Below are 57671 nucleotides of genomic sequence, written 5' to 3' on the forward strand. Positions count from 1 at the left end.
AATAGTCAAGTTAACATTATTACACTCATTAAAAATTTGGGATTGAAAAATCCCCATAAACTTATTTTACGAGGAGGTACTATGAAGGGAATTTTAGCATTTATATTTATATTTGGTGTGATTGTGGTTGTCCATGAATTTGGTCATTTCTACTTCGCCAAGAAAGCGGGTATCCTTGTGAGGGAATTTGCGATTGGGATGGGTCCCAAAATTTTCGCTCATACGGGTAAGGATGGGACACTTTACACCATCCGTATTCTTCCTCTAGGTGGCTATGTTCGAATGGCTGGATGGGGTGAAGATAAGACAGAGATTAAGACAGGTAGTCCTGCCAGCCTCAGTTTAAATGAAGCTGGTGTTGTGACGCGGATTAATTTGTCTGGTAAGCAACTGGATAGTCTCAGTTTGCCAATGAATGTAACCAGTTTTGACTTTGAAGAAAAATTAGAAATCACAGGCTTGGTCTTGGAAGAAAGCAAGACCTATAAGGTTGATCATGATGCCACGATTGTAGAGGAGGATGGAACAGAAGTTCGGATTGCTCCACTTGATGTTCAGTATCAAAATGCGACAGTCTGGGGTCGGTTGATGACCAACTTTGCGGGTCCCATGAATAACTTTATTTTAGGGATTCTAGTATTTATTATTTTGTTCTTCATGCAAGGCGGGGTTGCCAACCCATCAAGCAATGCAGTAAGTATTACTGAAGGTGGTGCTTTGCAGGCTGCGGGTGTTGTCACAGGGGACAAGATTCTTTCGGTCAATGGGAACACGACAGATAGCTACACAGAAGTTGCAACGATTATTAGCAAAGCAGCGACAGATGCAACAACAGCCCCAAGCTTTGATTTGGTTGTTGAGCATGATGGGAAAAAACGTCATGTCTCCGTTACTGCTGAACAAGTAGATGGGGCCTATCGAATTGGTATCTCACCGATTTTGAAAACTGGTTTCGTTGATAAAATTGTCGGTGGTTTCCAAGAAGCGGGAGCGACAGCTCTTAGGGTTGTAACAGCTTTGAAGAATCTAATTGCAAACTTTGATGTTAAGCAGTTGGGGGGGCCGGTTGCTATTTACAAAGTAAGTTCTCAAGCGGCTGAATTTGGTTTGGTTTCTGTATTGGGGCTAATGGCTGCGCTCTCCATTAACCTTGGAATCTTCAATTTGATTCCAATTCCAGCCTTGGATGGTGGTAAGATTGTTATGAATATTCTGGAAGCCATTCGCAGAAAACCACTCAAACCAGAGACGGAATCTTATATCACTCTAGCAGGTGTAGCTGTTATGGTGGTTCTTATGATAGTAGTCACTTGGAATGATATTATAAGAGTCTTCTTCTAAGATAATTTGAAATTTACGAAAGGAATTGAATGCGTGCTAAACGCAGGATGTTCTGAAAACTAAGAAAAAGAAAGGAACAGAGAGTTTCAGATTTGAACTCGAGCGTCAGCGAGGGTTTTGATAAGCGACTTCTGTGATTTCTAATCAAGTTAAACTACGAAAGGAATTGAATGCGTGCTAAATGCAGGATGTTCTGAAAACTAAGAAAAAGAAAGGAACAGAGAGTTTTCATATTTGAACTCGAGCGTCAGCGAGGGTTTTGATAAGCGACTTCTGTGATTCCTAATCAAGTTAAACTACGAAAGGAATTGAATGCGTGCTAAACGCAGGATGTTCTGAAAACTACGAAAGGAATTGAACACGGGCTGAAACCTGTGTCTTCCTGTCAAACAAATGATGAAAGGAACTGAATGCGTGCTAAAAACTTTACGAAAAAGATAAACCTGCCTAGTGCCAACGGCACTGCGTTAGGTTTCCTATTTTCGTTTCGTTTTCTTAACGCACTTATATCTTAATATGAAACAGTCTAAAATGATTATCCCTACTTTGCGGGAGATGCCTTCGGATGCGTCGGTGATTAGCCACGCTTTGATGTTGCGTGCGGGTTATGTCCGTCAGATTTCTGCTGGTATTTACAGCTACTTGCCATTGGCTAACCGTGTGATTGAAAAAGCAAAAAATATCATGCGTGAGGAGTTTGACAAGATTGATGCCATTGAATTTTTGGCACCTGCTCTCTTGTCAGCGGACATTTGGCGTGAGTCAGGTCGTTACGAAACATATGGAGACGACCTCTACAAGCTCAAAAACCGCGAGGGTTCTGACTTTATCTTGGGTCCAACCCACGAAGAAACCGTGACTCTTTTGGCGCGTGATGCGGTCCAGTCTTACAAACAGTTGCCGCTCAACATCTACCAAATCCAGCCAAAATATCGTGATGAAAAACGCCCTCGTAACGGTCTTCTCCGTGGTCGTGAGTTCATCATGAAAGACGGTTACAGCTTCCATGCTAGTTATGAGAGCTTGGACCAGACCTATGATGACTACAAGGCGGCTTACGAGGCAATCTTCACTCGTGCAGGCTTGGAGTTCAAAGCTATCATCGGTGACGGTGGTGCCATGGGTGGTAAGGATAGCCAGGAGTTTATGGCTATTACTCCAGACCGTACTGACCTGGACCGTTGGGTTGTCTTGGACAAGTCGGTTGCTTCTTTTGAAGAAATCCCAGAGGATGTTCTTGAAGCGATCAAGGCAGAACTCTTGGCTTGGTCTGTGTCTGGTGAGGACACTATTGCTTACTCAAGCGAATCAGGCTACGCTGCCAACCTAGAAATGGCAACTAGCGAATACAAACCAAGTACAGCAGTTGTCGTCGAAGAAGACTTGGTTAAAGTAGCGACACCAGATGCCAAAACCATTGACGAAGTGGCTGCCTTCTTGAATGTCGCGGAAGAGCAAACTATCAAAACCATGCTCTTTATGGCAGACGGTGAGCCAGTTGTTGCCCTCCTCGTCGGCAATGATCAAGTGAATGATGTCAAGTTAAAAAACCACCTTGGAGCAGATTTCTTTGATGTAGCAGGCCCAGCGGATGCGGAAAAAATCTTCGGTGCAGGTTTTGGTTCCCTTGGACCAGTCGGCTTGCCAGAAAACATCAAGATTATTGCAGACCGCAAGGTTCAAGATGTGAAAAATGCTGTTGTCGGTGCCAACGAAGACGGTTTCCACTACACAGGTGCCAATGCAGGGCGTGATTTCCAAGTGACTGAGTATGTGGATATTCGCGAAGTCAAGGAAGGCGAACCTTCTCCAGATGGACACGGTGTTCTCAACTTTGCCCGCGGTATCGAGATTGGTCACATTTTCAAGCTCGGTACACGTTACTCAGACAGCATGAATGCCAACATCTTGGATGAGAATGGTCGTTCTATGCCGATTATCATGGGATGCTACGGAATCGGTGTTAGCCGCCTCTTGTCAGCCGTTCTTGAGCAACACGCTCGCCTCTTTGTTAACAAGACACCAAAAGGCGAATACCGTTACGCTTGGGGGATCAACTTCCCTAAAGAATTGGCACCGTTTGATGTGCATTTGATTCCAGTTAATGTCAAAGATGAAGCGGTAATGGAATTGACTCAGTCTATCGAAGCAAGTTTGGTTGGTGCAGGCTATGAAGTATTAACTGACGACCGTAATGAGCGTGTCGGCGTTAAGTTTTCTGATAGTGACTTGATTGGCTTGCCAATCCGTGTGACTGTCGGTAAGAAAGCAGCTGATGGCATTGTCGAAGTGAAAATCAAGGGCACAGGTGATACTGTGGAAGTTCATGTGGACCAACTCCTTGAAACCCTTCAAATCCTTACAAAAGAAAATGAATAATCAGAAAAAGACTTGGTTGATGATAGCCAGTCTTTGTTGATAAAATAGGCTTGGTTCTAGTCACCCAAGCCTATTTTTTTATAACATATTTAGTAGGAGGTTATAGAGGATAGCTCCTGCGACTCCTCCAAGAATTGGGCCAGCAACTGGGATCCAGCTATAAGACCAGTCAGAATCTCCCTTGTTTGGAATTGGAAGGATGGCATGCATGATACGAGGACCAAGGTCACGAGCAGGATTGACTGCGTAGCCTGTTGTAGATCCTAGTGAGAAGCCGATTGCAAATACGATAAGTCCCACGATGATTGGGCCGAGACCAGAGCTGACATTGTTAGGGCCGATTGCAAGGATTCCCATGACTAAGACAGCTGTGCCAAGAGCCTCGCCGAGCAAGTTTGAAGCTGTGTGACGAAGAGCTGGTCCAGTAGAGAAGGCAGCAAGGATTGTTCCGCTATCTTTTGTTTCCTGCCAATGTGGGTAGAAATGGAGATAGAGGACGATGGATGCCAACATTGCTCCAGCAAATTGGGCAAGTAGGAAGCCTGGGACTTGAGCCCATGGTAGGAAGCCTGGGACTTGAGCCCATGGTAGGGAGCCGATAGATGCCATTGCGATAGTGACAGCTGGATTCAGGTGGGCAGGTCCAAAAATTCCTGATACGTAGACGGCAATTGTTACAGCGATGCCCCATCCTAGTACGATGGTCAGCCAGCCGCTATTTTCAGCCTTGGTTTTAGAGAGGATGCAGGATGCAACCACACCGTTTCCAAGTAATACTAGTATGAAAGTTCCAAGTAATTCTCCAATCAGATTCATAATGACCTCCTATTTATTGATTGTCAGTTCTTTTAATTGTTCAAGAATAGTCTCCAAGTCAGCTCCAGCCTGTAAGAGAGCTGCGGCAGTGTAGCAACCTTCGACGACTGGTACGGTTTGGATAAGAATTTGTTTGTCTGTAAAATCGGCAGCAAGTTCCATGTTCATTCGGGCGCTACCTAGATCGAAAAAGGCAAGGAGGGTATCAGCAGGGTTTGCTTCAACTCGCTCTTGTACGATTTCAAAGCTAGTACCGATGCTACCATCTTCTAATCCGCCACAGTAGGTAATGGGAATATCTTTGGCGACTTCAGATACTAGGTCGATGATTCCCTGGGCCAAATTTTTTGAATGGGATACGAGTAAGATACCAACCTTTGTCATAGTCCTGCCTCCAACATAGCTTCAAAGAGAAGTCCAGATGAGAAAGAGCCTGGATCAATGTGTCCAATAGACCTTTCTCCAACATAGGACGCGCGTCCCTTGGTTGCAGCAATATTCTTTGTTCCTTGAACGGCTTTATGGATAATTTCTGTTGTCAGCTGGCTTTCTCTTAGGGCAGAAATAACAGGAATCCAAACGTCTACCATGGTTTTCTCGCCTAATTCAGCCTTGCCGCGTTTTTGGATCATGTCCAAACCTGCTTGAAGCATATCAGCTAAATCCGAGCCGGCTTGACTGGCTTTAGTAATCCCCATAAAGGCAGAGCCGTAGAGAGGACCGGAAGCACCGCCAACCTTGCTGAGAAGTTGCATGGCAACCACCTTAAAGACTTGGTCCGCAGTCTCATAGTCTTTTTCAGATAGCTCCTGCATGACGGCAGCCATTCCTCGCGCCATGTTGCCCCCGTGATCTCCATCTCCGATAGGAGAGTCAAGCTCACTCAAATAATCTTTGTTTTCTTGAATTTTCTTGTTGAATGTCTCCATCCAGAGTAATGCTTGTTTTGCATCCATAGTTTTTCTCCTACCAAGCTACCACTTCAACAGGTGCCTGCAAAGCGTCAATCCAGATTGGGTCTTCTAATTTGATTAAGGTCAATGATAGTCCAGCCATATCAATCGATGTCATGTAGTTACCGATTTTCTTGTAGTCAACGACAACACCTTTTTTAGCCAGCAATTGAGCAACGTCGTTGGCAAAGACATATTGTTCCATGAGAGGGGTAGCGCCGAGACCGTTGATAAGGACACCATAGTGTTCGCCATCTTGTATATCAAAGCCTTCAGCCAATTTCTCAACCAATTCTTCAGCCAATTTAGCAGATGGTTGGAGTTTTTCTTTCTTATAGCCAGGTTCGCCGTGGATACCGACACCGTATTCAAATTCATCTTCTTCAAGGACGAAGCCTGGTTTGCCCACTTCTGGTACAGTAGCGCCTGATAGGGCTAAGCCGATAGTCTTGATTTGTGGGACGAGACGGTCAGCCAGTTCCTTGATTTCTGCTAGGGATTTGCCAGTTGTTGCAGCGTGACCGAGAATCTTGTGGACAAGGATGGTACCTGCTACCCCACGACGGCCTTGGGTATAGAGGCTATTTTCCACAGCGATGTCATCGTCCACAACGACACTGGCTACTTCGATGCCCTCCATTTCCGCCAATTCTTGCGCCATCTCAAAGTTCATGATGTCGCCAGAGTAGTTTTTGATGACCATAAAGACGCCAGCTCCCTCGTCAGCAGCCTTGATGGCTTCCAAGATTTGGTCTGGTGTTGGTGAGGTAAATACTGCGCCACATACAGCGGCAGACAACATGCCCTTGCCGACAAAACCTGCATGAGAAGGTTCGTGACCAGAGCCACCTCCTGAGATAATGCCGACTTTACCAGATTTTTCGGCCTTGCGGATAATCACATCAAATCCATCGATTCGATCGACAAGATCTTGGTGCATAAAGACAAGTCCTTTTAACATTTCATCAACGACATGTTCGGGTTGATTGATAATTTTTTTCATGAGAAAACTCCTTTGTTTTTTGTTTGCGCTTTCATTTTACATTGTCCGAAAGAAAAAAGGAAGGGACAGATTGTCCAAAGTGTCCCTTTTGTTCCAAAGAAAAGCATGATAGGGTATAATAAAGAGGAAGCGAAAGGAAGTGACATATGCCAACCTCGTTGATTACAAAGAAAAGGATTGCAAAGGCTTTTAAAAAACAGCTATCCCAAAAATCCTTTGATAAAATCTCAGTTGTCGACATCATGCAGGAAGCAGGGATTCGTCGTCAAACCTTTTACAACCATTTTTTAGACAAGTATGAGTTACTGGACTGGATATTTGAAACAGAATTGCAGGAGCAAGTAACTGACAATCTGACCTATATTAGTGGAATCAAGCTTCTGGATGAGCTTTTGTACTACATCGAGAGTAACCAATCTTTCTACAGGCAACTCTTTGAGATTAAGGGGCAAAATGATTTTGTCAGCTATTTAGAAGGCTACTTTATGGTTTTGATGGAGAAAATTATCAACGAATACCTGCTTCAGGAGGGGAAAATGATTTCCCAACAGGATAAGCATTTTTTGATTCTCTATCATGTTAATGCTTGGATTGGACTGATAAAGGAAGGACTGACGCAGTCGCCTTGTCAAATTCACAGTTATTGGAAGCAAATGGTGGCTCTGGTTCGCGAGTCATTTTTGATTTTGTAGGAGTTAATATATGGTGTTTATTAGAAATAGACAGGCAACAATTATTGAAGATTATTTGGATGGTTTCTGTCGAACCAATCCTAAAGTGAAGAAAGTGAAGGGGCTTCCGATTGTTCTGCAAAGAAGACAAAATGGGGAACAGATTCCGATTGTTTCTGGCGGTGGTTCTGGTCATGAACCAGCCCATGTTGGCTTCGTCGGTAAAGGAATGCTGACTGCAGCAGTTTATGGAGAGATTTTTACTCCACCAACTGCTGAAGAAGTCTTGGCAGCCATTCGTGCAGTAGATAAGGGCAAGGGAGTTTTTCTGATTGTAAAAAACTTTGAGGCAGACCTTGTCTCTTTTAGAAAAGCCATCGAATTGGCTCGGCAGGAGGGAATTGCAGTCAAGTACATCGTATCCCATGACGATATTTCGGTTGATACTAAGAATAATTTCCGTATGCGGCATAGGGGGCTTGCAGGGACTATTCTACTTCATAAGATATTAGGAGCTGCTGCCCTTACTGGCTATAGCCTGGATGAATTGGAACAGCTGGGACTGTCTCTGGCAACAGAGATTGCGACCATCGGTTTTGCAACCAAGTCGGCCTATTTGCCCAATGCTGCCCTGCCTTTGTTTGATTTGGAGGAGGGACAGATATCTTACGGCATCGGTATCCATGGAGAAGAAGGCTATCGGACCGTTCGTTTTGAATCCTCTGAGCAGTTAGCCAACGAAATTGTGAACAAATTAAAATTAAAATTCCGCTGGAAGGAGGGGGAAGACTATATTCTTTTGGTCAATAATCTTGGATCTATGTCCGAGGTTGAGCAAGGAATCTTTTTGAACGACATTTGCCAATTTCTAGAACTAGAAGGTCTGAAGCTTTCCTATATAAAAACAGGTAAGTTTATGACTAGTCTAGATATGGGAGGAATTTCTGTCACCCTCTGTCGTGTCAAGGATCAAAAATGGCTGGACTTTTTAGAAGCACCGACAGAAGCTGCGGCTTGGTAACTGGATAAGTGAGATGTTATCAATCTCACTTATTTATTATTGAATTTGCAAACTCGAAGTGTTATAATAAGGATGGAACGGAAAACGTTTTCTAATCGTGTATAAATTCGTTAAAATGATTCAATGACTCTCAGGAATAGAAGTGGAGGGGATGTCCGATGTACGACGAAACTAAGCTATAGTATCCATTTTGTGGGGACTGTGAAAGGAGTAATATCATGAAAGTACTTAGAAAATTGATTGTTGTGTTGTCAGCGTGTGCAGTTCTCTTTACTAGTTTTGCATCCAGTTATGTCCCAGTTGTATATGCAGGCGGGGCAATAACAGATTATGTTTCGTCTCGTGAAGTACCTATTGAAAAGGGAGGGATTGTTCCTTTGGATAGAGGAGTTTGTGGAGATTTTGCAAATGTTCCGCGGCTTCATAACCGTTACTGTAATCGGCCGACCCCTCCTGGTAGGAATTTAACTGCTAGAGAAAGAAATTGTGTGATTGCATTCCTAGGTGGTGCATTTGGTATTTTAACTTGGTCTAATCCTATCACATGGAAGCAAGTTGTTTCTACATTTGGACCAGCTCTGTTAACCTGTGTACTCGGGTAGACAAAGGAGGGAGCTATGAACGTTTCATTTAACAAAGCCTTCTACAAATCTCCATCATTTTATCTGTTTATTTTTAGTTCGATTCTGTTTTTAAAACAGGGGTTATTTCAGCGTTCAATGGTTATTGCTATACTAGCTGTCGGTTTATTGGTATTCCAATTATTTCTAGCACTGACGGAACCGGTGTTAGATAGAGCGAGGGATAAGTGGCTTACTTTAGTGTTTTTACTGCTTTCCTTGTGTCTGTTGTTGCAGGGGTGTAGCTTTTCTAAACAGGCTGTAGCAACTCCTTCCCTTGATACCTCATCACGTACAGAGGATACTGCTCGAGCTATGGAAGAATCCGCCATAAAACAATACCATAGTATTGTCTCGCAGTATACTCCTTTGACTATTGAAGAGTTAGTGAATGACAGTTTTCCCAGAGATAGTTTGTTGTTTCTAGGGAAAGCCTCCTGTCCATACTGTAGAGATTTTTTACCCCTTTTTCAAGAAACTATGCAGAAGTTAGATGTAGTACAAACAGTTTATTACTATAATGTAGAGGGGATGACTGAAGAGGATAAAAAACAAGTGTTGACCAAATTTCCGATTGTGGGAGTACCAGCCCTCATTTATCTCAAGGAAGATGGGACTTACAATTTGTTAGATGAGACAGAAACATCGTTGTCCGATTGGCTTTATTCCCTGCCAAAAGAAGAATGATATATATTGTAGTGACTTGAATTAGGAAAGGGACAATTTTAAGTTATAGTGTTAATAACCCACTCCTAAAATAACTTTAGAGTTCTCAAATTGACAAACTTAGATATGTCCTGTTTCTAATTCACTCGACTATAATGTCCTGCCTTTTCTTAGAGAGAAGGTGGGATATTTATTTTCTGCCTCCCTCAAGAAAAATTCTTCCATTTATGGTAAAATGTTTCTAACGAACTACAAAGGAAATAAGTATGTCAGATAAGTTTCAACTCTTGCTACAACAAATCGGGATGCCTCTTGATACACGACAATCAGGGGCTTTTTCGACTGCAACGATTGAGAAAGTAGTCTTGCACAAGGTCAGCAAACTTTGGGAATTTACCTTCCGTTTTGAAACCCCCTTGCCGCTCATGGACTATCAACTCTTCAAGGCTCGTTTGGCGACAGAGTTTGAAAAGGTGGGCAATAAGATTCAATTTTCTATTGTCAGCGATGCGGAAAGTTTTGAAGCGGGCTTAGTAGAGGCCTATTATCCAGAGGCTTTTACAGAAGATTTGTGCCAGAGTGCAGGTTTTAAGGCTCTGTTTCAATCTTTGGAGGTTGTTTATCGGGAGAATACTCTGTGGATAAAGGGGCCTGAAACTATTGATACCGTTCATTTTCGGAAGAATCACCTGCCAAATCTTGTGGAACAATACAAGCGATTTGGTTTTGGCAATCTTGCGGTGGATATTGAAGTTTGTCAAGAGATGACGCAGCAGCAGGCTGCAGCTTTCCATGCGCAGAATGAGGAAATTTACCAGCAGGCTAATGAAGAAAACCTGGCGGCCCTTGAACAACTGGCTCAAATGGCTCCACCACCAGAGGCAGCTCAGCCATTTGTCCCAGAATATAAGAAAAATCGTCCTGCCAAGGTCAATATAGAAAAAGCTGAAATTACGCCTATGATTGAGGTGGATAGCGAGGAGAATCGGATTGTCTTTGAGGGACTGGTCTTTGAGGTCGAGCAGAAGACGACCAAGACGGGGCGGGTCATTATCAACTTTAAGATGACCGACTATACTTCGTCCTTCACCTTGCAGAAGTGGGCTAAGAATGAGGAAGAGGCCCAGAAATTTGACATGGTCAAAAAGGGCAACTGGCTGCGGGTGCGTGGAAATGTGGAAACCAATAATTTCACTCGTGATTTGACTATGAATGTCCAGGAGGTCCAGGAGGTCAAGAAGGAAATCCGTAAGGACCTTATGCCTGAAGGGGAGAAGCGGGTCGAGTTTCATGCCCATACCAACATGTCCACCATGGATGCCCTACCTGCTGTTGAGGACTTGGTGGCACGTGCTGCGGCTTGGGGACACAAGGCGGTGGCCATTACCGACCACGGCAATGTTCAATCCTTCCCCCATGGCTACCATGCTGCTCGTAAGGCTGGTATTAAGCCCCTCTTTGGTATGGAAGCCAATATCGTTGAGGACTCGGTTCCGATTGTATACAATGAAGCGGATATGGTCTTATCTGATGCCACCTATGTGGTCTTTGACGTGGAAACGACCGGTCTTTCGGCGGTCAACAACTCTCTGATTCAGATTGCGGCGTCTAAGATGCACAAGGGCAATATCATTGCGGAATTTGATGAATTTATCGATCCAGGTCATCCTCTGAGTCAGTTTACGACCGAGTTGACGGGGATTACAGATGAGCATGTGCGTGGTTCTAAACCTCTGGAACAAGTCCTGCGTGAATTTCAAGATTTCTGTCAGGATTCCATCATGGTTGCCCACAACGCGACCTTTGACGTTGGTTTCATGAATGTCAACTACGAGCGAGCTGGCTTGCCGATCATTACCCAACCGGTCATCGATACGCTAGAATTTGCACGTAATCTTTATCCAGACTACAAGCGGCATGGTCTAGCGGCCTTGACCAAGCGATTTGGTGTTGCGTTGGAGCACCACCACATGGCCAACTACGATGCGGAGGCCACTGGTCGCCTGCTCTTTATCTTCCTAAAAGAAGCCTTGGAGAAACACAATCTGACCAATCTCAACCAGCTCAATACAGAATTGGTGGCGGAGGATTCTTATAAGAAGGCCCGTGTCAAACACGCTACGCTCTATGTGGTCAATCAGGTTGGTTTGAAAAATATCTTCAAGCTGGTTTCCCTGTCCAATACCAAGTATTTTGAGGGGGTTCCACGGATTCCCAGAACGGTTCTGGATGCCCACCGAGAAGGCTTGATACTAGGAACAGCCTGCCAGGAGGGCGAGGTTTTTGATGACCTGCTTTCTAAGGGCATGGATGATGCGGTTAAGACCGCGGGCTATTATGATTTTATCGAAGTTATGCCTCCAGCTCTCTATGCGCCTATGATTGCCAAGGAGCAGTTCAAGGACATGGCTGAGATTGAAGAGACGATCAAGCAGTTGATTGAGGTGGGGCGCAGGGCAGGTCTGCCAGTTCTGGCGACAGGAAATGTCCACTATATTGACCCAGAAGAAGAGATATATCGGGAAATCATTGTCCGTGCTCTAGGTCAAGGGGCACCGATTAACTGGACCATTGGTAATGGTGAGAATGCTCAACCAGCTCCTCTGCCTAAGGCTCACTTTAGAACGACCAGTGAGATGTTGGACGAGTTTGCTTTCTTGGGAGAAAGTCTGGCGCGTGAGATTGTCATTACCAATCCCAATGCCATGGTCGATCGGTTTGAAGATGTCCAGGTAGTCAAGACCGACCTCTACACGCCTTATATTGAGAAGGCCGAGGAGACGGTTGCGGAATTGACCTATCAGAAAGCCTTTGAAATTTATGGCAATCCTCTTCCAGATATTATTGACCTGCGGATTGAAAAGGAACTGACTTCCATTTTGGGTAATGGTTTCGCCGTGATTTACCTAGCATCGCAGATGTTGGTGCAACGGTCAAATGAACGAGGCTATCTGGTTGGTTCACGGGGGTCTGTTGGTTCCAGTTTCGTTGCGACCATGATTGGGATTACCGAAGTAAACCCTATGCCTCCTCACTATGTCTGCCCAAATTGTCAATACAGTGAATTTATCACAGATGGTTCCTACGGTTCAGGTTTTGACTTGCCAGATAAGGACTGTGAAGAATGTGGGACTAAGTATAAAAAAGATGGTCAGGACATTCCCTTCGAGACCTTCCTTGGTTTCGATGGAGACAAGGTTCCCGATATTGACTTGAACTTCTCAGGGGATGATCAACCCTCTGCCCATTTGGATGTTCGGGATATTTTCGGTGAAGAAAATGCCTTCCGTGCAGGAACGGTTGGTACGGTGGCGGCTAAGACTGCCTATGGTTTTGTAAGGGGGTATGAGCGGGATTATGGCAAATTCTACCGTGATGTAGAAGTAGAACGTTTGGCTGCTGGTGCGGCCGGGGTCAAACGGACGACTGGTCAGCACCCAGGGGGAATTATCGTATTCCCTGACTACATGGATGTCTATGACTTTACGCCTGTCCAATATCCTGCCGATGATGTGACGGCCAACTGGCAGACTACCCACTTTAACTTCCACGATATTGATGAAAACGTCTTGAAGCTCGATGTCCTGGGACACGATGATCCGACCATGGTTCGCAAGCTGCAGGACTTGTCTGGCATAGATCCGCAGACCATTCCTGCTGATGACAAGGGAGTGATGGCCCTTTTCTCTGGCACGGAAATTCTGGGAGTTACCCCAGAACAGATTGGGACGCCGACAGGTATGTTGGGCATTCCTGAATTTGGAACCAACTTTGTACGGGGGATGGTGGAGGAAACCAAACCGACCACCTTTGCGGAACTCTTGCAGCTGTCTGGTCTATCCCATGGTACAGACGTATGGTTGGGCAATGCCCAGGACTTGATTAAGGCAGGAATTGCCGATCTATCCACGGTTATCGGTTGTCGGGATGACATCATGGTTTATCTTATGCACGCAGGTTTGCCACCCAAGATGGCTTTTAACATCATGGAGCGGGTGCGGAAGGGCTTGTGGCTCAAGATTTCCGAGGAAGAGCGAAATGGCTACATCCAAGCCATGAAGGATAACAAGGTGCCAGACTGGTACATCGAATCCTGTGGAAAAATCAAGTACATGTTCCCTAAAGCCCACGCGGCAGCTTATGTTATGATGGCTTTACGGGTAGCCTACTTCAAGGTTCACCACCCAATCTACTATTATTGTGCTTATTTCTCTATTCGTGCCAAGGCCTTTGATTTGGCAACCATGTCCGGTGGCTTGGAACGAGTCAAGGCCAAGATGGAAGAAATTGCCCTCAAGAAGAAAAACAATGAAGCCTCAAACGTGGAGCAGGATCTCTATACCACACTTGAATTGGTCAATGAAATGCTGGAACGTGGTTTCAAGTTCGGAAAGTTGGACCTCTATAAGTCCCATGCGACCGATTTCTTGATTGAAGGCGACACCCTCATCCCGCCATTCGTTGCCATGGATGGTCTGGGAGAGAACGTTGCTAAGCAGCTTGTATCGGCGCGTGCTGAAGGAGAATTTCTCTCCAAGACAGAACTCCGTAAGCGGGGCGGTCTATCCAGCACCCTTGTCGAAAAAATGGATGAGATGGGTATTCTGGGCAAACTGCCAGAGGACAACCAACTCAGTCTATTTGATGATTTGTTTTAAACTTGTTCACTGTTTCTTTTGGAAGCAGTGAATTTTTTTAAAAAAATGAAGTCAAACCTCTTGACTAATGTTTTTGATAGGTATATAATCTCTACATAGTGATAAAAACTACTAGGTAGTAACAAATAGAAAAAAAGAGGAAACTATATGTCAAACTTTGCAAAACTTCAAGAAACTCGCCGTACAATCTACGCACTTGGTAAAGACTTGCCAGTATCAAATGAAGAAGTAGTCGCACTTGTTGAGAAAGCTATGAAAGAGTCACCTTCTGCTTTCAACTCACAATCAAGCCGCGCAGTAGTACTTTTCGGTGCGGAGTCAGAAGCTTTCTGGAACGAAATTGCCTACAGCGAATTAGAAAAAGTAACGCATGCAGAAGCTTTTGAAGGCACAAAAGGTCGTTTGGCTAGCTTTGCAGCAGGTGCAGGTACGATCTTGTTCTTCGAAGACCAAGATGTGGTCAAAGGCTTGCAAGAAAGCTCCCCACTTTACGCTGAAAACTTCCCAATCTGGTCTGAACAAGCTCATGGTATCAACTTGTACGCAGTATGGTTGGCCTTTGCTGAGAAAAATATCGGTATGAACGTACAACACTACAACCCATTGGTTGATGCACAAGTTGCTGAAAAATACGGTATCCCAGCTAACTGGAAACTCCGTGCCCAAGCACCATTCGGAAGCATTGTAGCTCCAGCAGCAGACAAAGACTACATGGCGGATTCTGACCGTGTAAAGGTTTTTGGTAACTAGTAAAGTTTACAGTTTGCTTTATTACGTCGTTAACTCGCTTTGCCGTACTCCAGTACTGTCTGCAGCTCGTTGCCTAGTACTAAATGCAAACTGCAAACTTTACTCTACGATGGGATCAGACGTTGTTGACTTGATGTGATGAACTTAAGTTCTATCTACATCTGCGTCGCCTAGTCTGACTTCAATTTTCATTGAGTATACATACTTACAGTTTGCTTTATTACGTCGGCAGATGAGGAAACTTCGTTTCCTTATTTCCAACTTCAAACAATCCACTGGATTATTTGGACTCGCTTTGGCGTACTTTACGAGCGTTACTTACTATCGTAAGTAAGATTTACAACCTTCAACAGTCACTACCCTGACTGTTGAGGCAGCCTGCGGCTGTTGACACGAACTCTGTTCGTTTTATCTCCCACCTCTAACTATCTCCCAGATAGTTTTGTAGCGAACTTAGTTCGCCCTATCTCCAACCTCAAACTGTCTCCCAGACAGTTTGAGCTAGTACTAAATGCAAACTGAAAACTTTACTCTGCGAAAATTGGAAATATCCGTTGTCAGTCTGTCCAGGTGAGTGTAAGACTGTCGGATAGATTCTGAGACTTCCTGTATCAGCAGGAAGTTTTTTTGTCAGTCTAGCTTCAAAATATGATACAATAATAGGGTATTTCAAAGTACAAAGGAGAAAATCATGGTATTACCAAATTTTAAAGAAAATCTCGCTAAATATGCCAAACTCTTGGTTTCAACAGGTATCAATGTGCAACCTGGTCACACTGTTCAATTGACTATCGGTGTAGAACAGGCTGAGTTGGCTCGTTTGATTGTCAAAGAAGCTTACGCCCACGGTGCTAAGGAAGTCTTGGTCAACTGGTTGGACGACGTGATTGCGCGTGAGCGTTTGGTCAATGTCGATGTGGAACTCTTGGAACAAGTTCATCCACAACGCATCACTGAAATGAACTACCTTTTGGAGCGTAAGGCTAGCCGTTTGGTTGTTTTGTCAGAAGATCCAGGTGCTTACGATGGCGTTGATCCAGAGAAATTGTCTCGCAACGCTCGTGCACTCAGCCAGGCTTTGAACCCAATGCGGCAAGCATCCCAAGCTAACAAAATCAGCTGGACACTCGGTGCAGCCTCTGGTTTGGAATGGGCTAAAAAAGTCTTCCCAAATGCAGCGTCTGACGAAGAGGCAGTGGACCTCCTTTGGGACCAAATCTTCAAGACTTGCCGTATCTACGAGGAAGATCCAATCAAGGCTTGGGAAGAGCACGAAGCACGCTTGGTGGCTAAGGCTAAGGTGCTTAACGATGAGCAGTTTGTCAAATTGCACTACATAGCACCAGGAACTGACCTCGTTCTTGGTATGCCGAAGAATCACTTGTGGGAAGCGGCTGGTTCGGTTAATGCCCAAGGTGAACACTTTATTGCCAACATGCCAACAGAAGAGGTCTTCACAGCACCTGACTACCGTGTGGCAGACGGCTATGTAACGTCAACAAAACCACTCAGCTACAATGGTAACATCATCGAAGGCATCAAAGTAACCTTCAAAGACGGTGAAATCGTAGACGTGACGGCTGAAAAAGGCGATGAAGTCATGAAGAAATTAGTCTTTGATAACGCTGGTGCACGTGGTCTCGGTGAGGTTGCCCTTGTGCCAGACAAGAGCCCAATCTCTCAATCAGGTGTGACTTTCTTCAACACCCTCTTTGATGAAAATGCGTCAAACCACTTGGCGATTGGGCAAGCCTATGCCTTCTCTATCGAAGGTGGTACGGAAATGAGCCAAGAAGAGCTCAAAGAAGCTGGTCTCAACCGCTCAGATGTTCACGTGGACTTCATGATTGGTTCTAACAAGATGAACATTGACGGTATCCGTGAAGACGGTACTCGTGTGCCCATCTTCCGTGACGGTGAGTGGGCTATCTAATGATATGTGTATAAGACTGGGCGACCAGTCTTATTTTGTAAATAAGGAGGAAAACAAGATGTTAACAAGTATTATCGCAGGTGCCATTATTGGCTTGATTGCCGGAGCCTTGACCTCATCAGATGACCGTCGTGGTTGTCTTGGAAATATCATCCTTGGACTTGCTGGTTCGTGGATTGGACAGTTGCTCTTTGGTGATTGGGGACCACAATTTGCTGGTATGGCCCTGGTACCGTCAGTCTTTGGAGCAGTATTGCTAGTGGCCATTTTTAGCAGTTCCAGACGGAATTAAAATGAACTGTGAAACCAAACTTGGATGAGGTTTGGTTTTATTTGTGGAGGAACTTGCGTTAATTGCTCTATTGTTCGGATTTTTCAGAAAATTTCCATTTTTCTGTTGACAAGTGAAAAAAAGTGGGTTATCATAGAAAACAAGTAAAACACAGAGAGGAAAAAGTCAAATGAAACCTGTCACTACAAAATTCTTTGCTTTGTTGTTGCGACGGTTGGGCTAGTGCACTAGGTAGCATTAGTCCTGTTTGGCTTACCAAGCGGGCGCTGTTGACAACATCTCGCAGGTAGTAATCCTCGAGGTGTTTTCTTTTTATTTGGTTTATCAAACGGACCAAGAAGGAGAACCTAATGATATTTTAAAGTTAGGGTTGTTTAGAAAGGTATTCTTATGCGTGTGATTGAATTTTTAGATACGACTTTACGGGATGGTGAACAGACGCCGGGTGTGAATTTTTCTATCAAGGAAAAAGTGACCATCGCCAAGCAGTTGGAGAAATGGGGGATTTCTGCCATTGAAGCGGGTTTCCCAGCGGCCAGTCCTGATTCTTTTGAAGCGGTTCGTCAGATTGCGGCGGCTATGACCAAGACGGCTGTGACAGGCTTGGCTCGGTCAGTCAAGTCAGACATTGATGCTTGTTATGAGGCTCTGAAAGATGCTAAGTACCCGCAGATCCATGTTTTCATTGCGACCAGTCCCATTCACCGTGAATTTAAACTTCAAAAGTCCAAAGAAGAAATTTTGGCACAAATCACTGAACATGTCAGCTATGCCCGTGAGCGTTTTGAGGTGGTCGAGTTCTCGCCAGAGGATGCGACACGGACGGAGTTGGATTATTTGCTTGAAGTGGTGCAGACAGCGGTAGATGCAGGTGCGACCTACATCAACATTCCAGATACAGTCGGCTTTACGACACCACAGCACTACGGAGAAATTTTCCGTTACTTGACAAGCAACGTCAAGTCGGACCGTGAGATTATTTTCAGTCCCCATTGCCACAATGATCTGGGAATGGCTGTTGCCAATACCCTTTCAGCTATCAAAAACGGTGCAGGTCGTGTCGAGGGAACTATCAACGGTATCGGTGAACGGGCAGGAAATGCGGCCCTTGAAGAAGTAGCTGTTGCCCTTGAAATTCGGAAAGATTTTTACGATGTGACTAGTCCGATTGTTCTTAAGGAAACGCTCAATACTTCAGAATTAGTATCTCGCTTTTCTGGGATTGCCATTCCACGCAATAAGGCGGTGGTCGGTGGCAATGCCTTCTCTCATGAGTCAGGTATCCACCAAGATGGTGTCTTGAAAAATCCATTGACTTATGAAATCATTACACCTGAGTTGGTAGGGGTCAAGAAAAATTCTCTGCCACTGGGTAAACTATCTGGTCGCCATGCCTTTGTGGAAAAACTAAAAGAGTTAGACTTGTATTTTGAAGAGAGTGACGTTGCAGGTCTCTTTGCTCGCTTTAAAAATCTGGCGGACAAGAAAGAAAAAATCACGGACGCAGATATTCGTGCCTTAGTTGCTGGGACTGAAATCAGCAATCGTGATGGATTCCAGTTCAAGGATTTACGTTTGGATAGTCAGTCTGACGGAAGCATTCAGGCTCAGGTCATCTTCATCAATCAAGATGAGGAAGAAGTGGTTGTTGTAGAGTCAGGCAAGGGTTCGGTTGAGGCTGTCTTTAATGCCATTGACCAATTCTTCCACCAAGAGATCAGCTTGGAACGCTACCATATCGACGCCATTACCGATGGAATTGATGCCCAGGCGCGTGTGCTTGTCGCTGTAGAAAACAAGGCAACGGAAACCGTATTTAACGCCTCTGGTATTGACTTTGATGTAGTGAAGGCTTCAGCTATTGCTTACATTCATGCCAATGTCATGGTACAGAAAGAAAATAGTGGTCAGATGGATAAGAAACTATCTGAGAAAGACATGCCCCACATCTAGGAGGAAATATGACGAAAAAAATTGTAGCCTTGGCTGGTGATGGAATCGGTCCTGAAATCATGGAGGCTGGCCTAGCAGTCCTCGAGGCTGTTGCTGGGCAAGTAGGATTCGATTATGAGATTGAGGAGAGAGCTTTTGGTGGCACTGGGATTGATGCGGCTGGCCATCCTCTACCAGATGCTACCTTACAAGCCTGCCGTCAGGCGGATGCGATATTATTGGCCGCTATCGGTAGCCCTCAATATGATGATGCAGCTGTTCGACCAGAACAAGGTCTGCTTCAACTTCGGAAGGAATTGGGTCTCTTTGCCAATATCCGTCCGGTCAAAATTTTTGATAGCCTGAAAGACTATTCTCCTCTGAAAGTCGACCGACTGGACGGTGTGGATTTGGTCATGGTACGGGAGTTGACAGGAGGGATTTATTTTGGAGAGCATATTCTGGAGACAGACCAAGCCAGCGATAGCAATACCTATCAGGCAGAAGAAATTGAACGAGTGGTTCGCTCTGCCTTTGACCTAGCCCAAAAAAGACGAAAAAAAGTCACCAGCATTGATAAGCAAAATGTACTGGCGACGTCAAAATTGTGGCGGAAGGTAGCGGATGAGGTAGCAAAGGACTACCCAGATGTGACCTTGGAGCACCAGTTGGTGGATAGCGCAGCCATGCTTTTGATTACCAATCCTAGTCGGTTTGATGTCTTGGTGACGGAAAATCTTTTCGGAGATATTTTGTCGGATGAGGCCAGCGTATTAACAGGAACGCTAGGGGTTCTGCCTTCTGCTAGTCATGCGGTGGCGGGTCCCAGTCTCTACGAACCTATCCATGGTTCGGCACCCGATATTGCCGGTCAGGGAATTGCCAATCCGGTCAGTATGATTCTATCTGTTGCCATGATGCTGGAAGAAAGTTTTGATTTGGTCCAAGCGGGTCAGACCATTCGTCAGGCAGTTGAAGCGGTCTTTGCACAGGGCATTTTCACTAAAGATCTAGGTGGGACCGCCTCTACCAAAGAAATGACAGAAGCTATTATTACACAGCTTGAAAGGAGGTCAACATGAGTGGCAAATCCATTTTCGACAAGCTCTGGGATCGCCATGTGATCACAGGGCAGGAAGGTCAGCCCCAGCTCCTCTATGTTGATCAGCATTATGTTCATGAGGTGACCAGTCCCCAGGCCTTTCAAGGATTGAGGGATACAGGGCGACCTGTTCGGCGTCCAGACTTGACTTTTGCGACTTTTGACCACAACGTGCCAACCGTTGATATTCACAATATCCGTGATGTCATTTCCAAGGCTCAGATGGATGCCTTGGCGAAGAATATAGAATATTTCGGCATTCCCCACGCAGCCCACGGTTCGGAACATCAGGGGATTGTCCACATGGTTGGACCAGAAACAGGTAGGACACAGCCAGGTAAGTTCATTGTCTGCGGAGATAGCCATACAGCGACTCACGGAGCATTTGGAGCTATCGCTTTTGGGATTGGTACTTCTGAAGTGGAGCACGTTCTCGCTACTCAGACCATCTGGCAGGTCAAACCCAAGCGACTCCTAGTGGAATTTGTCGGTCAGGCCCAAGCAGGTGTCTATGCCAAGGACTTTATCCTGGCTCTGATTGCCCGCTACGGCGTGGATTGTGGTTTGGGTCATGTGGTTGAGTTTGCTGGTCCAGTCATCGACCGACTCAGCATGGAAGAGCGGATGACCATTTGCAATATGTCTATTGAGTTCGGATCAAAGATGGGCATTATGGCTCCAGACCAGACTACCTTTGACTATCTGCGTGGTCGTGAGTGTGCTCCAGCAGATTTTGAGGCGGCGGTGGCAGACTGGAAGGGGCTCTATTCTGATGCCGATACCGTCTATGACAAGCACCTAGTCCTTGATGTATCAGACTTGGCACCGATGGTCACTTGGGGGACCACGCCTGCCATGGGGGTTAGCTTTGACGAAACCTTCCCAGCTATCCGTGACCACAACGACGAGCGGGCCTACGCTTATATGGATTTAGCTCCTGGGCAAAAGGTTGCGGACATTCCCGTTGGCTATGTCTTCCTAGGCTCCTGTACCAATGCTCGTCTCAGCGATTTGCAGCTGGCAGCTCGGATTGTTAAGGGGCGGAAAATAGCAGAGCAGGTTACGGCCATTGTCGTTCCAGGTAGTCGCCCTGTCAAGCGAGCTGCTGAAAAGTTAGGTCTAGACAAGATTTTTATGGAGGCTGGTTTTGAGTGGCGGGATCCGGGTTGTTCCATGTGTCTGGGTATGAATCCAGACAAGGTGCCTGCAGGTGTCCACTGTGCCTCCACAAGTAACAGGAACTTTGAAGACCGACAGGGCTTTGGGGCCAAGACCCACTTGTGTAGTCCTGCTATGGCTGCCGCAGCAGCACTTTACGGACACTTTGTCGATACCCGACAGCTAGAAATTCTCAAGGAGGGAGTTTAATGCACCAATTTACCACATGGACAGGAACAACTGTTCCGCTCATGAATGATAATATTGATACCGACCAGCTCCTGCCCAAGCAGTTTCTCAAGCTGATTGATAAAAAGGGTTTTGGCAAGTATCTGCTCTATGCTTGGCGGTACTTGGATGATAACTACACGGATAATCCTGATTTCATTCTCAATCAGCCTGAGTATCAAGGAGCTAGTATCCTCATATCTGGGGATAACTTCGGAGCAGGTTCTTCTAGGGAACACGCTGCTTGGGCTCTGGCAGATTATGGCTTCAAGGTCATCATTGCAGGCTCCTTTGGGGATATTCACTACAACAATGACTTGAACAATGGGATTCTGCCCATTATCCAGCCCAAAGAAGTCAGGGACCAACTGGCTCAGCTGGCTCCAAATCAGGAAATCACGGTTGACTTGGCAGACCAGTTGATACGGACGCCTTTTGGGGAATTCCCATTTGACATCGAACAGGACTGGAAACACAAGTTGCTCAATGGCTTGGATGATATTGGTATTACATTACAGTATCAGGATTTGATTGCTGAGTATGAACGGAACAGGCCTAGTTATTGGCAGGAATAAACTAAATATGAAGAAAACAAGCAGGTCGCTCTGCTATGAAACAAAAGAAAAGAGGAAATTATAATGACGAAACAAATTCACTGGGATGGCGCACTTTCACAAGAAGGTCTTGACATTATCAAGGGTGAGGGAGGTGTGATTGTCTGCCCGACTAAGGTTGGTTACATCATCATGACATCTGACAAGGCTGGCTTGGAGCGTAAGTTTGACGCTAAAGAGCGCAAGCGTAATAAGCCGGGCGTGGTCCTTTGTGGTAGCATGGAGGAGCTTCGTGAGTTGGCCCAGTTGACTCCTGAGATTGATGCCTTTTACCAAAAACATTGGGATGAGGACATTTTGTTGGGTTGTATCCTGCCTTGGAAACCAGAGGCTTACGCCAAGTTGCAGGCTTATGGCGATGGTCGTGAAGAGTTGATGACCGACGTTCGTGGTACTTCATGCTTTGTTATCAAGTTTGGTGTGGCTGGCGAGCAAATTGCCAAGGAAATGTGGGAAAAAGAAGGACGTATGGTCTACGCTTCATCTGCTAACCCATCAGGTAAGGGAAATCGTGGTAAGGTAGAAGGTATCGGTGAGCGTATCGCGTCTAAGGTAGATTTGATTATCGAGGCGGATGATTATGTGGCATCTATCCAGCCAGACAAGACTATTGAAACCCGCTATGAGCAAGGGGTTATGGTGTCTATGGTAGACAAAGATGGTAAACTGATTCCAGAACAAGGTGCAGATAGCCGTTCTATCAGCCCATGCCCAGTTGTCATCCGTAAGGGTCTGGACATCGATAAAATCATGATGCACTTGTCAGACCACTTCAACTCTTGGGATTATAGACAAGGGGAATATTATTAAAATAACATGTAGAACGATCCGAAAGGGTCGTTTTTGCTCTAGTCTATCTAGTATTGCTTTACAATTTATATAAAATGTGTTACAATGTAACACAAAGATGTGAGGTAAGATGATGAGTACAGTAACTATCCGATTAAACAAAGAGGAAGAAGTATTTTTCAAGAGCTATGCTCAATTGACTGGTCAAAGTCTTTCAAGTTTATTTAAGAAGGCGCTTGAGCGTGATATTGAGGATGAGTATGATTTGAGCATTTACCGACAAGCCTACGAGGAGTACCAGAAGGATCCTGAAACCATCAGTCATGCTGATTTCAAGAAGGAACTTGGTCTGTAGTATGTTTCATGTAGAGTATTCTAAGAAGGCACAAAAACAAATCAGAAAATTGGATAAGCCAATCCAAAGATTATTATTTGCATGGGTGGATAAACACTTAGATGGCACAGTTAATCCGAGGTTGCATGGCAAGGGATTGACAGGGGACCATGCTAATGAGTGGCGTTATCGTATCGGTGATTATCGGTTGATTTGCGATATTCAGGATGATAGGATGGTTATTCTGGCACTTGAATTTGGTCATCGTAGAGATATTTATTAAAAGCTGGTCTAATATAGTGTAGAACGATCCGAAAGGTTCGTTTTTTCGTACTCACATAAAAAACTGGGAGTGGGAAAGAACTCGACTGGTCTAAAAAAGAGTTCCCCTCACTTCCAAATAATATGCAGGTTCGGGCTAAAATAGTCCACTGGACTATTTTACTCCCACCCCGCACAGCTCAAAAGGTTCAGTGAACCTTTTGAGGTTGGAAATGAAGCGAACTCTGTTCGCATCAGTCGTAGAGGTCAGATTTGGAGTGTGAAACGCGAACAAATCTGCCAATCAACCACTGCGCTGAGATGTTGACACGAACTATGAGGAGCGAGTCTGGACTTTTTGCCCAGCCTCAGTTTGGTGCTGTTTGATAAGACATTGGAGGTTGTCGATTAGTCTTTGCTCGTCCGTCAGTTCCAAGATGTGTAGCCCTTTGTCAATCAGTTCCTGCTCGTTTTGGGCGAGACCTAGGTAAACATAGGCACGGGCTAGTTGGTCATAGCGTTTTTCTTGTTTGGCTAGTTCCATGAGTTTGGTGGCAAAGAAAGTAGACTTGCTGTGCTGTTTTTGTTCAAGGGTAAAAAGGGATAGTTGTTGGTAGAAAGATAGTATGGTCGGCTGGATTCGCTTGTAATCCTTGTATTTTTCTAATCGTTTTAAAAGAAGATTGGCAGTTTCTTCAAGGCTATCAAGTGAGATTATATGTGACAAGAGAGTACCGACCAAGATAATATCGTTATGGTACCAGTTATCGTATCCTTCTAGTTGGGACCAGAGGAGTTTGGACAGGGTTTCAGCTTCGTCGGAAAGCTGGGTGATAGAAGAACTTTTTCGGACAGCTACAACGGTCTCCAGGAGGAGGCACTTTCTGTGAATAGGAATATCATTGGGTTCTTTTTTCAAATGGTCCTGGCAACGCTTTATCAAATCCTCCATGGTCTTCGTGGTCGGATTTCTGAGATTATCTATATCATAGAGCAGTTGTTGGCGTTGGCTGGGCTGGTAGTAGTTACAGAGGTATTCAAACTCCTCGAAGGTCATATCCACCTGCTTGAGCAAGAACCGCATGAGCTCATAGCTAGGAATGTTCTGATTTTTCTCGAAGCGAACCAAGGTCGTTCGATTGATATAATCCCCACAAATCTGCTCCTGACTCAAATGTTTGCTTTTTCGAATGCTTTTATACACACTTCCGTAATCCCACCGCATAACCTACTCCTTGAAAAAATGTGATTATTTGCAACAAAACGAATTAACTTTATAAAAATAGTATATCATAATAATGTGGAAATATTGTTTTTTTGTATATAGAAAATAGGCTGATGAAAGGTGTAACCTAATGGAACAGATTGATAAAAGTACTTTATTTTTAAGTAGTGTCATTGTTCTTTCGTGTAGTGTCCTATTGTTTCATATGGACCCGATTCAGATTGTAGATAGAGAGATTTGGCTCTGGCTAAATTCATTTATTCATGTGTTATTTTTAAAACCTGCTGCTAGTCTGAGCTTTCTTGTATGGCTTTACTTGCTGTATAAGGCTTTCAAGAAGTAGTCTAGCCAATAATAAGCTGTTGAAAGGCTGTTGTTCCGCTCTGCCATTTCTCCAAAGAAAGGAGTTTCTATGCTAAAAGTAGTTGATGTCTGCAAGCGATATGGTGCCCACCAGGTCTTGTCCTATGTGTCCTTTGAGTTGCAAGCAGGGGACTTGGTGGCTTTAGTTGGTCCCAATGGTGTGGGAAAATCAACTCTGTTGAATATCATCAGCAACACAGAAACCGCTGACCGTGGGTCGGTAACCATCAATGGTCGTCCCAATAGTGATCGCGCGATTTTTCAGGATATGTCTGTCATGTTGGATGCCCAAGCACTTTATCCACAGTTGACGGGTTATGACCATCTGACTTATGTGGCTGCCACTCACAAGCTGGGGAAAAAGGAAGTGGATGCGTTAGTGGAAGAATTGGGGATGGGCTACTATGTCAAAAAGCGAGTGGCTGGTTATTCCATGGGTATGAAGCAGAAACTGCTCTTTGCCATGGCTGTCCTTCCCAAGCCCAAGCTCTTGTTGCTGGATGAACCCCACATCGGCTTGGACCCGACCAATATCATCCAGCAGCGGGAATTTCTTCTGAATTTACAGGCAGAGGGTGTTGCCATATTGCTTTCTTCCCATCATTTGTCGGAGATTGAGAAGCTGACCAATCAGGTTTATTTCCTCAAGTCCAGCAAGTTGATTGCCACAGAAGTGGAGTTGACGTCGGATTATGATTACCATCTTGCTGTGGAAAACTCCAAGCAGGTTCAGGAATTTTTACGGGATTATCCTCAACTCTTGTGGAAAAAGGCAGAGCAGGGTCTGGTGGAAATCTTCTTACCCGAGCGAGATTTACTGGATTGTTTGGATCGTATTCCAATCCAGCAGGTGGCTGGCCTTACAAAAGCCAGCGACTATATGGAATCCCTCTATCGTGATCTCTATGTGGAGGAAGGTGGTGAGGGGATATGAGGCTGCACTTTGAAATCAAGAAAATCCTCTGGTCGCCTCTCTACTGCCTGCTCTTGCTAGGTTTTCTGGGTCTTGCCTACCTTCCCATCTCACAAAGGCAAGCCCATCAAGCGGCCTATGTGGAAACCTATAAAGAAGAACTGAGCGAATTGGCTAGTGTCTTGGCAGATATAAAAATTGAGGAGGAGTCAGAAGAAGCACCGCGGATGCTGGGCTTGAAATCCGATATAGAAAGTGTCGGTCAGGCCTTAGATGAGGGGAAGTTTGAAGTTATCCCCAACTACCGCAAACTCATGTATCAAGACCTGGACTATTTTATCAGTCGCAATCGGCAGCTTTTTCAAGCTCGGACTTCCTTAACACAAACGGAAGTCGAACGTTTGGCCAGATGGAATGACTGGCTACTTGAGTACCAATTGCCTGATGGTCCTGAAAATCAAGCTTGGGAAACAGGGCGTATTGTTCAAGCCTACTTAGAAAGTTTGTTTGGTTTTCTTCCTGTATTTTTGGTGCTTGGTTTTCTACTTGCTAATCAGCTGGCGGAAAAGACACTAGCGCATCAAGTATGGCAGTTGCAGCAATGGGATAGTCTGAGTTTGCAGGGGGTCAGGCGTTTGGCTGCTTCCTTGCTTTCGCTTTTACTGGCTGTGGGGATAGGTTTGCTCTTTATCCTAGTCTATGATGGGCTGACAGGTCAGTTGGCTGTATCTAGTTTTCAAGCTCCTCTTGAGATGTTGGGTCAGAGTCAGTTGATAGGCTCTTGGCTTTACGGGCTTATCTTGCTTGGTTTTTGGCTGGTCTTGCTTCTAGCTGTTCGCTTACTTTTTGGGTTTTTGGACCACTTGTTAGCCAGTCGGCTGACTTTTGTGGTGACGGGGTTACTGTTAGCTCTGGGGCTTTCCTATCAGGCAGGTGCAGTAGCTGGTTGGTCAGGTCAAATTCTGCCCTTGCTTGCCTTTCCGAGTTTTTTAGACACAGCTGTATTTTCACAGGTCTTTATACAGGTGGATGTCTTGCTCCTGCTGACCATTGGGCTTTTCTTTGCTTATTATCTGCTGACAGAAAAGAAAAGGCTGGTCCTGACCGTGGGGCATCAGAAGGAGTTAGACACAGGGCGTTTGGAAAAGGTTTGGTCTTTTGATATTCTCATCCTTAGTCGGCTCCATTCTTGGAAAGGGCTCGTCTTAGGCAACTTGCTCCTAGCTCTGCTATTTTCCCTACTGACAGGACTAGAAAAGCAAGAGGTTGCCCAGGAGGAGAGTGCTTCGATGGAGTTGGTTGCCCAGTCCTATGAGCAGGATGAGGTCTATGTGGAGAGTTTGCAGTCGGAAATCAACCGTCTGAGGCAGTTGGTCAAAGAGGACGCGAGCTATCAGGAGGAGTTGGAGTGGAGAGTGGAGCTTTTACAGGAATACCATATCTATAAAGATCTCTATGTCAAGCAATGGCAGGTATATCAGGACAATCCCAAGGCTCTGCCGGCTAGTCACCTTGCTATGCTAGAGGCAGAGCAGGTCTATCTATGGGCTAGAGAGGAAAAGGCTTTTGCCAATGGTGATATTGGGGCCAGCCAGACGGTGGATAATCTTCGCCGTTACCAGACTCGCAATCAGGTCAGTCAGTATTACTGGCAGCAGCTGATGGAGGCTGGGGTACCTGCAACCAAGCGAGGTAAGGATGTCGTTTTGACCAGCTTGGAAAATAGTTTTGATACCAATGATGCCTTGGTTCCAGTAGACGATCCCTCCTGGGACCGCTCCAGAGATCTGTCGGGGATTGGCAGTTTACGCACTCTCTTTGATGGTCCGGCCTATTTGTTGGTGCTCTTGCTGGCGGTTTGGATTGGCAGTCGGGGTAAGGCGGTGGAGGTTGCAGGGAAAAACTGGCGTCTTTATCAGACCCAGCCTGTGGATTTGCGCAAGGTTCTAGTCACCAAGTGGTTGCTGGGACTGGGGCAGGCTCTTTGTTTTACAATGCTCTTTCTAGCTAGTCTTTTCCTAGTCAATAGTCTGATCGGAGGAATTGGTTATCTGGAAGATGGCCTTATCTTGCTTTCCCATTCGGAGAGGGGGATTTTTCTTGAACTCTTGAGGGGACAAGAACTCTGGGCTTGGTTCCTTCCAAATGGTCCTTATCTCTTGTGGATGGTGTTTGGCTTGCTTGTCTTGGAAATTGTGCTAGTTAGTCTCAATCATCTCTTGCAAGTTCGGTTTTCAAATCGCTTAGTGGTTTTCATCTTACTAGCTGGTTTGCTGGCTCTGCTGGACTACCTCCTCTTTCAAGATCTGATTTTGGATGGGCAGGAAATTTTTAGGCAGTTAGCTCTGCTATTTTCATAAAAAAAGAAAAACTGGCTGAAAATTTTTCAGTCAGTTTCTTATGTTTATTCAATCACCAACATGCCTTCTTTAACGGCAAATGGGTGTTCTGGGTCAATGCGGTCGTAGAACATGACACCGTTGAGGTGGTCGATTTCGTGTTGGACCACGATGGCATTATATCCTTTGAGTTTGATACGGTGTTTTTCTCCATTTTTGTCCATGTAATCAACAGTCACGCGCGCATGGCGGACTACGTAGCCTTGGACTTCGCGGTCAACAGATAGGCAGCCTTCGCCTCCTTCCATAGCCGCTTCTTGGACAGAGTGTGCCACGATTTTAGGGTTGTACATGACCTCTTGTAGAGAGTAGGCTTGGGCAGGTGGATTGCCTTCCTCATCTTCTGGATTTGGGACCAAGACGGCAATGATGCGTTTGGAAACGTCAATCTGAGGTGCTGCTAGACCAACTCCGCCACGGAGTTTCATTTTCTCCGCCATGACAGGATCCTGCGAATGTTTGAGGAACTGCATCATTTTTTCGCCCAAAATAATTTCCTGATCAGATAGAGGAAATGCAACTTCTTCGGCAACTTGGCGTAGGGTTGGATGCCCTTCACGGATGATGTCATCCATGTCAATCAAATGGGCAGCTTTTGTCAATCGTTCAATAACAGACATGATTCTCTCCTTTGAATATAGTTAAGATAAGTATAGCATGAAATGGGAGAGAATAAAAGTCGGACTTTTCTATCCATTCGCTTTCAAATCTGTTATACTAGTAAAAGACGAACGTTGAAAGGGAGAAAAATGAAAAGAATTTTAGAAAAAGCCAGTTTGCTGGCCCTATCTACCATGCTGGTTTCGACATTTGCTGTCTCGCCAGCTATTCCGCAGATGATTGAGCATTTTGCCCAGCAGGGAATTGCAGCGGGCCAGGTGGAAAATTTGATTACGGTGACCTCCTTTGCTATTATGGTTACTCTATTAGCAAATGGTCTAGTTGTCTGTTTCTTGTCTGAACGAAACATTATCATTGCAGGGCTTTTGCTTATGGCCATCGGTGGAGCTTTGCCCATGTTTCTAACTGCTTATCCTCTGATTTTATTGGCTCGTATCTTGCTTGGTTTGGGGATTGGCTTAATCAATGCGCGTGCTATTAATATCATCGGTAATTTTTTCACCGGTCAGGAGCGGGTACAGATGATGGGCTTGCGTGGTTCAGCAGAGGTTTTGGGAAGCGCAGGGCTTACCCTCCTTGTCGGTTGGTTGACCCAGTTTGGTTGGCAACCTGCCTTCTTGGTCTACCTTTTTGCCTTGGTCATCTTGGCCCTCTTCCTTCTCTTTGTTCCCAAGGAGGAATTGCTGGCACGCATGGAGGTGAAGGCAGAGGAGAATGCGCCCAAGGTCAAACTGGATAAGACCATGTGGATGATGGGCATTTATCTGGCATTCTTAGCCTTCTTTGTTATCAATGTCAATACCTTCCTGACCATTCGTATTCCTCAGATTATTTTAGCCAAGGGCATTGGTACTGCTCAGCAAGCCAGTCTGATTCTCAGTCTTATGCAGGTCATGGGGATTGTGGCAGGCACGGTCTTTAGTAGCCTGGTTGGTCGTTTGAAGGGCTGGCTTTTAGCTGTTTCCTACGTGGTCTTTGGACTCGCGGTTGTCGGCATTGCCTTTGCGGATAATCTCTGGGTGCTGGGGCTCGGTGGTATGGTGTCAGGATTTTTCTACAGCATCATTCTAACCATTGTCTTTAGTCAGGTAACAGACCGTGCACCCAAGGCCTTGCTCAATACGGTCATGACCATCGTCCTTATGGGTTGCAATATCGGTGGTGCCACATCTGCTATCTTGCCGACTTATCTGGAAAAACTCAACCCAACCCCAACAGGAGCCTTTGGTATCTACGCCATCGGCTGTGCCTTGATAAGCGCAGGCTTGATTTATAAACAACTGAAGAAATAGGAGGCTAGCACCTCTTCTCAGAGTTCGTGTCAACATCTCAGCGCAGTGGTTGATTGGCAGATTTGTTCGTGCTTTATACTCCAAATCTGACCTAATCAACTGTGCGGGGGTGGGAAGACGAACTCTTTTTAGACTGGTCGAGTTCTTTCCCACTCCCTTTTTGGTATAATAGACCTATGTTAGAAAATAACCGCTTGAATGAATTAATACTCCGTTTTCCCGAGGATGTTCAGTTGATTTTTAAGGACATGATTCCCTCTTATCAGTTGGGCTACGTGGATTATGTCTATCAGACAGATAATTACGCCACCCAAAACCGACGGATTAAAAATTTGGCAAAAAATTTCCGAAGAATGGATTATTTTTACATCATGCCCCTGCCCCAGGATCTGGCATTGGAAATTGCTAACCAATGGCGCTATCAACCACCTTTGGATGCTTATACGATTAGTGCAAACCCCGAGACTTATGCAGAGATGATTTCACCGGAGGCGCGTGGGGACCGCTTTTTTGCAGTCATCCGCAATGCCGCCCTCATGGGCTATTTCTGTATTGACCAAGATGGCGAGACCGTTGACATTCGTTTGGGCATGAAACCGTCTTTGACAGGTCAGGGAAATGGCAGAGCTTTCTACCAGACGATTGAAGACTACATAGTGGAACATGTTCAGCCAGCTAGTATCAAACTGACAGTTGCTACCTTTCATCAAGCAGCTCAAACCCTCTTTCATGCTCTTGGATTTACAGAAAGAGAAAAGCAAGCAGAATATATCAAAATGGAAAAGAAACTCGTATGCGATTAGATAAATTTTTAGTGGATTGTGGTGTTGGCAGTCGGACAGAAGTCAAGAAAGTCCTGAAAAACAAGCAAGTCACAGTCAATGGCCAAGTAGAGACGTCCCCCAAGCAACAGATTGACGAAAAGACGGACCAGATTGCAGTAGCAGGCCAGGTTCTCAGCCATGAGACCTTTGTTTATTATTTATTGAACAAACCCAAGGGAGTTATTTCAGCAACCGAGGATGACCGCCATCGGACTGTCTTGGACTTGCTAGATGATACAGCTTGCCAGAAGGACGTTTTTCCCGTTGGGCGCTTGGACATCGATACCCATGGCTTGCTCCTCTTGACCAACAACGGTCAGCTGGCTCATGCCATGCTTTCTCCGAAGAAACATGTTGATAAACTCTACCGTGCACAGGTTGACGGGATCATGACCCAAGAGGATGCCGAACGATTTGCGGCAGGAATGGAGCTGAAAGACTTTACCTGTCAGCCAGGCCAGTTGACCATCCTCTCTACAGATGAAGCTAAGCAGACTTCACTCGTTGACATCACCATCCGAGAAGGGAAATTTCACCAGGTCAAACGCATGGTGCAGGCCTGTGGAAAGACGGTGACAGACTTGCAACGATTATCAATGGGGCCCTTGGTATTGGACGACAGCTTAGCCTTGGGGGAATACCGCAGGTTGACTGCTGCCGAATTGAAGCAATTAGAAGTCTTTGGTGTGGAATTATGAGAAATATTGAAAAAATTTTTCGTGCTCTGCCCTTGATTGTGGTGGCAGGTGCAGTTGTTTATCTTTCGATTTGGATATGGGTTGATAATGGGGATTGGACCTACATCATTGCGAGGGTGTCTGGTATGACAGAGAAGCATGCCAACAATTTATCCCTAATTGCTATAGCCATCCAGTCTCTATTTTTTACTTCTGACTGGTTTTATAGCCGTATTCGTGCCTTTCTCAATCGTCGGTTAGAACGTACCAAGGGGCTTAATCGGCAGATTTATCTGGGCTACAAGGCTGGTATTGAATTCCTGATGGCTCTGCCCAAACGAACCATCTTGTTTAGCTTTTATCTACTCTTGACGATTTTGGAAAGCCTAGGTGTGATTAATAGTGCCAAAGATTATGCAGTCATTGTCATCTTTATCATTGCGGTGGATCGCGTGACCAAAATCTGGCCAGAAGAAAAGCGGAGAATGATGGAGTTTGGTCAGAAGATTAAGAAACGGATTAAGAGTGTAGGCTAGCGAAACAACTTTTTAGCTATGTTTGAACTCTTTTGAAAATCATAGACAGATTTTCTCCTATGAAGACAAAGTAGGATGGAATTGTAAATAAATAAAAATAGATGGACATATTTTGTCCATCTATTTTTATATACTTCTTATAGAGAACATCAGAATAGAGGAGTAAAGATGAATTATTATCATATCAAGCTTATGGGAGAAGTACAGCAGCTAGAATGTTCTAGTGAATCTTTTATACAAGAGAATAATTGGATATATTTTTTGAATGAGAAGCAGGACTTATTTATTGTAACTGACACAGCAAATACAAAACGAGAAATAGCAAAAAAGGTTCAATCACTTTGGAAAGTGGATGTCTATTTAGATGGCTATTCTTCAATAAATGAGGATGATTTTATTGAAAAAGTTGGGCGTGAAAATTTGGGAGAATTTGGTTATTTCTTATTGAAGCAATCAAAGGAAGATAAGCAAGGTCTTACTCCGAATGCAGATGTGTTGTCAGAAAATATGATTGGACTCAGCGACTTTAAAAATAGTATTCAGTATCTTATAAACTATTTAGCCTATCAATCAAACGATTTAGAATCGCATACGAAAGAGCCATTTTTCTTAATTTTCAACGGTCAAAAGGGGACTGGACGAAAATATGCCCTTCAATATTTAGAACGATTGTTCAACTTACAAGCGGTTGATACTCATTGTAGCGAATACTTTCTTCCTAAGACTGAAGAAAAACAATTTCCAGTTGTTTATGACTATTTTAAAGCAAGGGCTCGTCCTAAATTAGAACTTTTCGCTAATATCAATACAAAGAAGGAGAATAATATTTGTATTCTAATTGCCCAATCGACTGAAGAAGCTAAAAAAATAGAAATGGAATTACAGGAGGAATACTATAATGTAAATAGAATCGAGTTTCCTCCTTATACAAATGACGAACTGGTTGAAATTGCTATTCAACTATTAGCAAAGAGACGAATTAGTATAGACAAGAAAATTGTTAGGGAGTATGTAGAAAAGGCTTCAAATCTCATCAATGCAAAAGATATTCGACGAATGGTTCAGAGAATCCATGAATATGCGGTGGCAACCAATTATTGTCAAGAAAACGGGTTGCTGGATCTGGGTCACTTTAGTTTGCAAAAGGAACAATCTAAAAGTAAATGTGGCCAAGCTGAGAAGAGGCTGAATCAAATGATTGGTCTTCAATCTGTAAAAAAATTAATCAGACAACAAGTTGCTTTTGAACAACTATCGAAACTGAGGAAAGAAAGAGGCTATCATGTTGAAGAAAGTAATGGGCACTTGTTATTCACAGGCAATCCCGGGACGGGTAAGACAGAGGTAGCTCGTCTTTATACAGAAATCCTGTATGAACATGGTTTGATCGCAGAAAACAAGATAGTAGAGGTGGGAAGAGCAGATCTTATTGGGGAATATGTTGGCCAAACAGCACCAAAAATAAAAAAGGTGTTTGATAGTGCAAGTGGTGGTGTACTGTTTATCGATGAAGCTTACAGTCTGATTCCACAGAGTGAAAGAGATTTTGCTAATGAAGCTATACCAACCATTATTCAAGAAATGGAAAATCGTCGTAATGAGATAGTTGTTATTTTTGCTGGTTATAAAGATTTGATGCACAATTTTATAGACACGAATCCAGGATTACAATCTCGAATCTCAAACATCATTCATTTTGAAGATTACTCTGTGGACGAACTGTACGAAATTTTTAGAATGATGTTGAGTAAAAAAGAGTATTCTCTTGAATCTAGTTGTGAGAGGGTATTGCGTTCGCATTTTTCAAAAGTTGGAACAAACGAACGTTTTGGCAATGGTCGTTATGTTCGTAAACTAATAGAGGCTAGTTTGTATCAACAGGCGACTCGGGTGATGGAAAAGATAGGCAATCGGACCTTAGAAGAAATAGAGATGAATGTCGTAATAGAAGCTGATATTAAAAACGCCCTCCAAGAATTATCAGAGTTGGAATCAACTCAACGGTTAATAGGCTTTGGAGTGCAAAGATAGAAGAAAGGAAATGCATATGAATAACAAAGACTTGAAGGAAAACACTGTGTTTAACGATATGGAAATTTTAGAAATATTTATCGATTTGCTATACAGAAATTTGGACTCAGATACTAGGTTGAGAAGTTCGTTTGACAGTATCAATCGGGAAGTGAGTGATTTTTTGGGGATTCCCCCAAAGAGCTATATCGGACAACTTTTATATATTATTTCAGATGTTGATCACATCAGAAGGAGCTTTGTTGACCACATAGAATTTTACTATCGAGAGATGAATAGGAAAGTGAAAAGAGTAGTTGGAGTTAGTCTAGCGATTGAAATAGTACAAAATGTTCATTTTCTAGAAGAATTTGATGTTGTGATGATTGAAAATATTGAAGAATTTTATAATAGTACCGATGCGATTCAGAAGAAGTTGGCAAGAATTTTGGAAAGTTATCTAGAAACAGGCGGAAAATTACTGGTAACAGGTTGTGAGTTTGATAATTCAAATGACGCATTGAGCAAGATTCTTTACCAAGGAAATTTATTGAATTTGACTTGTTAAGAGTGTTATAATCTTTTTAGAATTGAGGTTTCTATGAACGATCAGGAAAGATTACTTACCATATTTTTACGTTTACAATCAGGAGCACATCTAAAAAAGTCACAATTGGCAGATGAATTTGGAGTTAGTGAGAAGACTATTCAAAGAGATTTTGCTCTTCTAGGAGGATTTATCGAAAGTCAGCCGATGATTGCAGCAGAGTTAGCATATGATCCCAAGCATCATACTCGCTTTTTAAAAGGGAAGTCTCTTTTTAACAAAAAGGACATTCTGACCATTTCTAAAATTTTGCTAGAAAATCGAGCTTTGAATAAGGAAGAAAATAAGGCTGTTTTAGATAGTTTATTGGCACTAGTATCGAAAGATGAGCAGAAAGAAATTGCAGCCATTATCGCCAGTGAACTCTTAAACTATGCCCCGCTTTCAGATACTCAAAACAGGATTGATAAGATTTGGGAATGGTCGGAGGCCATTCGTAAGGAGTTGGTATTAGATATTCGCTACCAATCTCCCTACAATGTAGAAAAGAAACACACGGTTTTTCCTGTGTCACTCTATTACGATAGTCATTACTTTTACCTTGTAGCTTATAATCTAAAACATTCCTCCTATATGACTTTAAAGTTAGATCGGATTTTAGAGTGGAAAGTTTCGACTGAGAAGAAACCGGAGATTTCTTATGGCAAAAAGTTTCGAGACGGTGAAGTACGGAATAAGCGTGTGGATTCTTTTATGGGACGGGAACGAACCATAAGAGTCAGATTTAGCTATGATCCAACCATTGTCTTGGATCAATTTCCGACAGCAAAGATTATCGAAACCAACTCAGAGGGCAATGTGATTGAATTTGTCAGTCAAGACACACCAGGCTTAAAACGTTGGTTACTGAGTCAGGCTGATGCCCTAACCGTGCTTTCTCCGAGTTCGCTTGTAGAGAATATGAAGCATTTTCTCAAAAATATGCAAGAAAACTATAAAAATTAGAGAGATAGGACGCTATTTGTCCACCCTGTGTATTAGAATGAATGTATCAAATAGATATTGAATTCTTAATTGAAAGGAGGAGAAGTAAATGCAAGAATGGATTGTAGTAGATCAATTTGGGAATGGGAGCGGGAAAGAACTCGACCGGTTTAAAAAGAGTTCGTCTTCCCACCCCCGCACAGTTGATTAGGTCAGATTTGGAGTGTAATACACGAACAAATCTGCCAATCAACCACTGCGCTGAGATGTTGACATGAACTCTGAGAAGTGGTGATGGGCTTGAGCCCAGCCTCCGTTTTATGACAAAACAGCCGCGGAAATGCATGCGAAAATGATTCCGAATGCAAGTGTAGAGAAAAAATAGGAGAATAAGCAGAATGACTGATATTACTTTGAGGCATATGATGTTAGAGGAACTTTTGAAGGATAACAGGCTCCATATCCCAAATTATCAACGCCCTTATAAATGGCAACGTAAACACATTCGCCACTTATTCTATGATGTCAAAGAAGTTATAGACTCTAAAAAGGCCATCTATCAGGTTGGTTCTCTTATATTACACGATAAAAAACAAATTTTAGATATTGTTGATGGACAACAGCGTACTATTTCTGTTGCATTATTTTTACAGGCTTTAGGGAGGTTGAACGACTATATCGGTGCCCAGCAGTTACTAAATCAAAAATTTGACGTGGTTTCGTGTCAACATGCTAAGGAAAATTTTGAAGAATGGAAAATACTGATTGACCTAGATGATGAAAAGGCGCAAAAAGTATGTGACTTTCTTCTTAAAAATTGTGAAATTGCTGTTATTACAATGCCACATAATCGATTATCTGAAGCTTTCCAACTTTTTGATTCTCAAAATAATCGGGGAAAAGCTTTAGAGCCACACGACCTGCTTAAAGCCTATCATTTGAGAAATGCCTCTGAAATCAGTGAAGATTTGATCGAAAATTGGGAAAAAATTGTTACAGACGAAAAGGTCAATTTAAAAGATTTATTTAACCAATATCTTTTTAGAGTGCGACGGTGGTCAATTGGTGAAACTGGGTTGACCAAACGTCGTCAGGGTTCATACCTTCGCTTTACAGAAGATTTTATCGATGATTTTAAAGGTGTCGGTTTACATCATAACGATTACCCTTATTTGAATCTCTTTAGACTATTAAAAGAACAAAATATTGATTATCCTATTTCTTTAGCGATGCCAATTATTGATGGAGAGTACTTTTTCTCTTATATTAATCAGTCACATAAAATGATTCAAAATAGAGAGACTTGGTTTGAAAATCTCAGTTTAGACTCCAAAATGCTAAAGATTTTACATTCTACTAAACAACGTTATAACCGGAATCGTAATTTATTCGATAATTTAGTGTTACTTTTTGTGGATAGGTTTGGTCAGGGAGCTTTAGATAAAGATATTGTTGAAACAATTTTTATATGGGCCTATTATCCACGTATAAAAGCACGTGCCATTTATGATAGCACTTTAGCCAATTATGCTGCGGGTGGAATTTTTCAACGGCGTACAGTTCAAAAATTATTTCAGCTATTACATCATGCAAGTACACCAAGCGATTTTTTGCAGAAAATCAATCGTGATCAATTTGAACATTTTACCTTGGAGAAAATTCTTGAAGAAGAGGAGCTTAATAAATGACTAAGACAGCTACTTTGACAGTTACAAAACTTCTGACTGAAGATGAATACATTGTTCCTCTTTATCAGCGAAATTTTTCATGGACATATGATGAAATTGAGCAATTGCTTATTGACATAGCAGATGCCTACAACGAACGTGAAAAACGTCCTGATTATTATATCGGAACACTGGTTGTTCACCAAAAAGGAAATATGTACCACATTATTGATGGGCAACAGAGAACAACAGCTTTGACTTTGTTAGTATTGGTTTTGAGAAATGAGTATCACATTCAGATTCCTGGCTTGAAACTCTTAAATTTTGAAGCACGTAAGCAGTCCAATGCTTCTTTGCAGCAGTTATTTGAAAATAGTGGTGCTGCATTTGAGAATATGGATGAGATTATTAGAGGTTACCAAAACACCAAATTAGCACTCAATAAAATTCTATCCGAACAGTTTAAAATGGAAGTGACAGTATATGCTGGGTACCTCTTTCAACACGTTATCATTTTTAGAAATATGCTACCTACTGACTTAGATTTGAATCTTTATTTTGAGCGGTTTAATTCAAGAGGAGAGCAATTGGAAGCTCATGAAATTATTAAGGCTCAATTGATGGCGAAGCTTGACGATGATGTAGCTGTTAAGTTTGCTAAAATCTGGGATGCCTGTGCAGACTTCGAGAAGCCGGTAGTTAAATCATTTCAAATGAGAAAGAAAAGAAAGGAAACGTTTAAAGAAAGAGAAAACATTTTTGGTTGGCATTTTTCAAATTATAAATTAGCCAATATCTATCAATTTGTTGATAGCAGAAATAGTTCAAAAAAAAGTATATTAGACACGCTAGAAGATTCAAGTTCATTGGTATTTGATGACATAGTAGACGACAAAGAAACTGGAAAATATACAACCGTTATTAACTTTGAAACACTACTCTTGTATACTGTTTCTATTATTGAAAATATTTCCCCACAAGATGTTCAATTAGATGATAAGAAACTACATGATGTCTTTACGGTGAGTGAAAAAGGAAGGGATTGGGTCATTTACTTCTCGGAAACTTTATTAAGCATCAGACACCTATTTGATAACTATGTCATTAGAAATGCAAGCGAAGATACAGCAAGGCGGTCAAAAAACGACTGGTTTCTTAGCAAAGGTACTTACTATGAGTATCAAAGAGACAATCGGAAAAATACAGATTACTTTGTAGAAGAACATTTCGAGAATAATACTTTTCCAGATAAGGCAGTGAATGATACCATTATTATGCTTCAGTCTATGTTTGCAGTGACCTTTACATCAAATCGAGATAGTCGTTGGCTATATGAGACTTTGGTCTATCTATTCGAGAATGTTGAGCATTTGCAAGATGAGGCATTTGGACACCAGTTTGTAAATTTTCTAGAAGCGTTGGCAGTTCGATATGCTGAAGGTCGGTTATTTACAGAAGATGGACAAAAATTTAGATGCTACCCTAATATGCCTATCTATGCTTTCAATTTTGTTGATTATGTCTTATGGAAAAATCAAAATAAGTTACAGGAGTACTTTTTTGATTCAAGGAATTTTAGATTCACTTATCGTCGTTCCGTTGAACATTGGTATCCTCAGAATCCAAATTTTGAAGATAGTGGGATGGTAAGAATGTCTGATAGTCTGCTTCATTCTTTCGGAAACCTTTGTATTATCACGGACAGTCAAAATTCGAAGTTTGGGAACTCTAGACCTCAGGCCAAGTATAGCCAATGGGAAAAGATATTTGGAAACCAAAGTCTAAAACTGCAATGGATGGCAAAACTTACTGGAAATTCTGACGACAATTGGAATAGTGAGGTAATCAGAGGGCATGAAGATAAGATCTTAATGTTAGTTAAGGAATTTATAGATTGTACGAAAAACATTTGATCTGTTCGGAAGTTTTTATTTTCAGTTTATTCCCCCTAGGTTTGCTTGTCTTGTATAAAAGAAAAATAAATTTTTTAAAATTCCTTGCAAAAAACCGAACCTTTGTGTTACAATACCAAGAGCGTAGGTTTTTAAACTCATCCCGTGAGGTGAGAAAGACAACAGGAAAAATTATTAAGGGCCTATGACTATGTATATTTAGAAAGTCTGGGTCTTTTTGTGTACCCAGAATGGGAGATTTATGAGTACAAAAGCCAACCTTTTGTTTGATGTCCATGAGAAACCAGCCCCGCTTCAAGGGATTTTGCTGAGTTTCCAGCACGTGTTCGCTATGTTCGGTGCGACGATTTTGGTGCCGCTGATTCTCGGCATGCCCGTATCGGTTGCCCTCTTCGCATCAGGTGTCGGGACCTTGATTTACCAAGTGGCGACCCAGTTTAAAGTTCCAGTTTACCTAGGCTCTTCCTTTGCCTATATCTCAGCTATGGCTCTTGCTATCAAGGAAATGGGTGGCGATGTGTCAGCTGCGCAGACAGGTATTCTCTTCGTCGGTTTGATTTACGTGTTGACTGCGGCTCTGGTCAAAGTTATCGGGACCAAGTGGATTGATACCCTCTTGCCACCGATTGTTATCGGCCCTATGATTATCGTTATCGGTCTGGGTCTTGCCAATTCTGCCGTGACTTCGGCAGGCTTTGTCGCAGACGGCGACTGGAAAAATGTCGTTGTGGCAATCGCGACCTTCTTGATTGCGGCTTTTGTCAATACCAAAGGGAAAGGCTTCGCCAAGATTGTTCCCTTCTTGATTGCCATTATCGGTGGTTATGTGATTGCCATCTTCCTCGGACTAGTTGATTTCACACCTGTTCTGGAAGTAGCTTGGTTTGAATTACCAGGTTTCTACCTACCATTTGAAACAGGTGTCTTCAAGGCCTACAATTTCTACTTCGGTCCAGAAATGATTGCTATCTTACCAATTGCTGTTGTAACAGTAGCTGAGCATATCGGGGACCACACCGTTCTCAGCCAAATCTGCGGCCGCCAGTTCTTGAAAGATCCAGGTCTCAGCCGTACCTTGATTGGTGACGGTGTGGCGACTGCCGTATCAGCCTTTATCGGTGGACCTGCTAATACCACCTACGGTGAAAATACAGGGGTTATCGGTATGACTCGCATCGCATCAGTATCCGTTATTCGTAATGCAGCCTTGATTGCCATTGCCTTCTCATTCTTGGGTAAATTTACAGCCCTTATCTCAACTATTCCAAGTGCCGTACTTGGAGGCATGTCTATCTTGCTTTACGGTGTTATCGCCTCAAACGGTTTGAAAGTTTTGATTGAAAGCCGTGTTGATTTCGGTCAAGTCCGCAACCTGATTATTGCAAGTTCTATGTTGGTTTTGGGCCTCGGTGGCGCAGTTCTTAACATTGGTGCTATCACCTTGTCAGGAACAGCTCTTTCAGCTATTGTCGGCATCGTCCTCAACCTCATCTTACCAAAAGCAGAAAAGACAGAATAAGATAAAGTGAAAGTCAGCCACGGCTGGCTTTTTTGAGAAATAGCAGAAAGTTAGCTTCGGCTGGCTTTTTTTTTGAAAATAGCAGAGCAGCTCAGCTATTTTTCAAATCAGTTGACAAAAGAGATATTCCTTGATAGAATAAATGAGGTCCAAAAGGACAAATCTAGCTTTTTCTTGGTTACAGGTCGCCAACCTGTCACTCGGATTTAGCTCAAAACAAAGGAGAACATATCATGGCAATCTCAAAAGAGAAAAAAAATGAAATCATGGCACAATATGCTCGTCATGAAGGCGACACAGGTTCAGTTGAAGTTCAAGTAGCAGTACTTACTTGGGAAATCAACCACCTTAACGACCACATCAAACAACACAAAAAAGACCACGCAACTTACCGTGGTTTGATGAAAAAAATCGGTCGCCGTCGTAACTTGTTGGCATACCTACGCCGCACAGACGTAAACCGTTACCGTGAATTGATTCACTCACTCGGACTCCGTCGTTAATATTGGAAACTGCCATGTCTTCGGACATTGGCAGTTTTTCTTTTTCGCTAGGATTTTAGCTCGCTCCAACAGTCTAGGAATAGACTGTTGGAGGTTGGAGATGAAGCGAACGCAGTTCGTGTCAACAATTCAGAAAGAGCCTGTTCATCAGGCTTTTTTTGTTTTCCCGTTTTCTTTTTTCCGAGTTTTTAGACTGTTGGAGGTTGGAGGTGGAGCGAAGGCAATTCGTGTTAACAATTCAAATGGATTAAGTTTTTCGGAAAAAGGGTGTTGTTTGGGGTTAAGGATTGATTTTTTGAGATATAAAGATTAAAATAAAGAAAAATATAAAGAGGTACCATCTTATGGCCTTAACAACTAAAAAGAAATTGATTAACTTTCAATCAGAAAAATCACTTGTAGAAGAAGCAAAAGAGGTCTTGGCAAGTCAAAATATGACCATGACACAAGCCCTCAACCTGTTTCTCAAAAATATTGTAGTAACAGGAGAAATTGGGCTTAAAAGTGAAGAAGAACTGGAAAAAGAGCGACTATTTGCCGAACTGCAAGCAGAAGTGATGAAAAATGTAGCTGAAATGAATGCGGGCAACTATCTATCATTGGACGAAATGGAGACCAAGCTCTTTGGATAAGTACCAAGTAAACCTACCTCTAGCTATATATGAGGAACTAGCTGACATTCGCAGCTACATCAGGGAAGAACTAAAAAGTCCTGATGCTGCGGACAAAAAAATCCAAGAGCTAATAGCAGGACTTAGAAGCCTTGAAATCTTCCCAGAGCGAGGTTTTAACGTAGATGAACGCTCTAAAAAAGGACCGCTAGTCCCAGGTCAGCTGACGCGAGGACTACCCATCAAAAAGGATTATATAGCTATTTATAACATTGATGAAGCACAAAAGGTCGTAAACGTTCGCTATCTTGTCGCAAGCAAGAGCGACTATATGAGGTTATTCAAATAGAATACACAAAGGAACACTCAGAAAAGCTGGGTGTTCTTCGTTTGATTGAAGAGTATTCGATTCGTTCGGTTGTTTATATAGCAGGTTAGATTTTCCCTCAAATTCCTTCCTCATTTCCCCACATTTTCCGTCAAATATGATAAAATAAGAAGTATGCGTGGTTTTGTGCAAAAGAGAGTGAAACAAGCTTGTTTGATTGTCTTTTGTAGAAAACACGCAAGAAAAATTTCAGAAAAAATAGGAGACAATTCATGTCAAAACAAGTGTTTGAAACGGTTTTTGCTGGTAAGAAATTGGTCGTTGAAACTGGCCAGGTTGCCAAACAAGCCAATGGTGCGGTTGTTGTTCGCTATGGCGACTCGACAGTCCTTACAGCGGCAGTTATGTCTAAAAAAATGGCGACGGGCGATTTCTTCCCGCTCCAAGTCAACTATGAAGAAAAAATGTATGCCGCAGGAAAATTCCCGGGTGGCTGGATGAAGCGTGAAGGCCGTCCGTCAACTGATGCGACCTTGACAGCTCGTTTGATTGACCGTCCAATCCGTCCAATGTTTGCGGAAGGCTTCCGTAACGAAGTTCAAGTCATCAACACAGTTCTTTCTTACGATCCAGATGCTTCAGCTCCAATGGCAGCCATGTTTGGTTCTTCATTGGCATTGGCAATCTCAGACATCCCTTTCAACGGTCCAATCGCAGGTGTCCAGGTCGGCTATGTCAATGGTGAACTCATCATCAACCCTGATAAGGCTCAAATGGAAGAGTCTCTCCTTGACTTGACAGTAGCTGGTAACAAGGATGCCATCAACATGGTAGAGTCTGGCGCTAAAGAATTGTCAGAAGAAATCATGTTGGAAGCCCTCTTGAAAGGTCATGCGGCTATTCAAGAACTCCTTGACTTCCAAAATCAAATCGTAGCAGCAGTCGGCAAGGAAAAAGCAGATGTGGAGCTTCTTCAAGTGGACCCAGAATTGCAGGCTGAGATTGTCGCAGCTTACAATGACGATTTGAAAAAAGCGGTGCAGGTAGAAGAAAAATTGGCCCGTGAAGATGCGACCAATGCCGTGCGTGAGACCGTCATCGCAGCCTACGAAGAAAAATACGCTGAACACGAAGAATTCGACCGCATCATGCGGGATGTTCATGAAATCTTGGAACTCATGGAGCACGCAGAAGTTCGTCGTTTGATTACAGAAGACAAGGTCCGCCCAGACGGTCGTCGTGTGGATGAAATTCGTCCGCTGGACGCAGAAGTGGACTTCTTGCCAAACGTTCATGGCTCAGGTCTCTTTACCCGTGGTCAAACTCAGGCACTTTCAGTCTTGACCTTGGCACCAATGGGCGAAACCCAAATCATCGATGGTTTGGATGATGAATACAAGAAACGTTTCTTGCACCATTATAACTTCCCACAATACTCAGTGGGATCAACAGGTCGTTACGGAGCACCTGGTCGTCGTGAAATTGGTCACGGGGCCCTTGGTGAGCGTGCCCTTGAGCAAGTCTTGCCAAGCCTAGAAGACTTCCCTTATGCTATCCGCTTGGTGGCAGAAGTCTTGGAATCAAACGGTTCTTCATCACAGGCTTCTATCACAGCTGGTACCCTTGCCCTTATGGCCGGTGGTGTGCCAATCAAGGCACCAGTTGCAGGGATCGCCATGGGTCTGATTTCAGACGGGACAAACTACACTGTCTTGACCGATATTCAAGGTCTTGAGGACCACTTCGGCGATATGGACTTTAAGGTGGCGGGTACTCGTGACGGTATCACAGCTCTTCAAATGGATATCAAGATCGATGGTATCACACCGCAAATCTTGGAAGAAGCCTTGGCACAAGCTAAGAAGGCACGTTTTGAAATCCTCGATGTCATCGAAGCGACGATTCCAGAAGTTCGTCCTGACTTGGCACCAACTGCACCGAAGATTGACACAATCAAGATTGATGTAGATAAGATCAAGATTGTCATCGGTAAGGGTGGCGAAACTATTGATAAGATTATTGCAGAAACTGGCGTGAAAATCGATATCGACGAAGACGGGCTTGTAGCTATCTTCTCACCAGATCGCGATGCGATTGAACGGACCAAGGAAATCATCGCAGGTCTTGTTCGTGAAGCAAAAGTGGACGAGGTCTTCCAAGCAAAAGTCGTTCGTTTGGAGAAATTCGGTGCCTTTGTCAACCTTTTCGACAAGACTGATGCTCTGGTCCACGTTTCTGAAATGGCTTGGACTCGTGTCAATAAACCAGAAGATTTGGTTGAAATTGGCGATATTGTTGATGTCAAAGTTATCAAGATTGATGATAAAGGACGTATTGACGCTTCTATGAAAGCTCTTCTTCCAAAACCAGAAGGCTATGTAGAGCCAGAAAAACGCGAGCGTTCAGACAAACCTCGCCGTCCAAGAGACCATAAAGAGAAAAAAGACAATAACTTTGGTGAATTCAAATTCCACAAGGTTGAAAAGAAATAAGCTGAGTAGACAAGTTCGGTAGCGGGCTTGTCTTTCGCTAGAAGGAGTGACTATGGGTTGGTGGAAGGACACCATTGAGATTGTAAAAGAAAAAGATCCGGCAGCACGGACGACCTTGGAAGTTCTTTTGACCTACCCAGGTGTCAAGGCCTTGGCTGCCCACCGTCTGTCCCATTGGATGTGGAAAAAAGGTTTTAAACTCTTGGCTCGGATGCACAGCCAATTTTGGCGCTTTTGGACCAATATTGAGATTCATCCAGGTGCCGAGATTGCTTCGGGAGTCTTCATTGACCACGGAGCTGGTTTGGTTATTGGTGAGACAGCTATTATTGAGTCTGGTGTCATGCTTTACCACGGGGTAACGCTTGGTGGAACGGGTAAGGATACGGGCAAACGCCATCCAACTATCCGAAAGGGTGCCCTTGTCTCTGCACACGCACAGGTTATTGGACCTGTTGAAATCGGAGAAAATGCCAAAGTGGGTGCAGCTGCTGTTGTCCTAGCCGATGTTCCAGCAGATGTGACAGTGGTCGGTATGCCAGCTAAAATTGTCCGTGTGCATGGCCAAAAAGATGAGAAGGTCATTCATGACATGGAAGGTGGCCGTGAACACTACACCACCAAATTGGCAGAGCTGAGAGAAGCCAGCCACCATTCGTCGCACTTGTAGGAAAGCCTTCCTATGTGAGTAGTTATAGAGATAAGAGGTAAGCATGATAATAGCAAGGAATGTCCTAAATCCCAAGCAGTTATCCGCAGCAAAAACGCTGATAAGCACTGTACAATCCCATGACGGCACATATCGTGCCCCTTACCTGTCAAATATGCTCAACTTTGACCCTGAAATGCCAGCTTTTTTCTTGGCTTATCAAGGCGAACAGTTGGTGGGGCTCTTGACTGTGTATGCCGATGATGAGGATGTGGAACTGGCGATTCTCGTACATCCAGCCTACCGCAGACAGGGGCTGGCACGCAAGCTCTATGATTGCTATCAGATGAAGACGACTAACTATCCTATCGCTAGTGTGACCTTTCAGACCGAACGTATCTTTCTGGACAAGCACCCAGACCTTGCGACAGCCTGGGACTTGGTAGAAGATACGGATACTGAGACATGGTTGGGTCGTGAACGAGTGCCTTATCAGCTCTCACAACAGGCTGAACTTGTCGTGAGTTTGGCAAAACCTCAACATGCAGATGACATTGCACGTTTTCAGACACAGGTCTTTGATAGCGACTATGAGGTGGCTCTTCGTTACGCACGCGAGGCTATCGCTGATGCAAACAGCTTGCTTTATCTTTTGGAACATAACGGAGCAGTTATCGGTTCTTGCACAGTAGATATCTCGACTGATGATAACTACCTTTACGGTTTAGCTATCGCCTCAGACCAGCAACAAAAAGGTTACGGCACTTACTTAGTCAAAGCTGTCATCAATGACCTTATCACGAAAAACGACAAACCTTTTCAAATCGCCGTTGAAGATGACAACCTCATCGCTAAGCGGCTGTATGAAAATATTGGTTTTACCAAGCAGACACAAGTGGTCTACTTAGACCCGAAAGAAGGTTGATATGCTACTAGAAGAATTTGAAAATACAAGGGCGGTGATTGAGCCTGAGGATGTTTGTCGCCTGCGCAAAGAAACGCACGAGGTTTGTGATACGCTGATTTATTCTTTTAATGGGGAGATTGTTGAGCGTGTTAGTCAGAGTGAGCAGGCTCGCTTTGGTGGTTATGTCTCTAGCCTAAACGGCAAACACCCTTGGTATCTTTATGAGACAGAGGATATGACGGTGGCTGTTATGTTGGCGACTATCGGCGCTCCCATGGCAGTCGGTCAGCTGGAGGAGTTAAAAGCTCTGGGCTTTAAAAACTTTATCGTTTTGGGCTCTTGTGGGGTGCTGGATAAGTCGCTTGCTGCGGATAAGATTATTCTTCCTAGCTCTGCTCTTCGGGATGAAGGAACTAGCTACCACTACGCTCCTGCTAGCGATGAAATCAGCTATGACCCTGCTTTGCTATTGACCACTGAAAAGGCGTTAGATGTCGCAGGTATCAAGCATATCAAAGCTAAGAGTTGGACGACGGACGCTTTTTACCGCGAGACAGCAGACAAGGTCAAGCGTAGGTTGGCACAAGGTGCAACTGTGGTGGACATGGAGGCATCAGCCATCATGGCCTGGGCGCACTTCAGACAGGCCTCTGTCTATCAATTTTTCTACACGGCAGACTACGTCGACCACCGTGCCAATGAATGGGACAAGCGCGCAGAGGAGCGAACGGCTGACAGTATGACCTTTTTTGAAGTAGCCATGGCGATTGCAAAAGGAGTAACAAATGAAAGCATTTAAAGGAAGTGACTGGCTCTATCCAGTCAATCTGGTGTTGGCCATTGTGTTGGCTGTTTTAAATTATAGTCGGGGTTCTTATGGGATTGGTCATATCTGGTCTGCCCTGGCAATCTTTTGGGTGATCCGACTGGTCTTGTTTTGGAGCCAGCGGAAGAAAAAGTAGGAGAAAGCATGATTAAAATTTACGATACCATGACTCGCAGTTTGCGTGACTTTGTGCCCTTGGAAGAGGGCAAGGTCAAGATGTATGTCTGCGGCCCGACGGTTTACAACTATATCCATATCGGAAATGCCCGTAGCGTCGTGGCTTTTGATACCATCCGTCGCTATTTTGAATACCGTGGCTTTGATGTAGCGTACATTTCTAACTTTACGGATGTGGATGACAAGATCATCAAAGCTGCTAATGAAGCAGGCATGACAACCAAGGAACTGTCGGATAAGTTTATCGCAGCTTTCAAGGAAGATGTGGCAAAGTTAGGTGTCAAGCCAGCTACCAAAAATCCTCGTGTTATCGACTATATGGATGAAATCATTGATTTTGTGCAGGTTTTGGTTGACAAGGGGTACGCCTATGAAGCTTCTGGAGATGTCTATTTCCGTGTGGAAAAGGCGGAAAACTATGCTCGTTTGGCCAACAAAACCTTGTCTGACCTAGAAGCTGGGGCTTCTGGTCGTGTTGAGGGAGAAGGTCAACTCAAAGAACATCCTTTCGACTTTGCCCTGTGGAAAACTGCTAAGCCAGGTGAAGTGTCTTGGGAAAGTCCTTGGGGAGCAGGTCGTCCAGGTTGGCATATCGAGTGTTCGGTTATGGCGACAGAGATTTTGGGAGATACCATTGATATTCACGGTGGTGGTGCGGACTTGGAATTCCCTCACCATACCAATGAAATCGCCCAGTCTGAGTGCAAAACAGGTCAGACCTTTGCGAATTACTGGATGCACAATGCCATGCTCAATATCAACGATGAGAAGATGTCCAAGTCCTTGGGCAATTTCCTGACAGCCCATGATATGCTGGAGAAAATTGACGGTCAGGTCTTGCGATTCTTCCTATCGACCCAGCACTACCGCCGTCCACTCAACTACACTGAGAAGGCTATTTCAGATGCGGAAATCAATCTCAAATATCTAAAAAATACTTATACACAACCTGTGCAAAACTCTGTGGATAAGTCAGGTCTTGAATTGCATTTGGCGGCCTTTGAAGCGGCAATGGATGATGATTTCAATGCGGCAAATGGGATTACGGCTATCTTTGACTTTGCCAAATGGATCAACTCAGGTAACTACGATGAAACTGTAAAAGAAGCCTTTGGCAGAATGCTCGCCGTCTTTGGCATCGTCTTTGAAGAAGAAGTCTTGGACAGCGAGATTGAAGCCTTGATAGCAGAACGTCAAGCAGCTCGTGCCAATCGGGACTTTGCGACGGCTGACCGCATTCGTGATGAATTGGCAGCTCAGGGCATCAAGCTCTTGGATACCAAGGATGGTGTGAGGTGGACACGTGACTAAGGCAGTAGATGTCAATCTCATCAATGGAATTGCCCTGGCTTTCGAAGGGGATGCTGTCTATTCCATGTATATCAGAAGGCACTTGATTTTCAAGGGGCTGACCAAGCCCAACAAACTGCACGGCGAGGCTAACAAATACGTCTCGGCTAAGGCTCAGGCAAGCCTAATCTCAGCCCTCTTAGAAGCTCAGCTATTGACCGAAAAAGAGGAAGAAATCTACAAGCGGGGAAGGAATAGCCATAGCCACACCAAGGCTAAGAATGCGGATGTGGTTACCTATCGAATGTCCACAGGTTTTGAGGCGGTCTTAGGTTATCTGCACATGACTGAGCAGATGGAACGCCTGGATGAACTGGTGGGCTGGTGTATTGCTAAAATAGAAAGGGGATAAGATGTTCGAGAAGGAAGTCAAAGGCTGGTTTCCGCGGGCCAAGTTGTCGCAGGAAGCAGGCGAAAACTCTCTTGCTTTGGGCGACGGTCGCTATCTGAATCTGGCGGATGCGGACTTGACGGACCGGGAACGCTATCTCTTGTCCTTGTTGTCGCATCCTCAGGACCAGAAACCGTCTAGCCCTTGGCAGTCCTACCTACAAGGTCAGGGCTCGCTGCCCCAGGCGGTTGAAGCCATTCAGTTTATCCATGTCCACCTTTGGTCGCAGAAGGAAGCCCAGCTGGACGCTTGGCGGACTATGATGACCGACCTCCTACCCAGCCAGCTGGCTCAGGTGCAGCTGACGGCTCAGGACTACCTCTTTATCCTGGAGCAAGGTACTTGGACGGACTATCAAAGCCTTCTGGCAGACACCCTGTCAGCCTTGGAGTTCGACTTCGGCTTGCGACTGACCCTCTTGGTCGGCCAGGTCTGGCCCCGTCAACTCGCAGACCGCTGGCCCCAACTCTATCAAGCAGAGGCAGCCCTTTTCGCTCAATGGCGGGCCCACTACCACCAATCGACCGTCCTCTCCTTTAGTCAACTTTTTCTTTGGGGACAAGGCAGAGCAGGCTTGGAGCTGGGTCTGATAAAAGCTAGTATGCTAGAGCTGATTGACCAGCAAGATATGCAGGACATCATTCTGGCCTTATGGGCAGAGGGAGCAGTGGTCACCAAGACCGCTCAGGTCCTCTATATCCACCGCAATACCCTTCAATACCGATTGGACAAGTGGCAGGATATGACCGGGCTCCAGCTCAAAGACCTGACCGATTTGAGTTTCTGTTATCAGGTCCTCTTAGACAGACTTTACTGATATTTTGTGCAACCTGCACAGAATATCTTTTTTCTTTTGGTCATCTTGACATGGAAAAATAAAGCGTTTTCATATATAATAAAATCATCAAAGAAAGCGAGGATTGAACATGGTTCAATTGAATTTAAAAAATATCTACAAAAAATATCCTAACAGCGAGCATTACTCAGTTGAAGACTTCAACTTGGACATCAAGGACAAGGAATTTATCGTATTCGTAGGTCCTTCAGGATGTGGTAAGTCGACAACTCTTCGTATGATCGCCGGTTTGGAAGATATCACAGAAGGGGAAGCTTACATTGATGGCGTTCTCATGAACGATGTGGCACCTAAAGACCGTGACATTGCCATGGTATTCCAGAACTATGCCCTCTACCCACACATGACTGTATTTGACAACATGGCCTTTGGTTTGAAATTGCGTAAATACAGTAAGGACGAAATCAAAAAACGTGTGGAAGAAGCGGCACAAATCCTTGGTTTGACAGAATTCTTGGAACGCAAACCAGCTGACCTTTCAGGTGGACAACGCCAACGTGTTGCCATGGGTCGTGCCATTGTTCGTGATGCAAAAGTCTTCTTGATGGATGAGCCTTTGTCAAACTTGGATGCCAAATTGCGTGTATCCATGCGTACAGAGATTGCTAAAATCCACCGCCGTATTGGTGCAACAACCATCTACGTAACCCACGACCAAACAGAAGCCATGACCTTGGCTGACCGTATCGTTATCATGTCTGCAACTAAAAACCCAGCAGGTACAGGTACAATCGGTCGTATCGAGCAAATCGGTAGCCCAGAAGAGCTGTACAACCGTCCAGCCAACAAGTTTGTTGCTAGCTTCATCGGTAGCCCTGCTATGAACTTCTTCACAGTGACGCTTCAAGATGGTGTTCTTGTTGGAGATGGTTTCAAAGTGGGTCTTCCAGAAGGTCGTCGCAAGCACTTGGAAGAAAAAGGCTACAATGGTAAGAGCTTCACTCTTGGTATCCGTCCAGAAGACATCAAGGCTTCTCAGTTGGAATTGGATACTTACCCTTCTTCTATCGTAGAAGCAGAAGTAGTCGTTTCAGAGCTTCTTGGTGCAGAAACCATGCTTTACTCTAAAGTAGGTGGCACAGAGTTTGTATCTCGTGTGGATGCGCGTGATTATCACAACCCAGGCGATAAAGTCCGCTTGACCTTCAACCTCAACAAGGCTCACTTCTTTGATGACCAAACAAGCAAGGCTATCGTATAAAATTGTTCATAAAACACCTAACCGTCAGATGAAAATCTGGCGGTTTTTATGCTAATAACATATAATTACTTGTTTTTTGGAGCTTTATTTCTTATAATAAATGTAGATAAATCGTATAGAGGAGGTCCTTATGAAGATACTACTTAGAAAAATTCGCTTGACAGCTCTTTATATCTTTCTTTACAATCTCATTTTGATTGTATCCATTTGGATGGGGAAGGTATCCACCAAGGAGGAATTCATCATTGCAGTCGCAGGGAATGCGGTCATGATGGGCCTATCTTTCGTGCATTTACACAATCAGGTACTAGATGAATTTCATGGAAAAATAGAAGAACCGTCGGCTTAAACTGACGGTTCTTTTTCTTATGTTAGTAATTGTAGTAGGTAGGTCATTGTTCCGAATTCGAATAAAATGTAGATTCCTAATATGATAAAAATGGTTGGAAGAATCATTTTTTCATATTTTTCTATGAATTCAGAAATGCTATGAAGACTTCCAAATTTTTCTGCTAGGTAGCAAATGGCGACTGTCTCTAGCAAAATCAGGCCAGCAGTTAAGAGTGTTTCTAAGGTACTTAAAGTTGTAAAATAGGGGGTAAATATTCCTAAATTATCTACTCCAGATGCTAATGAAATAAAAATGATAGATAGTAGTCCGATTTTGCTATCAGGAATCTCTGTCTCTGCTTCGTTTTCAAAAAGGATTCTAGCACCTAGTAGAATAGGGCCGAAGCCGAGCAGCCCAAGAATCCAGTCAGCTAGAAAAATATTGGCAACTTGGCTAAGAATCGAACTTAAGAGAATGAGTATAAAGCTAGCAAGTAGTTGTCCAAAATAGATTGTGCGTTTTTCACCTGGTTTCTTTGCCCGTGAAAATAAAAGGAATAAAATTAAGAAATAATCGATACTTGTTGAAATACCAAGAATCAATGCATAAGTAATAATAGTCATGGTCCCTCCGTATAATATAGTAGTCATAGATGTTTATTTACAGAGGCACATCAATTTTGAAAGATAGAAGTAAAAATTGCGATTCATTTTAATTTCCTTTTTCACTACCCTCATCTTCATCTTTATAATCTTCATAAAAATCAACCTTGAGGCGAATAAAGGTTTCCATATCGTGTAGGAGTTGAAAGAGGGTGGCACGGGTTTCAAATTCTTCCCTTGTTTGTGGCAGAGGCCGCTCGCGGAAGGTGGCATGGAAGAGTTCGATGTCCAGGAGTAGTTCCTTGGCGGAGTTTTCTCGGCTTAGTTGCTGGGCTGCTCGCTCGAAGAGGTTGGACAGGATGACATTTTCTCTGCCTTCCAGTAAACATTTGTTAATATTTCCTGCCATGGTCCGCAGGATTTTATTTTGTGCGGCTCGCATTTCAAAGTAATGGACCTGGTAGTTGGTCTGCTGGAAGAGCTGGTTGTGGCGGTCTAGGTAGACGACTTTCAGGGCCTCTTCCAAGGTCTTATCTAGCTGCGTAATCAATGCTGCCTCGTTTCGTCCGTCGCCGTTGAGTAGAAAGGCTTCAAAGCGAAGGAGAATCTGCTTGAGCAGGTCTTCAACTTGGTCGTGGTAGGCCTCGATTTTCTTTTCTTGCGAGGGCATATAGAGGTTGAACAGGAGTGCCAGTCCTGCCCCAATCAGAAAAAGCGTCAGCTCATTTCCCAAAAATATCAGAGAAATATCCTGCTCCAGCATGAGGTGGGTGACGAGGACAGTCGAGGGGGCGATGCCGGCCTCCCAGTTGAAACGGTAGGCCAGAGGGACGTAGAGTGCCAGGTAGATGCCCAGAGTCCAGATGCCAAAGCCAAAGAGAGCGAAGGTCAGGACGGCGAAGGTCAGGGCCAGGAGGGTGGCGAAGAGACGGTTGCGAGCCATTTTGAAGCTGGATTTGCGGGTGTCGAGGACGCTGAGAATGGCGATGATGCCAGCCGCTGTTGCATAAGACAAGCCTAGTGCTGTCGCTAGGTAAATAGCTAGGACGGTGGCCAAGATGAGTTTGATAGTACGGAGGGAGAGGGACATGGGAACTCCTTTGGTCTTAATCTGTTTCTATTGTACCACAAAACCCTCCTAAAGCTAGGAGGGTTGAATTTATGCAAACAAAGCAATAATACCGACTACCAAATAGCAGACTAGTTTGTAGCTTTCGTTGATAAGGATAAGGTTGATAGGGCGTTGCTCAAAGACGTAGTTTTTCAATGAAGCAAGGACCGCAATCACGCCCATGCCACCAGCTGCGTGGAGTGGTGAAACACCAAGGGTCTTGATGAAGAAAATCGCCACAACAGCAGTCAAAACTTCAATCGCTAAGGAAATCATCATTTCCTTCTGGCCATTTTTCCCAGCCTGACGGTCTGCTTCTACCTTAGCCATGTCAATGCCTGAAGCCTTGATCCAAGCATCGCGGAAAATCAAACCATACCACAAACCACCGATGGCAAAGGCAATCAGCCCTGCCACAATTCCCAAAATAAGTGTCATACATTCTCCTTTTACTTGTACGGACAAGTTAATAAAGCTAAGCATACCACATCGTATGTCACATGTCAAAATTTCTTTTTCAAAAAATGCAAACAAAACCGTTGACAAAAAAAGTCTTTGGATATATACTGACAACCAAGGATTTTAAAAATCCTAAGAAAGAGGAAGAAAGCAGGAAAACAATATGACAAACGTAGTATTACTCGGCGGAAACGGCTATATCGGCCGCAATGTAACAGAAAAATGGCTCAAAAAAGACCCAAGTGCTGTCTTTTATGTCATCTCCCGCTCTGGCAAAAACCAGCTTGCCAACTCTCGTATTTATAATTTTGCGGCGGATGTGTCGGATTATAAGGCAGTGGCAGCTGTCCTACCTGACCAGGTTGACTACATCGTGGATTTTGTTGGCCGCCCAGAAAGCGACCCAGTTGCCTTTGAAGCTGTCAATGATAAGCCAGCTCAGGTCATGTTGCAGATTGCCAAGGACAAGCAAGTCAAGGCTATGGGCTTTATCGGCGGTCTTTTGGGACCAAAATCCTTCCTAGACGGCAAAAAACGCATCGCAGACCAACTCCGTGCCAGCGGCATTTGCACCGAAGTGGTTGAGCCAACCGTTGTCTATGGCAATGGCCGCAGCGATGCCCTCGCTAAACTCGTTCCCGTCTTCAAATTCTTTGGTCTTTTCATGAAAAATATGAAACCAGTCTTGGTGACCGAGGTGGCGGACGAGCTGGTTTCAAAAATGGTGAAATAAATGCCGGTCGAACGCATCCGTATCAGTCAGGAAATCGCGGCTCCCCTCGACCAAGTCTTTACCTGGTTTTACCAGTCTGAAAACTTTACGGCCTCACCCATTGTTTTTCGCTCCGCTTGGCTGGGAAAAAGCCGATGGACAAAAGGCTCCCAGCGTGATATTATCATGATAGCAGGTTGGTATCGAGAGGAAATCACGGCCGTCAACCCCAACCACTCGATTTCTTATAAGGTCAATCGCTCCCTTCCAGCTGTCCGTCAGGATTTCACGGAGATTGCTTTTGAAAAAATAGCAGAGCAGAAGACCAAGGTCACCTGGACCATTGAGATTGAGGTGCTCATACCAGTCGGGCAAAAGCTAGCCAACCGCCTAGCAGGGAAAATGGCTAAAACCCTCTATGCCACCATTCTAAGAGCAGGCAAGCGTGCCTTGGAGGATCAATGAAAATCAACAAAAGTGTCGAACAAGCAGTCTATGTACTGATTATCCTAGCCTTACAAGAAGACCACCGCCCTGTCAAAAGCCACGTGCTCAGTCAGGTCTTGCAGGTGTCGGATTCTTACCTGAAAAAAATCCTCATGAAACTCTCAAAAGCAGGTCTGGTTTCTGCCAATGCCAGCAAGGCAGGCGGTTACCAGCTGGGACGGTCCATTGAGGAGATTAGTCTGAAAGATGTCTTCTATGCCTTGCAGCTTCATGAAGATACTATTCAGTTCAAGCACCTCTCCCACAGCATCTTTGATGACCAAGCCCATGTCGAAGAGAGCGAGAACAAAATCCGCACCACCCTAGAAAACGGTCTAGCGGTCTTCTACGCCCAGCTGGACCAGCTCACCCTTTCCCAACTCCTCTACCAAGAAGCCTATGAAAATGGAGCGATTGATTGGGAGGGGCGAATTAAAGACTGAGAAGAGTTTGAGGACTCTTCTTTTCTTATCCTCTTAACCTATGCTATAATACTCTTATGGAACAAAATGATATCGTATATGGCGTACATGCTGTAGTGGAGAGTTTGGAGGCCAACACTGGCAACAAACTCTACATTCAGGATGATTTACGCGGAAAAAATGTAGAAAAAATCAAGGCACTGGCGGCAGAGAAGAAGGTGTCGATTTCTTGGACGCCCAAAAAGACCCTGTCCGACATGACAGACGGTGCCGTTCACCAAGGATTTGTCCTGCGGGTCTCTGAGTTCGCCTATGCGGACCTATCGGTGATTTTGGAAAAGGCAGAGCAGGAAGATAATCCTCTCATTCTCATCTTGGACGGTCTGACAGATCCCCACAACTTCGGCTCGATTTTACGGACCGCAGATGCCACTCAGGTAGCAGGCATCATCATTCCCAAGCACCGAGCAGTTGGCGTGACGCCCGTTGTGGCAAAGACCTCCACAGGTGCGGTAGCCCATGTCCCAATAGCCCGAGTGACCAATCTTAGTCAAACCCTTGATAAGCTCAAGGAGGCAGGTTTCTGGGTATTTGGTACCGATATGAACGGAACCCCAAGCCACAAGTGGAATACGGCTGGCAAACTAGCTCTTATTATCGGCAACGAAGGCAAGGGCATCTCCAGCAATATCAAAAAGCAGGTGGATGAGATGATTACCATTCCTATGAAGGGCCATGTCCAATCTCTCAATGCCAGCGTAGCCGCAGCTGTGCTGATGTATGAAGTATTTCGGAAGAAAATCTAAATGAAAGAAAAAGTTCTCATTGTAGATGGCTACAACATGATTGCCTTTTGGCAGGCTACCAAGCAAGATTTTAAAAAGGGAGACTTGGATGCAGCCAGAACGACCTTGCTTCGCACCTTGTCTCACTACGCAGCTTTTGAACAGATTGAGGTAATTTGTGTCTTTGATGCCCACCATGTGCCAGGTCTTCGCCAGCAGTATGACGAATTCAAGGTATCGGTCATTTTTACAGAGGAGGAAGAGACGGCAGATAGTTATATCGAACGACTCAGCGCCCAGCTCAATAGTGACCGTCGCAAGCAGGTTTCCGTCGCAACCAGCGACCTCAATGAACAATGGGTGGTCTTTTCACAAGGGGCCTTACGGGTTTCGGCGCGTGAGTTAGAGGAGAGAACCAGGGTCATCAAAAAGGACTTGGATAAGTTTGTGGACCAGGTAGAACTCTACACCCCACGACTCAATCCCTGGTCAGATGGGAATTTTCAAGCCTTAAAAGACATGATGGAGGAAATGAAAGAGTGACATTTACAATCGTAACCGATTCGACATCGGATTTGCCAATCAGCTGGGTCAAAGAAAATGATGTGACCGTGCTCGGTTTGACCATTAACTTAGATGGTGTGACCTATGAAACAGTCGGAGAAAATCGTTTGACTTCAGCAGATTTGCTGGAGAAAATGGCAACTGGTGGCCTGCCAACAACCAGTCAGGTCAATGTTGGTCAGTTTGAGGAAGTTTTTGAAGCGGCAGCCAAGGAAGGTCAAGATGTGCTCTACCTAGCTTTTTCGTCGGCTCTTTCAGGGACCTATCAGAGTGGGGCTATTGCCCGTGATATGGTTTTGGACAACTATCCACAAGCCCATATCGAGATTGTCGATACCAAGGCGGCTTCTATCGGTGAAGGCTACTTGGTCATGCAGGCGGCTCAAGCGCGTGCTGCTGGGAAGACCTTTGCAGAAACCAAGGCACTTATTGAGGAATTGGTGCCACGCTTGCGGACCTATCTCTTGGTCGATGACCTTAACCATCTGGTGCGTGGTGGTCGCTTGTCCAAGGCAGCTGCCCTCATTGGCGGTCTGGTCAATATCAAACCTCTTCTTGCGCTCAATGCGGAAGGAAAGTTAGAAGCGATTGCCAAAATCCGTGGTCGCAAAAAAGGAATCAAGGAAATGTTGAACCTGACCTTGGATAATTTGGACCATTCGACGGTTATGGTGGCCTATACAGGTGATATTGAGGCGGCTGAAGCGATGAAGGCAACCTTGTTGGAAGATAGCCGTGTCAACGAAGTTCTTTTGACTGAGTTGGGCCCAATCATTGCCACCCATACAGGATCAGGGGTGCTAGCTATCCTATCTATCAATAAAGAAGAGAGATAATCTCTTTTCTTTTTACAGAAACAGAAAGCGATTACAAACTAATTTCGATTTGGAGGTTCAT

57 protein-coding genes are annotated in these 57671 nt (G+C 44.2%); 48 read left to right on the forward strand and 9 right to left on the reverse strand.

The genetic code is table 11. From position 1 onward, the window contains the following. Positions 1-81: 81 nt before the first annotated feature. The gene (gene rseP, locus P7J36_RS03640; RefSeq protein ID WP_044752059.1) at positions 82-1341 is read left to right on the forward strand and encodes an RIP metalloprotease RseP; all 1260 of its coding nucleotides are present in this window, start codon (positions 82-84) and stop codon (positions 1339-1341) included. Positions 1342-1857: 516 nt separating this feature from the next. Then, entirely contained in the window at positions 1858-3720 is a 1863-nt protein-coding gene (locus P7J36_RS03645) for a proline--tRNA ligase (RefSeq protein ID WP_408551230.1), read from the forward strand. Positions 3721-3798: 78 nt separating this feature from the next. On the opposite strand, the gene P7J36_RS03650 is transcribed toward P7J36_RS03645, so the two are convergent. Genes P7J36_RS03650 through dhaK form a run of 4 tightly spaced genes read right to left on the reverse strand, consistent with a single transcriptional unit; the run spans position 3799 to position 6492 of the window. Next, a complete protein-coding gene (locus P7J36_RS03650; RefSeq protein ID WP_408551231.1) occupies positions 3799-4536 on the reverse strand; it encodes an MIP/aquaporin family protein in 738 nt (245 codons plus the stop codon). A gap of 9 nt (positions 4537-4545) precedes the next feature. Then, the gene (gene dhaM, locus P7J36_RS03655; protein ID WP_002938758.1) at positions 4546-4920 is read right to left on the reverse strand and encodes a dihydroxyacetone kinase phosphoryl donor subunit DhaM; all 375 of its coding nucleotides are present in this window, start codon (positions 4918-4920) and stop codon (positions 4546-4548) included. Then, entirely contained in the window at positions 4917-5492 is a 576-nt protein-coding gene (gene dhaL / locus P7J36_RS03660) for a dihydroxyacetone kinase subunit DhaL (RefSeq protein WP_408551233.1), read from the reverse strand. Before dhaL ends, dhaM begins: the two co-directional genes overlap by 4 nt. A 10-nt stretch (positions 5493-5502) precedes the next feature. Beyond that, positions 5503-6492, reverse strand: a complete 990-nt coding sequence (gene dhaK / locus P7J36_RS03665) for a dihydroxyacetone kinase subunit DhaK (protein ID WP_408551234.1) — start codon at positions 6490-6492, stop codon at positions 5503-5505. Between the two features lie 146 nt (positions 6493-6638). On the opposite strand from dhaK, the gene dhaS reads away from it, so the two are divergent. The 15 genes from dhaS (at position 6639) to P7J36_RS03740 (ending at position 23543) form a co-directional block, all read left to right on the forward strand. Further along, the gene (gene dhaS / locus P7J36_RS03670; protein ID WP_408551235.1) at positions 6639-7184 is read left to right on the forward strand and encodes a dihydroxyacetone kinase transcriptional activator DhaS; all 546 of its coding nucleotides are present in this window, start codon (positions 6639-6641) and stop codon (positions 7182-7184) included. A 10-nt stretch (positions 7185-7194) separates the two neighbouring features. Then, entirely contained in the window at positions 7195-8184 is a 990-nt protein-coding gene (gene dhaQ / locus P7J36_RS03675) for a DhaKLM operon coactivator DhaQ (protein WP_395314955.1), read from the forward strand. Between the two features lie 218 nt (positions 8185-8402). Continuing rightward, entirely contained in the window at positions 8403-8786 is a 384-nt protein-coding gene (locus P7J36_RS03680) for a hypothetical protein (RefSeq protein ID WP_024377344.1), read from the forward strand. A 15-nt stretch (positions 8787-8801) separates the two neighbouring features. Beyond that, a complete protein-coding gene (locus P7J36_RS03685; protein ID WP_024377345.1) occupies positions 8802-9491 on the forward strand; it encodes a DUF6568 family protein in 690 nt (229 codons plus the stop codon). 245 nt (positions 9492-9736) lie between these two features. Beyond that, positions 9737-14128 (forward strand): PolC-type DNA polymerase III, encoded by a 4392-nt coding sequence (locus P7J36_RS03690; RefSeq protein WP_408551237.1) that lies wholly within the window; start codon positions 9737-9739, stop codon positions 14126-14128. Positions 14129-14275: 147 nt separating this feature from the next. Continuing rightward, entirely contained in the window at positions 14276-14878 is a 603-nt protein-coding gene (locus P7J36_RS03695; RefSeq protein WP_408551238.1) for a nitroreductase family protein, read from the forward strand. A gap of 691 nt (positions 14879-15569) precedes the next feature. Then, the gene (locus P7J36_RS03700; RefSeq protein ID WP_002942088.1) at positions 15570-16811 is read left to right on the forward strand and encodes an aminopeptidase; all 1242 of its coding nucleotides are present in this window, start codon (positions 15570-15572) and stop codon (positions 16809-16811) included. Between the two features lie 58 nt (positions 16812-16869). After that, positions 16870-17103, forward strand: coding sequence for a GlsB/YeaQ/YmgE family stress response membrane protein (locus P7J36_RS03705; protein ID WP_002938398.1), 234 nt, complete (start codon positions 16870-16872; stop codon positions 17101-17103). A gap of 390 nt (positions 17104-17493) precedes the next feature. Beyond that, the gene (locus P7J36_RS03710) at positions 17494-19056 is read left to right on the forward strand and encodes a 2-isopropylmalate synthase (protein ID WP_408551240.1); all 1563 of its coding nucleotides are present in this window, start codon (positions 17494-17496) and stop codon (positions 19054-19056) included. Between the two features lie 8 nt (positions 19057-19064). Beyond that, positions 19065-20117 (forward strand): 3-isopropylmalate dehydrogenase, encoded by a 1053-nt coding sequence (gene leuB / locus P7J36_RS03715; protein WP_408551242.1) that lies wholly within the window; start codon positions 19065-19067, stop codon positions 20115-20117. Next, positions 20114-21505 (forward strand): 3-isopropylmalate dehydratase large subunit, encoded by a 1392-nt coding sequence (gene leuC, locus P7J36_RS03720; protein ID WP_408551243.1) that lies wholly within the window; start codon positions 20114-20116, stop codon positions 21503-21505. The genes leuB and leuC overlap by 4 nt, the downstream gene beginning before the upstream one ends. Further along, a complete protein-coding gene (gene leuD / locus P7J36_RS03725; protein ID WP_408551245.1) occupies positions 21505-22098 on the forward strand; it encodes a 3-isopropylmalate dehydratase small subunit in 594 nt (197 codons plus the stop codon). The genes leuC and leuD overlap by 1 nt, the downstream gene beginning before the upstream one ends. Positions 22099-22161: 63 nt before the next feature. After that, positions 22162-22947 carry an L-threonylcarbamoyladenylate synthase gene (locus tag P7J36_RS03730; protein ID WP_024391429.1) on the forward strand — a complete coding sequence of 262 codons (786 nt, stop codon included), beginning with the start codon at positions 22162-22164 and terminating at the stop codon, positions 22945-22947. Between the two features lie 112 nt (positions 22948-23059). After that, on the forward strand, positions 23060-23281 hold the full coding sequence (gene relB, locus P7J36_RS03735) for a type II toxin-antitoxin system RelB family antitoxin (protein ID WP_044759578.1): 222 nt from the start codon (positions 23060-23062) through the stop codon (positions 23279-23281). Between the two features lies 1 nt (position 23282). Further along, the gene (locus P7J36_RS03740) at positions 23283-23543 is read left to right on the forward strand and encodes a type II toxin-antitoxin system RelE family toxin (protein WP_029179226.1); all 261 of its coding nucleotides are present in this window, start codon (positions 23283-23285) and stop codon (positions 23541-23543) included. Positions 23544-23855: 312 nt separating this feature from the next. Here the strand turns inward: P7J36_RS03740 and P7J36_RS03745 are convergent, their stop codons facing one another. After that, entirely contained in the window at positions 23856-24746 is an 891-nt protein-coding gene (locus P7J36_RS03745; protein ID WP_408551246.1) for a helix-turn-helix domain-containing protein, read from the reverse strand. Positions 24747-25158: 412 nt separating this feature from the next. Here P7J36_RS03745 and P7J36_RS03750 point away from each other — a divergent pair, with 412 nt between their 5' ends. Then, the gene (locus tag P7J36_RS03750) at positions 25159-26043 is read left to right on the forward strand and encodes an ABC transporter ATP-binding protein (protein ID WP_408551248.1); all 885 of its coding nucleotides are present in this window, start codon (positions 25159-25161) and stop codon (positions 26041-26043) included. Then, positions 26040-28382, forward strand: a complete 2343-nt coding sequence (locus P7J36_RS03755; protein ID WP_408551249.1) for a phage terminase small subunit — start codon at positions 26040-26042, stop codon at positions 28380-28382. The genes P7J36_RS03750 and P7J36_RS03755 overlap by 4 nt, the downstream gene beginning before the upstream one ends. A 44-nt stretch (positions 28383-28426) precedes the next feature. Here the strand turns inward: P7J36_RS03755 and def are convergent, their stop codons facing one another. Then, on the reverse strand, positions 28427-29041 hold the full coding sequence (gene def / locus P7J36_RS03760; protein ID WP_105100564.1) for a peptide deformylase: 615 nt from the start codon (positions 29039-29041) through the stop codon (positions 28427-28429). Between the two features lie 129 nt (positions 29042-29170). On the opposite strand from def, the gene P7J36_RS03765 reads away from it, so the two are divergent. The 23 genes from P7J36_RS03765 to P7J36_RS03875 all read left to right on the forward strand — a co-directional run bounded on the left by P7J36_RS03765 (position 29171) and on the right by P7J36_RS03875 (position 51651). After that, positions 29171-30334, forward strand: coding sequence for an MFS transporter (locus P7J36_RS03765; RefSeq protein ID WP_408551250.1), 1164 nt, complete (start codon positions 29171-29173; stop codon positions 30332-30334). A 176-nt stretch (positions 30335-30510) separates the two neighbouring features. Continuing rightward, positions 30511-31137, forward strand: coding sequence for a GNAT family N-acetyltransferase (locus P7J36_RS03770; protein WP_239514623.1), 627 nt, complete (start codon positions 30511-30513; stop codon positions 31135-31137). Next, a complete protein-coding gene (locus P7J36_RS03775; RefSeq protein WP_408551251.1) occupies positions 31128-31856 on the forward strand; it encodes a pseudouridine synthase in 729 nt (242 codons plus the stop codon). Before P7J36_RS03770 ends, P7J36_RS03775 begins: the two co-directional genes overlap by 10 nt. Continuing rightward, entirely contained in the window at positions 31853-32371 is a 519-nt protein-coding gene (locus tag P7J36_RS03780) for a hypothetical protein (protein WP_408551253.1), read from the forward strand. The genes P7J36_RS03775 and P7J36_RS03780 overlap by 4 nt, the downstream gene beginning before the upstream one ends. 168 nt (positions 32372-32539) lie before the next feature. Beyond that, positions 32540-34402, forward strand: coding sequence for an AAA family ATPase (locus tag P7J36_RS03785; protein WP_408551254.1), 1863 nt, complete (start codon positions 32540-32542; stop codon positions 34400-34402). 16 nt (positions 34403-34418) lie between these two features. Continuing rightward, on the forward strand, positions 34419-34949 hold the full coding sequence (locus P7J36_RS03790; protein ID WP_408551255.1) for a hypothetical protein: 531 nt from the start codon (positions 34419-34421) through the stop codon (positions 34947-34949). 33 nt (positions 34950-34982) lie between these two features. Then, a complete protein-coding gene (locus tag P7J36_RS03795) occupies positions 34983-35933 on the forward strand; it encodes a helix-turn-helix transcriptional regulator (RefSeq protein ID WP_408551256.1) in 951 nt (316 codons plus the stop codon). A 377-nt stretch (positions 35934-36310) separates the two neighbouring features. Next, positions 36311-37600: a DUF262 domain-containing protein gene (locus P7J36_RS03800; RefSeq protein WP_408551258.1), complete on the forward strand. Its 1290-nt coding sequence runs from the start codon at positions 36311-36313 to the stop codon at positions 37598-37600. Then, positions 37597-39492 (forward strand): GmrSD restriction endonuclease domain-containing protein, encoded by a 1896-nt coding sequence (locus tag P7J36_RS03805; RefSeq protein ID WP_408551259.1) that lies wholly within the window; start codon positions 37597-37599, stop codon positions 39490-39492. The genes P7J36_RS03800 and P7J36_RS03805 overlap by 4 nt, the downstream gene beginning before the upstream one ends. A gap of 241 nt (positions 39493-39733) precedes the next feature. Then, complete coding sequence (locus P7J36_RS03810) at positions 39734-41011, forward strand: uracil-xanthine permease family protein (protein WP_408551260.1); 1278 nt, start codon at positions 39734-39736, stop codon at positions 41009-41011. Between the two features lie 233 nt (positions 41012-41244). Then, entirely contained in the window at positions 41245-41514 is a 270-nt protein-coding gene (gene rpsO / locus P7J36_RS03815) for a 30S ribosomal protein S15 (RefSeq protein ID WP_002938849.1), read from the forward strand. Positions 41515-41858: 344 nt separating this feature from the next. Further along, complete coding sequence (relB, locus tag P7J36_RS03820) at positions 41859-42146, forward strand: type II toxin-antitoxin system RelB/ParD family antitoxin (protein WP_398582615.1); 288 nt, start codon at positions 41859-41861, stop codon at positions 42144-42146. Continuing rightward, a complete protein-coding gene (locus P7J36_RS03825; RefSeq protein WP_024389183.1) occupies positions 42139-42474 on the forward strand; it encodes a type II toxin-antitoxin system RelE/ParE family toxin in 336 nt (111 codons plus the stop codon). The genes relB (P7J36_RS03820) and P7J36_RS03825 overlap by 8 nt, the downstream gene beginning before the upstream one ends. 251 nt (positions 42475-42725) lie before the next feature. After that, positions 42726-44945 carry a polyribonucleotide nucleotidyltransferase gene (gene pnp, locus P7J36_RS03830; RefSeq protein WP_408551262.1) on the forward strand — a complete coding sequence of 740 codons (2220 nt, stop codon included), beginning with the start codon at positions 42726-42728 and terminating at the stop codon, positions 44943-44945. Between the two features lie 52 nt (positions 44946-44997). Continuing rightward, a complete protein-coding gene (gene cysE, locus P7J36_RS03835; RefSeq protein ID WP_408551263.1) occupies positions 44998-45615 on the forward strand; it encodes a serine O-acetyltransferase in 618 nt (205 codons plus the stop codon). Between the two features lie 43 nt (positions 45616-45658). Beyond that, positions 45659-46519 (forward strand): GNAT family N-acetyltransferase, encoded by an 861-nt coding sequence (locus P7J36_RS03840; RefSeq protein WP_408551264.1) that lies wholly within the window; start codon positions 45659-45661, stop codon positions 46517-46519. Position 46520: 1 nt separating this feature from the next. Continuing rightward, on the forward strand, positions 46521-47300 hold the full coding sequence (locus tag P7J36_RS03845; protein ID WP_408551265.1) for a nucleoside phosphorylase: 780 nt from the start codon (positions 46521-46523) through the stop codon (positions 47298-47300). Further along, the gene (locus tag P7J36_RS03850; protein ID WP_408551267.1) at positions 47287-47463 is read left to right on the forward strand and encodes a hypothetical protein; all 177 of its coding nucleotides are present in this window, start codon (positions 47287-47289) and stop codon (positions 47461-47463) included. Before P7J36_RS03845 ends, P7J36_RS03850 begins: the two co-directional genes overlap by 14 nt. Before the next feature lie 8 nt (positions 47464-47471). Beyond that, positions 47472-48815: a cysteine--tRNA ligase gene (cysS, locus tag P7J36_RS03855; protein WP_408551268.1), complete on the forward strand. Its 1344-nt coding sequence runs from the start codon at positions 47472-47474 to the stop codon at positions 48813-48815. Then, on the forward strand, positions 48808-49206 hold the full coding sequence (locus P7J36_RS03860; protein WP_408551269.1) for a Mini-ribonuclease 3: 399 nt from the start codon (positions 48808-48810) through the stop codon (positions 49204-49206). Before cysS ends, P7J36_RS03860 begins: the two co-directional genes overlap by 8 nt. 1 nt (position 49207) lies before the next feature. Next, positions 49208-50062, forward strand: a complete 855-nt coding sequence (locus P7J36_RS03865) for a helix-turn-helix domain-containing protein (protein WP_408551271.1) — start codon at positions 49208-49210, stop codon at positions 50060-50062. A gap of 109 nt (positions 50063-50171) precedes the next feature. Further along, complete coding sequence (locus P7J36_RS03870; RefSeq protein WP_408551272.1) at positions 50172-51302, forward strand: ABC transporter ATP-binding protein; 1131 nt, start codon at positions 50172-50174, stop codon at positions 51300-51302. Between the two features lie 130 nt (positions 51303-51432). Next, positions 51433-51651 (forward strand): hypothetical protein, encoded by a 219-nt coding sequence (locus P7J36_RS03875; protein WP_408551273.1) that lies wholly within the window; start codon positions 51433-51435, stop codon positions 51649-51651. Positions 51652-51668: 17 nt separating this feature from the next. On the opposite strand, the gene P7J36_RS03880 is transcribed toward P7J36_RS03875, so the two are convergent. From P7J36_RS03880 to P7J36_RS03890, 3 genes are all read right to left on the reverse strand, one after another. Then, complete coding sequence (locus tag P7J36_RS03880; protein ID WP_408551274.1) at positions 51669-52256, reverse strand: cadmium resistance transporter; 588 nt, start codon at positions 52254-52256, stop codon at positions 51669-51671. 88 nt (positions 52257-52344) lie between these two features. Further along, on the reverse strand, positions 52345-53325 hold the full coding sequence (locus P7J36_RS03885; RefSeq protein ID WP_408551276.1) for an aromatic acid exporter family protein: 981 nt from the start codon (positions 53323-53325) through the stop codon (positions 52345-52347). Between the two features lie 69 nt (positions 53326-53394). Then, the gene (locus tag P7J36_RS03890; protein ID WP_408551277.1) at positions 53395-53784 is read right to left on the reverse strand and encodes a DUF1761 domain-containing protein; all 390 of its coding nucleotides are present in this window, start codon (positions 53782-53784) and stop codon (positions 53395-53397) included. Positions 53785-53968: 184 nt separating this feature from the next. Here P7J36_RS03890 and P7J36_RS03895 point away from each other — a divergent pair, with 184 nt between their 5' ends. The 6 genes from P7J36_RS03895 to P7J36_RS03920 are packed head-to-tail and all read left to right on the forward strand — an operon-like array spanning position 53969 to position 57610. Further along, a complete protein-coding gene (locus P7J36_RS03895) occupies positions 53969-54538 on the forward strand; it encodes an NAD-dependent epimerase/dehydratase family protein (RefSeq protein ID WP_398582630.1) in 570 nt (189 codons plus the stop codon). Next, the gene (locus tag P7J36_RS03900; RefSeq protein WP_408551278.1) at positions 54539-54982 is read left to right on the forward strand and encodes an SRPBCC family protein; all 444 of its coding nucleotides are present in this window, start codon (positions 54539-54541) and stop codon (positions 54980-54982) included. Continuing rightward, positions 54979-55446: an RrF2 family transcriptional regulator gene (locus P7J36_RS03905; RefSeq protein ID WP_408551279.1), complete on the forward strand. Its 468-nt coding sequence runs from the start codon at positions 54979-54981 to the stop codon at positions 55444-55446. The genes P7J36_RS03900 and P7J36_RS03905 overlap by 4 nt, the downstream gene beginning before the upstream one ends. 56 nt (positions 55447-55502) lie before the next feature. Continuing rightward, positions 55503-56231, forward strand: a complete 729-nt coding sequence (rlmB, locus tag P7J36_RS03910) for a 23S rRNA (guanosine(2251)-2'-O)-methyltransferase RlmB (RefSeq protein ID WP_099810353.1) — start codon at positions 55503-55505, stop codon at positions 56229-56231. Continuing rightward, the gene (locus tag P7J36_RS03915) at positions 56232-56753 is read left to right on the forward strand and encodes an NYN domain-containing protein (RefSeq protein WP_408551281.1); all 522 of its coding nucleotides are present in this window, start codon (positions 56232-56234) and stop codon (positions 56751-56753) included. Beyond that, positions 56750-57610: a DegV family protein gene (locus tag P7J36_RS03920; protein ID WP_408551283.1), complete on the forward strand. Its 861-nt coding sequence runs from the start codon at positions 56750-56752 to the stop codon at positions 57608-57610. The genes P7J36_RS03915 and P7J36_RS03920 overlap by 4 nt, the downstream gene beginning before the upstream one ends. Positions 57611-57671: the final 61 nt, after the last annotated feature.

This window comes from Streptococcus suis (assembly GCF_046032115.1).
Classification (GTDB): Bacteria; Bacillota; Bacilli; order Lactobacillales; family Streptococcaceae; genus Streptococcus; species Streptococcus suis_AJ.

Bases quoted from the DNA above. Each gene is read 5' to 3' on its own strand.
- rseP (WP_044752059.1), top strand. From the start codon at position 82: ATGAAGGGAATTTTAGCATTTATATTTATATTTGGTGTGATTGTGGTT.
- P7J36_RS03645 (WP_408551230.1), top strand. From the start codon at position 1,858: ATGAAACAGTCTAAAATGATTATCCCTACTTTGCGGGAGATGCCTTCG.
- P7J36_RS03650 (WP_408551231.1), bottom strand. From the start codon at position 4,536: ATGAATCTGATTGGAGAATTACTTGGAACTTTCATACTAGTATTACTT.
- dhaM (WP_002938758.1), bottom strand. From the start codon at position 4,920: ATGACAAAGGTTGGTATCTTACTCGTATCCCATTCAAAAAATTTGGCC.
- dhaL (WP_408551233.1), bottom strand. From the start codon at position 5,492: ATGGATGCAAAACAAGCATTACTCTGGATGGAGACATTCAACAAGAAA.
- dhaK (WP_408551234.1), bottom strand. From the start codon at position 6,492: ATGAAAAAAATTATCAATCAACCCGAACATGTCGTTGATGAAATGTTA.
- dhaS (WP_408551235.1), top strand. From the start codon at position 6,639: ATGCCAACCTCGTTGATTACAAAGAAAAGGATTGCAAAGGCTTTTAAA.
- dhaQ (WP_395314955.1), top strand. From the start codon at position 7,195: ATGGTGTTTATTAGAAATAGACAGGCAACAATTATTGAAGATTATTTG.
- P7J36_RS03680 (WP_024377344.1), top strand. From the start codon at position 8,403: ATGAAAGTACTTAGAAAATTGATTGTTGTGTTGTCAGCGTGTGCAGTT.
- P7J36_RS03685 (WP_024377345.1), top strand. From the start codon at position 8,802: ATGAACGTTTCATTTAACAAAGCCTTCTACAAATCTCCATCATTTTAT.
- P7J36_RS03690 (WP_408551237.1), top strand. From the start codon at position 9,737: ATGTCAGATAAGTTTCAACTCTTGCTACAACAAATCGGGATGCCTCTT.
- P7J36_RS03695 (WP_408551238.1), top strand. From the start codon at position 14,276: ATGTCAAACTTTGCAAAACTTCAAGAAACTCGCCGTACAATCTACGCA.
- P7J36_RS03700 (WP_002942088.1), top strand. From the start codon at position 15,570: ATGGTATTACCAAATTTTAAAGAAAATCTCGCTAAATATGCCAAACTC.
- P7J36_RS03705 (WP_002938398.1), top strand. From the start codon at position 16,870: ATGTTAACAAGTATTATCGCAGGTGCCATTATTGGCTTGATTGCCGGA.
- P7J36_RS03710 (WP_408551240.1), top strand. From the start codon at position 17,494: ATGCGTGTGATTGAATTTTTAGATACGACTTTACGGGATGGTGAACAG.
- leuB (WP_408551242.1), top strand. From the start codon at position 19,065: ATGACGAAAAAAATTGTAGCCTTGGCTGGTGATGGAATCGGTCCTGAA.
- leuC (WP_408551243.1), top strand. From the start codon at position 20,114: ATGAGTGGCAAATCCATTTTCGACAAGCTCTGGGATCGCCATGTGATC.
- leuD (WP_408551245.1), top strand. From the start codon at position 21,505: ATGCACCAATTTACCACATGGACAGGAACAACTGTTCCGCTCATGAAT.
- P7J36_RS03730 (WP_024391429.1), top strand. From the start codon at position 22,162: ATGACGAAACAAATTCACTGGGATGGCGCACTTTCACAAGAAGGTCTT.
- relB (WP_044759578.1), top strand. From the start codon at position 23,060: ATGAGTACAGTAACTATCCGATTAAACAAAGAGGAAGAAGTATTTTTC.
- P7J36_RS03740 (WP_029179226.1), top strand. From the start codon at position 23,283: ATGTTTCATGTAGAGTATTCTAAGAAGGCACAAAAACAAATCAGAAAA.
- P7J36_RS03745 (WP_408551246.1), bottom strand. From the start codon at position 24,746: ATGCGGTGGGATTACGGAAGTGTGTATAAAAGCATTCGAAAAAGCAAA.
- P7J36_RS03750 (WP_408551248.1), top strand. From the start codon at position 25,159: ATGCTAAAAGTAGTTGATGTCTGCAAGCGATATGGTGCCCACCAGGTC.
- P7J36_RS03755 (WP_408551249.1), top strand. From the start codon at position 26,040: ATGAGGCTGCACTTTGAAATCAAGAAAATCCTCTGGTCGCCTCTCTAC.
- def (WP_105100564.1), bottom strand. From the start codon at position 29,041: ATGTCTGTTATTGAACGATTGACAAAAGCTGCCCATTTGATTGACATG.
- P7J36_RS03765 (WP_408551250.1), top strand. From the start codon at position 29,171: ATGAAAAGAATTTTAGAAAAAGCCAGTTTGCTGGCCCTATCTACCATG.
- P7J36_RS03770 (WP_239514623.1), top strand. From the start codon at position 30,511: ATGTTAGAAAATAACCGCTTGAATGAATTAATACTCCGTTTTCCCGAG.
- P7J36_RS03775 (WP_408551251.1), top strand. From the start codon at position 31,128: ATGCGATTAGATAAATTTTTAGTGGATTGTGGTGTTGGCAGTCGGACA.
- P7J36_RS03780 (WP_408551253.1), top strand. From the start codon at position 31,853: ATGAGAAATATTGAAAAAATTTTTCGTGCTCTGCCCTTGATTGTGGTG.
- P7J36_RS03785 (WP_408551254.1), top strand. From the start codon at position 32,540: ATGAATTATTATCATATCAAGCTTATGGGAGAAGTACAGCAGCTAGAA.
- P7J36_RS03790 (WP_408551255.1), top strand. From the start codon at position 34,419: ATGAATAACAAAGACTTGAAGGAAAACACTGTGTTTAACGATATGGAA.
- P7J36_RS03795 (WP_408551256.1), top strand. From the start codon at position 34,983: ATGAACGATCAGGAAAGATTACTTACCATATTTTTACGTTTACAATCA.
- P7J36_RS03800 (WP_408551258.1), top strand. From the start codon at position 36,311: ATGACTGATATTACTTTGAGGCATATGATGTTAGAGGAACTTTTGAAG.
- P7J36_RS03805 (WP_408551259.1), top strand. From the start codon at position 37,597: ATGACTAAGACAGCTACTTTGACAGTTACAAAACTTCTGACTGAAGAT.
- P7J36_RS03810 (WP_408551260.1), top strand. From the start codon at position 39,734: ATGAGTACAAAAGCCAACCTTTTGTTTGATGTCCATGAGAAACCAGCC.
- rpsO (WP_002938849.1), top strand. From the start codon at position 41,245: ATGGCAATCTCAAAAGAGAAAAAAAATGAAATCATGGCACAATATGCT.
- relB (WP_398582615.1), top strand. From the start codon at position 41,859: ATGGCCTTAACAACTAAAAAGAAATTGATTAACTTTCAATCAGAAAAA.
- pnp (WP_408551262.1), top strand. From the start codon at position 42,726: ATGTCAAAACAAGTGTTTGAAACGGTTTTTGCTGGTAAGAAATTGGTC.
- cysE (WP_408551263.1), top strand. From the start codon at position 44,998: ATGGGTTGGTGGAAGGACACCATTGAGATTGTAAAAGAAAAAGATCCG.
- P7J36_RS03840 (WP_408551264.1), top strand. From the start codon at position 45,659: ATGATAATAGCAAGGAATGTCCTAAATCCCAAGCAGTTATCCGCAGCA.
- P7J36_RS03845 (WP_408551265.1), top strand. From the start codon at position 46,521: ATGCTACTAGAAGAATTTGAAAATACAAGGGCGGTGATTGAGCCTGAG.
- P7J36_RS03850 (WP_408551267.1), top strand. From the start codon at position 47,287: ATGAAAGCATTTAAAGGAAGTGACTGGCTCTATCCAGTCAATCTGGTG.
- cysS (WP_408551268.1), top strand. From the start codon at position 47,472: ATGATTAAAATTTACGATACCATGACTCGCAGTTTGCGTGACTTTGTG.
- P7J36_RS03865 (WP_408551271.1), top strand. From the start codon at position 49,208: ATGTTCGAGAAGGAAGTCAAAGGCTGGTTTCCGCGGGCCAAGTTGTCG.
- P7J36_RS03870 (WP_408551272.1), top strand. From the start codon at position 50,172: ATGGTTCAATTGAATTTAAAAAATATCTACAAAAAATATCCTAACAGC.
- P7J36_RS03875 (WP_408551273.1), top strand. From the start codon at position 51,433: ATGAAGATACTACTTAGAAAAATTCGCTTGACAGCTCTTTATATCTTT.
- P7J36_RS03880 (WP_408551274.1), bottom strand. From the start codon at position 52,256: ATGACTATTATTACTTATGCATTGATTCTTGGTATTTCAACAAGTATC.
- P7J36_RS03885 (WP_408551276.1), bottom strand. From the start codon at position 53,325: ATGTCCCTCTCCCTCCGTACTATCAAACTCATCTTGGCCACCGTCCTA.
- P7J36_RS03890 (WP_408551277.1), bottom strand. From the start codon at position 53,784: ATGACACTTATTTTGGGAATTGTGGCAGGGCTGATTGCCTTTGCCATC.
- P7J36_RS03895 (WP_398582630.1), top strand. From the start codon at position 53,969: ATGACAAACGTAGTATTACTCGGCGGAAACGGCTATATCGGCCGCAAT.
- P7J36_RS03900 (WP_408551278.1), top strand. From the start codon at position 54,539: ATGCCGGTCGAACGCATCCGTATCAGTCAGGAAATCGCGGCTCCCCTC.
- P7J36_RS03905 (WP_408551279.1), top strand. From the start codon at position 54,979: ATGAAAATCAACAAAAGTGTCGAACAAGCAGTCTATGTACTGATTATC.
- rlmB (WP_099810353.1), top strand. From the start codon at position 55,503: ATGGAACAAAATGATATCGTATATGGCGTACATGCTGTAGTGGAGAGT.
- P7J36_RS03915 (WP_408551281.1), top strand. From the start codon at position 56,232: ATGAAAGAAAAAGTTCTCATTGTAGATGGCTACAACATGATTGCCTTT.